This is a genomic window from Eggerthella sp. BIOML-A1 (assembly GCF_009875595.1).
GTDB lineage: Bacteria > Actinomycetota > Coriobacteriia > Coriobacteriales > Eggerthellaceae > Eggerthella > Eggerthella lenta.
The window spans coordinates 1-57671 of sequence record NZ_WWRZ01000005.1 but is presented as its reverse complement, the minus strand read 5'-3'; the positions used below and the strand labels follow the sequence as shown (position 1 = coordinate 57671).

The following is a 57671-nucleotide window of genomic DNA, read 5'->3' as shown; positions in this document are numbered from 1 at the left end:
TGCCGACGGCTGCGTTCAGATTGTGCTCGATCACCTCTCTCAGCTTTCCGACGATCCTTCTGACGTGCTGCCTGTACGCCTGGTCGCGAGGTTCCAGATCCTGAAGATCCGCGACGTCCTCGTATTGGTGCTTCTTCACGATGTTGTAGGCGATGTCGTTTTCCACGGAGAAGCCCGCTTTGTCGACATCTTGCCAGACAAGCGAGAGGATCATGCTGTTCTGCGAGTTCTCGGTCTGCCGATAGAATTTCGTCAGCTCGTCACGACAGGGACCGCTTTTCAGGTAACGCGGGGTTACGGCGGGCATGATGAAGTTGGTCGCTTCGATGTTTTGATCGAGTGCACGCTGCCAATCGGATCCCCATTCGATGGAATCGACATCGGTGAAGAGACTGATGGAGCTTCCGAATTGAAATGTGTATTCGGCTACGATGCTCTGGGCAAGTTGAATGATCGCCCCGTTCAAGTGCTCATTGTCCGCGTGGCAATAGCTCAGGAATATGCTGGCGTCAATTGCAGCCTCCTCGTTACGTGGGAGTGCGATACCTGTAGAGATCTGCTCGTCCGTTTTTTCTTCCGTCATAAATGCTCCTTCCTGCCACAGCGCGGTGATGGGGATGGCCCATAAATTGTCCGCTTCTCTGATGAATCGGTCGCCCGTGTAAACGACGAAACCGCGGACAAACCTATCGTCTTCCGACAGCTTTCTTAACCCGTTGAAGTCTTCCGATCTGATAGCGGCTGCGGATTTGACTTCAATCCCTATGAGTTCGCGGTCGCGAAGAAGGACTAGATCGACTTCTTTCGGATTCTTTCCCGGTTCGCGCCAATAGAAGCAGTCAGGTTGCTTGTCCGACCACTGCGTCTCTGGAATTATCTGATTGATCACGAACGATTCGAGAGCGCCACCAAGCAAAGAGGGATTTTCCGCAAGATCTTTGCCAGCTCGACGAAGCGCGTTCGTGGTGAACGAGCTGTCGCAAGGATGGATTTTCGAGCGTGCGATAGTCTGCCGGTGCGCTGCCGATCGGAGGTTTGGAAGCGCAGTGATGAGAAAGCGTCTCGTAAATATGCTGACGTATCGCTCTATCGTCCGGTTGTCGTAATGCAGCTCGGCTGCAAGTCGGCTGACGTTCAAGATGCCGCCTGGCAATGCGAGCAGTTCCTGTAAAACGGCATGCGCTATCGTCTTGTCAAGGTATTCGTCTGGCAGGATCGTCTCCCCAAGAACGTTGTCGATGTCGGAGGCGATTTGCAAGCTTCTCTCGTTCTCGCTCATCCGAAGTATGGTGGCAGCATAGCTGGGAAACCCTCCGATAGAGATCCTCCGTCGAAGTTCATCTTTGGAGATGGCTCCTCGATACAGTTCGTTCGGCTTGCCCTTCCAGAGATCGTCGACGATGCTTCGGCTGATGCCGGCAAGCTCTCTTTGGGTGAAGGGGTGCAAAGTGAGTTGCCTGGATCGCCGCGTAAGGGGATTCTGGCCGTCGAGGCCGTATTTGTTGATCGAGGCCGAACCGGTTAAGATGAAAAGAGGAGAATCGCTGGCGATACCGTCCACGCGCTCCTTTACCGCAAGCGGCAGTCCGGGAATCCTTTGCGCCTCATCGACGATGGCGGGTATGGGCAGATCGGAAATCCACGACTCAAGATCTTTGGAAGCGAGGCGAAATGTGTTCCCGTCTGCAAGCGTGAAATACTGATATCCGAGACTCGTGAATTCGCGGCGCATCATCATCGTTTTGCCTACGGCACGCGCTCCCTCGAGGATAATTACCTTGCTTTTCGCGGATCTTATCGTTTTGGCTAGCGGTCTGGCGATGTACTTTCCATCCATAAAGCCTCGTTTCGATTGAGTAAATTTTATATCATTCAATGAGAAAATTTTTATACATCATATCATAGTAAATTGCGCAGAGTACAGATTGTTTTCAAGAAAAAGGCCGGAGCTCCGAGGGGCTTCGGCCTTCGCGAACCGGTTGCGCTGCCGCGTCGTGTGCTCGTTACGCAGCGGCCTGTTCAACCTCGTCCGTCTCGACGGCATCTTTGCCGGCCGAGCGGGCGAGAATGTTCGCGTACACTGCGCCGGAGATGTTGTGCCACACGCTGAACACGGCACCGGGCACCGCGGCCAGCGGCATGGCTGCGAAGTGCACCGTGGCGAGCGAGGTGGCCAGGCCGGAGTTCTGCATGCCCACCTCGATGGACAGCGTGCGCATCTGGGCCTTCGACAGGCGCAGCGCCCGCCCGGTCAGGTACCCCAGCGCGTAGCCCAACAGGTTGTGCAGCACGACCACCGCAATGATGAGCGGTCCCACCGTCAGCAGCTTCGCCTGGTTGGCGGCCACGACCGCCATAATGATGAGCGAGATGCCGATAACCGACACGAGCGGCAGGACGGCCGACGCGGCCTGAGCCGCCTTCTCGAAGAAGTAGTTGATGAGGAAGCCCAGCGCGATGGGCACGAGCACCACCTGCACGATGGACAGGAACATGTCCACAACGTTCACGTCCACGGTCTGCCCCGCGAACAGAAGCACCAAAAGCGGCGTGACGATGGGCGCCATGACGGTGGTGCACGCGGTCATGCCCACCGACAGCGCCACGTCGCCCTTCGCCAGGTACGTCATGACGTTGGAGCTGGTGCCGCCGGGGCACGAGCCCACGAGGATCACGCCTACGGCCAGCTCGGGCGGCAGCTGGAACACCATCGTCAGCAGAAACGCCAGCACCGGCATGATGACGAACTGAGCCAGGATGCCCACGACGACGGCCTTCGGCTTCGTGAACACCACCTTGAAGTCGGCCAGCTTGAGGGTCATGCCCATGCCGAACATCACGATGCCCAAAAGGATGTTCACGTAGCTGGTCTTCACGACTGCGGACACGGGAGCGGGAAAGACCAAGGCGATAATCGCGACGGCAAGCGCGATGATCGCCATGTACTTTCCCGCGAAGTCGCTGATCTTGGCAAGCGTCTTCACGGGGAATTCCTTTCTCGAAGGTGATAGGGTTGGGAAAGTATACCGCTTCGCTGGGCAAAGCACGAGGGGCATCCGAACGAATGCGTCCGGATTTTTCAGCCGAACCCGCACCAAACGATCGTAGGATTCGTTATAGAAGATAGAGGAGGTGAAGCGGGGCTTGAAGAACGGGCTGCGAGACGGCGAGGCGTTCGATCGCTTGGTCGAAGAGCATTACGACGACGTGCTGGCGTACTGCCGACGGCATGCGCCGTCCTACGACGACGCGCCGGACGTGGCGCAGGAGGCGTTCCTGCGCTTCGTGCGCAGCGGGCGTTCGCCGCGCGAGGGCAAGCCGCTCGCGTACCTGTTCACCATCGCGCGCAACCTTTGCATCGACGCCGCGCGGGTGCGGCGGCTTCCCGTCGGGCCGCTCGACGTGGACGTGCCCGACGGCTCGCCCGACGCCGACCCGGCGATGGCGATCGGGGGCGGCGAGGTGGGCGCGCTGGTGGACGCGCTCTCCCCTGAGCTGCGCGACGTGGTGGAGCTGCGCTTCGACCAGGGGTTCAAGGTGGGCGAGATCGCGGACGTGCTGGGGGTGTCGCGGTTCGCGGTGAACCGGCGGCTCAACCGGGCGCTCGCGGAGCTGCGGCGAGGGCTGGAAGGAAAGGACGAAGCATGAGCGACGTGGGAAAGCGGGACATGGAGCGGCTGCTGCGAGCGCACTACCGCGCCGAGCGCGGCGCGCCGGACGAGGCGTCGAAGGCGGCGGCCCTCGCCGCCGTGCGCGCGGCGGTGGCGTCGGAGCAGCGGTCGAGCGCGAGCGCGGAGGCCGCAGCGGGCGCAACCGTGGGCGAGCGGAGCCGTGAGGCGGCGTTCGCCGGGTTCGTCGCCGCTCAGGCGCGCTTCATTCACCCGCGCGTATGGGTGGCCCAGCTCGCGCTCATGGCCGTCATGGCGGTCCTCTGCCTCCCGTCGAGCGGCATGGCGCACGGCATCCCGGTCGTCTCGGGCATGCTGGCGGCGGCGACGGTGCTCGTGGGCCTGCCCGAGCTGCTGGCCAGCGCTGCGCACCGCGTGGCCGAACTCGAGTACGCCTGCCGCTTCGACTGCTGCGCGGTCGCGCTGGCGCGGCTCATCGTGCTGGGGTGTTCGGACGTGGTGACGGTCACCGCCATCGCGCTCGCGGCGCCTGTCATGCTCGGCGCCGATCCCTTCGCGTCGCTCGTGCACGCGTGCGTTCCCTACTTCCTCTCGTGCGCGGGCGCGCTGCTCGTGGCGCGCCGGTGCCCTTCGTCGCAGGCGCTGGCGCTGTCGTGCGCGTGGGCGCTGCTGGTGATCGTGGGCACGTATGCGGCGTTCTCCCTCGTCCCCGATGCGTACGCCCAGGCGTCGACATGGGCATGGGCGCTTGTGGCGGCGGGCTCGCTCGGCTGGGCCGCGCACGAGGTGCGCACGTGGATTCGCGGCATCGAGGGCGGCCTTGACGTGTTCGCCCCCGCGTCGGCTGCCCGATGAGCCCGGCGATGCCGGCGAATCCCGGAATTCGACGACTCTATGATGACAAGGAGCATGGCATGGACCTGACGATAGACCGCCTGACCAAGCAGTTCGGATCGAAGATCGCGGTCGACCGCGTGTCGACCCGGTTGACGCCCGGCGTGTACGGCCTTCTGGGAGCGAACGGCGCAGGCAAGACCACCCTCATGCGCATGGTGTGCGACGTGCTGCGCCCCACGTCCGGCGAGATACGCTTCGACGGCCGCGACGTGCGCCTGCTCGGCGACGAGTACCGCGCCCGGCTGGGCTACCTTCCGCAGGACTTTGGCTACTACCCCGACTTCTCGGCGCTCGACTTCATGTGCTACCTGGCGGCGCTCAAGGGGCTCGATCGCCGCGCGGCGCGCCGCCGCTCGCTCGAGCTGCTGGAAACGGTGGGCCTCGCCGACGTGGCGCGGCAGAAGGTGCGCACGTTCTCAGGCGGCATGAAGCAGCGGCTGGGCATAGCGCAGGCCGTGCTGAACGACCCGGCGGTGCTGGTGCTCGACGAGCCCACGGCCGGGCTCGACCCGAAAGAGCGCGTGCGGTTCCGCAACCTCATCGCCAGCTTCGCGCAAGACAAGATCGTCATCCTGTCCACGCACATCGTGTCGGACGTCGAGTACGTCGCCGACGAAATCCTCGTCATGCGCGCGGGCGCGTTCATCATGCAGGGCGCACCGACGGACATCGTCGCGACGGTGACGGGCAAGGTGTGGGAGTGCCATGTGGACGCGCGCCGCGCCGACGAGCTGGCGGCTGCGAGCTGCGTGAGCAACGTCCACTACGCTGCCGACGGGCACGCGGTGGTGCGCGTCGTGGCCGACGAGGCTCCGGTGGCCGGCGCGCGGGCGCTCGATCCCACGCTGGAAGATGTGTACCTGTACGTGTTCCGCGACGAGGTGGTTCCGCTGTCCTGACGGACAGCGGAACGTGCCGACGCTGCGAAGCGTCGATGCACTTGATCTCGCCTCTTTTTCGCTTGCCCTCACGTGCGAAGCACGCTCGGCCGCGAAACGGGGCGATCTCGAGCACCTCGACGCTTCTCGCTGACTTTTATTCAACTGGTGAGAGAAGGAATATACCATGCTTGATCTGGTGAGATTCGAACTCAAGAAGCTGCTCGTGCGCCGCACGTCGCTCATTGCCTGCGCAGGCATCCTCGTGATGCTGTGCGGCATCATGGCGCTCAACGTCGCGCAGACGAGGACGACATCGAACGCCGACGAGGTGCTGACCGGCACCGCCGCCATCGCGCATCAGAAGGAGAAGGCCGTCGCGCACGAGGGCGTGCTGGACGCCGATCGCGTGCGGGAAGAGGTGGCCGCCTACCGGGCGCTCGCGTTCTCGAAGGTGGATCCCGCCGACGTGGCCGGCCTGAGCGACGACGCGGCGTACGCGCTCATGAAGCAGGCGTACGGCGAAGACGAGTTCCGCATGCTGTACGACCCGTATTACGTCTACCTGTTCTCGCCGTGGAAGGCAGGCGCCCTCGAGCCGTACCAGGTGGCGGCGCAGCTCGACGACGGCGCCGCCGACGGGTTCTACGAAGCCATCGCGGGCAAGCTACAGCGCACGCTCGACAACGGCATGGGCGGTACGTGGACGTATTCCGATGCCGAGCGCGCGTACTGGACGGAGAAGCAGGGCGGGGTGGGCGAGCCTTTGGCCTACGGGTACGCGGGCGGATGGAGCGACGTGCTGGCATGCCTCGGGTTCTTCGCCTTCGCGATGGTGGCCGTCTGCATCGCGCTCACGCCCGTGTTCTCGGGGGAGTACCAAGACCGCACCGACGCCGTGCTGCTCTCGTCGCGTTACGGCCGTTCGAAGCTGGTGGCGGCGAAGATCGTCGCCGCGCTCGCCTTCGCCACGGCCTACTTCGCGCTGGCGACGCTCATCATCATGGGCATCGCGCTCGCGTTCTTCGGCGCCGAGGGCGGGGACTTGCCGGTGCAGGTGCTGTCGCTGTCCATCCCGTACGACCTCACGATGGCCGAGGCGACCTGGACGGCGGTGGGGATAGCCTACCTCATGACGCTGGGGTTGGCGGGTCTCACGCTGCTGTTGTCGTCGAAGCTGCGCTCCCAGCTGGCCATCTTCGCCGCCTGTGCGGCGCTCATCTTCCTTACGGGCATGATCCCCTCCGGCGGCAACGCCGTGCTGCTGCACGCGCTGTACCTGTTCCCGATCAACGGCTTGAACGATCAGGTGCTGTTCAACTCGCTCGTATCGTATCCGGTCGGGTCGTTCGTAATCGACCTCATAGGTCTGCTCGCGTGCGTCTACGCCCTCGTGCTGGCGGCGTGCGTGCCCCTGGCCGCCTGCGCGTTCAGGCGGCACAAGGTGGTGTGAGAGATACGCGTCTGGTGATGCCTGTATAATGAAAGCGGCGGCAGAGATGGAGGCGGCGTGGGGCGGAGGCGGATATGATGTTCGATCGAGGGTTCATGGCGTTGCCGACGTGCGTGGCGCTTGTAGCGGTGCTCGTCGTATGCTTGGCGCAGCGAGTCGGAATGCGGCGCACGTGCCTCTACCTGGTGCTTACGGTCTACGTCGGCGCCGTGGCGGCGGTCACCCTCTTTCCGCTTCCGGTGGGTCTCCAGCTGGGCTCGCCTCAGGATCAGGTTGTCGTATGGGGCGCGACGATCAATCTCGTGCCTTTCGCCGGTATCGCTCGAACGGTGGCCGATGCAGCGCAGACCGGCTGGTGGTGGACGATCGCAGTAACCATCGTGGGCGGTAACGTGCTTATGTTCGTTCCGCTGGGGTTCATGCTGCCGTTGCTGTCCGAGCGCTTTCATCGATTTCGCACAACGTTGTTTGTCCTGGTTGCGTGTTCGGCAGCCATCGAGCTAGCCCAGTTGACGGTTGGGCTAGCCGTGGTTGGCGGTCTGTATCGCGTCGTGGATGTGGATGATGTCATCTTGAACGTGGTCGGCGGTTCGATCGGCTTCGGCTTGTGGAAGGCGTACGAGCGTTTGCGCGTCGCTCGTTGCGGACGACGCGCAGACTGAGTCCTATGCCTTTTCCAGTTGCTGGTCCAGCAGCTTCTCCAGCGTTCTCCAGGCCAGCTCGGCGCATTTGACGCGGGCGGGCATGCGGGCGATGGATTCGAGCTCGGCGGCTTCGTCGAGGTCGGCGCGCTCCTCGTCGGTGAGCGGGCGTCCCTTGATCATGTCGAGGTAGAGGCCGCTTAAGCGGCGCGCTTCGCCCACGGTCTCGCCGGTGACGAGGTCGGCCATCATGTCGGCCGCCGCCTGGCTCACGGCGCAGCCGTGGCCGGTGAAGGCGGCCTCCTCTATACGATCGCCTCTCAGGCGCAGCGACAGCGTCAGCTCGTCGCCGCAGCTGGGGTTCACGCCGTCGTGCGTGCAGGTGGGCTCGTCCATCTGGTACTTGTAGTCGGGATGCGCGTTGTGCTCCATGAGCGCCGCGGTGTAGATGCTAGCCATTGAAGGTCCTCCAAACGCCGTCCAGGCCGTCGACGAGCGCGTCGATGTCGCCCTCGTCGTTGTAGAACGCCAGCGACGCGCGGCAGCACGACTCCACGCCCAGCCACGCCAGCAGCGGCTGGGCGCAATGGTGCCCGGCGCGGATGGCCACGTCGTGCTCGTCGAGGATGCTGGCCACGTCGTGCGGGTGGATGCCGTCCACCTCGAAGCTGATGGCGCCGTGGTGCTGCGCCGGGTCGGGGTGGCCGATGATGCGGATGTAGGGCAGCGCCGCCAGACGTTCCATGGCGGCGCGCACGAGCGCTTGCTCGCGCGCCTGCAACGCGTCCCAGCCGATGCCCTCGAGGTAGCCCAGCGCGGCGGCCGTCGCCACGATGCCGGCGGCGTCCTGCGTGCCGGCCTCGAACTTCTCGGGCACGGGCGCCCACACGGCCCCTTCCTGCGTGACCGACGAGATCATCTCGCCGCCCGTGAGGAACGGCGGCATGGCCTCCAGCAGGTCGAGCTTGCCCCACAGCACGCCCACGCCGAAGGGCCCCAGCGCCTTGTGCGCTGAGAACGCGAAGAAGTCGGCGCCGAGTTTCCGCACGTCGACGGGCAGGTGCGGCACCGATTGCGCGCCGTCCACCACCATGAAGCCGCCGTGGGCATGCACGCGCTCGGCCATGGACTCGATGGGGTTCTCGATGCCGAGGACGTTCGACACGTGAGCGGCCGCGACGATCTTGGTGCGCGGGCCGATCTTCGCGCCCAACTCCTCCTCGCCGATCACGCCGTCCTCGTCGGGGAACAGATACACGAGGCGCGCGCCCGCCGCGCGGCACGCCTGCTGCCAGGGGATGAGGTTCGAGTGGTGCTCCATGATGGTGATGCACACTTCGTCGCCGGGCTCCAGCACGGTGGGGGCGAACGCCTTCGCCACGAGGTTCAGGGCCTCGCTGGCGTTGCGGCAGAACACGACCTCGCGCGCATCGGCGGCGCCGATGAAGCGCGCGACGTGGGCGCGGGCCTCGTCGATGGCCTCGGTGGCGTCCACCGACAGGCGATAAAGGCCGCGCAGGGCGTTCGCGTTCATCTTCTCGTAGAAGCGGCGCTGCGCGTCGAGGGCGACGGCAGGGCGCTGGGCCGTGGCTGCGCTGTCGAGGAAGGCGAGGCCGGGGTTGGCCGCCAGCAGGGGGAAGTCCTGCTTGTAGGGGTTCGCGGCTATGTCGATGCTCATGCGACGGCCTCCTCGATCTTGATGCCGCGGGCGGCGGCGAGGCGGGTTACGGATGCGCGGGTGCGCTGGTCGGGCGCGTTGATGGCCGCTTCCTCGAAGGAGGCGGTGATGAACAAGCGCTCGGCGTCGTCCGGCGAGATACCGCGGCTGGCCAGGTAGAACAGCTGCTCGGGACGCACGTGGCCGATGGTGGCGCCGTGGTTGCCGGCCACGTCGTCCTCGTCGCAGAGGATGACGGGCACGGTGCGGTTCGCCACGCGCTCGTCGGCAAGCAGCACCGTCTCCTGCTCGGAGCCGACGGAACCCTTGCAGCCGTGCACGAGCTCGATGGTGCCGCGCAGCGTCTTCTCCGATTCGCCCGCCAGCACGCCGTTCGCGTCGAGGTTGCACACGGTGCGCCGTCCTCGCTGGTGCGCGACGTAGTTGAAGTCGCGCTGCTGGGAGGCATGCCCCAGGTAGCGCGTGTCGATGTCGAGGCGCGCGTCGTCGCCGCGCAGGTCGGCGTCGAGCCCCGTGTACGCGCGGCCCGCGCCCAGCACGGTGTGGCGCACCTGCATGCGGGCGCGCTCGTCGAGCACGATGCCCGCATCGTCGAGCGCGATCCATCCGTCGTCGAGCGTCTGCGTGACGGCGACGTCCACCCGCGCATCGGCGCCGGCGAACACGCGCAGTCGCACGCCCACGACGCCCGCGCCCGGCGCGGGCGAATCGAGCGCGACGGCCAGCGACAGCGACGAGCCCGGAGCGGCCACCACGTCGACGGCAGCCGCGTTGGCAGCGCCGTCCACGCCCTCGACGCGCACCGTTGCGCAGGTGCGCTCGTCAGGGCGCGTGGCCAGCACGACGGGCTCGCCCGCCACGAACTCGAGGTATTCGCGCGCCTCGTCGCCCATGCCGGTGGTGAAGACGTCGGCAGGGGAGAGGTAGCGGTTCTCGAGCGCCTGAAGCTGGTAGGCTGAGAGCGCGGGAGCGTCGAGCCCCTCCATGGCAGCGTCCTCCTCTGATGTGGCTCCGCCCTCCGCGGCCATGGGGGCGGGATCGGCCAAGGAAAGGAGTGCGCGGTCGAACGCATCCGCTTCTCCCTGCAGCCCTTCCTCGCACGACACTTCCACCTGCTGGGCGGCTGCAAGGCCGCTCGGCAGCTCTATGTCCACGTCGTTGACGTGCAGGCGATGCCAGGTAGGGGCGGGCATCGCGTTCGCGTGTTCTATCGTGAGGGTTCCCATTATCCGATGGCCCCTTCCATTTCTAGCTTAATCAGGTTGTTCATCTCCACGGCGTACTCCAGCGGCAGTTCCTTCGACACGGGGTCGGCGAAGCCGTTCACGATCATCGTGCGCGCCTCCTCCTCCGACACGCCGCGGCTCATCAGGTAGAACACCTTGTCGTCGCCGATGCGTCCGATGGTGGCCTCGTGGCCGATGTCCACGTGCTTGCAGCGGATGTCCATGGCAGGGATGGTGTCCGACCGGCTGATGTCGTCCAGCATGAGCGACTGGCACGACACGCTGGCGGCCGCGCCCCGCGCGTTCTCGGTGGCCACGATGGACGAGCGGAACGTGGAGGCGCCGCCGCCCTTCGAGATGGACTTCGTCTCCACGGTGGCCGACGTGTCGGGCGCGGCCAGCACCACCTTGCAGCCGGTGTCGAGGTTCTGGCCCGCGCCGGCGAACGTGATGCCGGTGAAGCTGCTGGTCGACTTGCGCCCGGCCAGGATGGACATAGGGTAGAGGTAGCCCACGTGGCTGCCGAACGACCCGCTGATCCACTCGACGGCGCCGCCCTCCTGCACCACGGCGCGCTTCGTGTTGAGGTTGTACATGTTCTTCGACCAGTTCTCGATCGTGGAATAGCGCAAGGACGCGCGCTTGCCCACGAACAGCTCCACGGCTCCGGCGTGCAGGTTCGCCACGTTGTACTTCGGCGCCGAACAGCCTTCGATGAAGTGCAGGCTGGCGTCGTCCTCGACGATGATCAGCGTGTGCTCGAACTGTCCTGCGCCCTTCGCGTTCAGGCGGAAGTAGCTTTGCAGGGGGAAGTCCAGCTTCACGCCCTTCGGCACGTAGACGAACGAGCCGCCGCTCCACACCGCGCCGTGAAGCGCGGCGAACTTGTGGTCGGTGGGCGGGATGAGCGTCATGAACTTCTCCCGGATGAGCGCCTCCCACTTCGGCTCGCGCAGCGCCTCCTCGATGCCGGAATAGACGATCCCCATGTCGGCAGCCGTTTTCTGCATGTTGTGGTACACCAGCTCGGAGTCGTACTGCGCGCCGACGCCGGCCAGGTAGGCGCGCTCGGCCTCAGGGATGCCCAGCCGGTCGAACGTGTTCTTCACATCGTCGGGGAGGCTTTCCCAATCGGCCTGCTGGTCGGTGGCGGGCTTCACGTACGTCACGATGTGATCCATGTCGAGGCCTTCGAGGCCGGGGCCCCAGTCGGGCGCCTCCAAGCGCTGGTAGGTGTCGAGCGCCTTGAGGCGGAAGTCGAGCATCCAGGACGGCTCGTCCTTCTTGGCTGAGATCTCGCGGACGATGTCGGGCGTGAGGCCTGCGTCGAGCCGGAGGGACGGGTCGGTCGCGTCGCTGATATCGTACAGCGTGCGGTCGACGTCCTCCACATAGGTTCGGAACTCTTTAGTCATGCGTGCCTCCTAGAGCGCGGCGACGGGCTCGCGCGCCGCTTCCGCACCGGCTTGCTCGAACCGCTCGAAGCCCTGCTCGTTGATCGATTCGATGAGCGAGGAGTCGCCCTCGGCCACCATGCGGCCGCGCACCATGACGTGCACGCGGTCGACGTCGAGGTGCTCGAGGATGCGCGTGTTGTGGGTGATGACGACCAGCGCGCCGCCCGTGGCGCGACGGTACGCGTCGATGCCGCGCGACACCACGCCCAGCGCGTCCACGTCGAGGCCCGAGTCCGTCTCGTCGAGGATGGCAAGCTTCGGTTCCAGCAACAGCAGCTGCAGCATCTCCAGCTTCTTCTTCTCGCCGCCCGAGAAGCCCACGCCCAGCTCGCGGTCGAGATACGACGGATCCATGTCCAGCTCGTCGGCCAGGGCGCGCACGTGCTTCTTGAACTGCTTGCCCTTGAGCTCTTTGCCGTCGCGGCCGGCGACGGTTGCGCGCAGGAAGCTTGACAGGGGCACACCGGGGATTTCAACGGGCGCCTGGAAGCTCAGGAACAGCCCCGCACGCGAGCGCTTGTCGGGGGAGAGGTCGGTGATGTCGCGGCCGTCGAACTCGACGGAGCCGCCGTCCACGCGGTAGGCGGCATCTCCCATGACCACGTGGCCGAGCGTGGATTTGCCCGCGCCGTTCGGGCCCATGATGACGTGGGTCTCGCCGGGGCCCACGGCGAGATCGATATCGTGCAGGATGGGGGTTTCGTCAACCGAGGCGGAAAGCCCGCGGATGGTGAGGAGCGAATCGCGCGTCGTGATCGTCATATGAGGTGCCTTTCATTAATCATATAGTTTTGCTAGGATTAAGATAGTGGCAAACGGGATATTGTCAAGACTTAATCATACAAGTTTGCTAGAATTTACGGAAAGCGGTCGGCGGCCTTCCGGTGCGAACGACTGCTTCACGCGATACGTTCGCAGGGAGGGACGCGGGACTGCCGCGCGAGATCGCCATCGTGTGCGGCGCGAAACGGAAAGGAAGGGTGATCGAGATGCTCGTATCGACGAAGGGCCGTTATGCGCTGCGGCTCATGGTGTGCGTGGCGCAAGCGGGAGCGGAGGGTAAGGTTGCCCTGCGCGAGGTGTCGGAGCGCGAGGACATCTCGCTCAAGTACCTCGAGCAGCTGGCTCGTCCGCTCGTGCAGGCAGGGTTGCTTCGCAGCGTGCGCGGCAAGGGCGGCGGCTACGCGCTGGCACAGGAGCCGGCCGCTATCAGGGCGGGCGACGTGCTGCGCGCGGTGGAAGGCTCCACGGCCCCGGTGGCGTGCCTTGATTTGCAAGAGGGGATGGCCTGCCCGCGAGCGGGCGAATGCACTACCGTGCGTTTCTGGGCCGGCCTCGACGAGGTCATCGAGCGCTACGTCGACGGCGTCACGCTTGCCGATCTGGCCGGGGAACCCGGCTTGCCGTCCCTTCCTGCAATCTAACGCGGGTATGACGAGGCTCTAACGGGTTAGATCACGATGACTTTTCCGCTTCGGAAGGCCGATACGCGAGCCATACAATGACCGGACAGCGTATCGGGTTCCACCGAAGGAGTTGCATGAAACGGGTTATCGTGATCGGTGCCGGCGTTGCCGGTTTGGCGGCGGCTGCGCGCTTGCAGCATGCCGGATACGAGGTGACGCTCTTCGAGAAGGAGCCGCTTGTGGGCGGCAAGATGAACCAGATCCGCGAGGAAGGGTTCACCTTCGACGTGGGGCCCACCATCGTCATGATGCCCGAGCTGTACCGCGAGGTGTTCGAAACGTGCGGCCGCAATGCCGACGACTACATTCCCATGGAGAAGGTCGAGCCGCTCATGGACATCTCCTTCGGCCCCGACGACCGCCTGCGCCTGTCGAACGACCTCGCCTCCATCACCGCCACCGTGGAGGCCGTGGGCGAGAAGGACGCGCAGGGCTACTTCGAGTACCTGGCCCTTCTGTACAAGCGCTATCTCATCGCGAAGGATAACTTCCTGCAGCGCTCGTTTCGCAAGCCCTCCGACTTCTACAATCCGAAAAGCCTCGTGGCCGGTTTGCGCCTGCATACGCTGGGCGACGCGTACTCGTCGGTGGCGCGCCATGTGAAGGACGACCGGTTGCGCAAGGCGCTCGCGTTTCAGACGCTCTACATCGGCATCTCGCCGTTCGAAGGCCCTTCGCTGTACATGATCATCCCTATGATCGAGCTCGTGTACGGCGTGTGGTTCATGAAGGGCGGCATGTACGCGATGGCGCAGGCCATGGGCCGACTGTTTCTCGAGCAGGGAGGAGAGCTGCGCACGTCCACGCCGGTGGAGCGCATCGTGGTGGAGAACGGCTGCGCCTGCGGCGTCGAGGCGGGAGGGACGGAGCATTACGCCGACTACGTGGTGTGCGACGCCGACTTCCCGTACGCCATCACCCAGCTCGTCGACGAGGCCGACGCGCGCGGCAAGTACACGCCGCAGAAGGTCGAGGACATGGAGTACTCCTGCTCGTGCTTCATCCTGTACCTGGGCTTGGACAAACGCTATCCCTCCGATGCGGTGCATTCCATCCGCTTTGCCTCCGATTTCGAGCGCAACATCGACGACATTTTCGACGACGCGCGCTTTCCCGACGACCCGTCGTTTTACTGCTACGCGCCTTCGTCGCTGGACCGCTCGCTTGCGCCCGAGGGCTGTTCGACGCTGTACGTGCTGGTGCCGGTGCCGCCGCTGTCGCCCGCATCGCCCCGCTGGACGGACGCGGAAGTGGCCGAGTACCGCGACCGGGTGCTCGACCTCATGGAGCGCGAGACGGTGTACGAGGACGTGCGCGACCATATCGTGTTCGAGCGCGCCTACACGCCGCTCGATTTCGCCGAGCGGTTCAACGCCTACGACGGCGCGACGTTCGGCTTGCGGCCGACGCTCGCTCAGAGCAACTACTGGCGCCCTCACAACAAGGCGACCGACTGCAACCGCCTGTACTTCTGCGGCAGCAGCGTCCATCCGGGCGCGGGCGTGCCTATCGTGCTGCTCAGCGCTAAGCTGGCGGCAGAGGAGCTGATGCGCGATGACCGCCTGTAGCTTGCTTGACGAGCGCGCGGACGATTTCGCGTGGTGCGAGGACGTGATCAGGCGAAACTCGCATAGTTTCCACCGAGCGTTCTCGCTGCTGCCCGCTTGCAAGCGCCAGAGCGTGTACGCGCTGTACGCGTTCTGCCGCTTGGCCGACGACTGCGTCGACCGCGACGCCAGCGCGGCGAAGCTCGAGCAGGTGCAGGACGACCTTGCGCGGTTCTTCGCAGGCACCGTGGTCGACGCTCCGTTGTGGCGCGCGCTCGACGCGGTATGCTCTTCGTTCGACCTGGACGCGCAGCCCTTCTTCGACATGCTGGAAGGACAGCGTCGCGACTTGTCGTTCCGTCAGCCGGAAACGATGGGCGACCTGGAGGAATACGGCTACTACGTGGCCGGGTCGGTGGGGCTCATGCTGCTGCCCATCCTGCACGCCGCTTCTCCGGTGGACGACGGTTTGCGCGACAGCGCGGTGGCGCTGGGCGTGGCCATGCAGCTGACCAACATCCTGCGCGACGTGGGCGAGGACTTGGAGAACGGGCGCGTCTACCTGCCCGCGGAGGTGCTGGAGGCGGCGTCGTACGCGCCGGAGCGCCTGCGCGCGCACGCGGTGGACGAGGCGTTCCGCAACGCTTGGGAGACGGTGGCGCACCGCTCGGAGGAGTTGTACCGCCCCATGGAGCGCGACGTGATCGAGCTGGACGACGACAGCCGGCTTCCCACGCTGTCGTCGCTGTACCTGTACCGCGGCATCTTGGACGAGGTGCGCGCCGACGGCTACCGTTGCTTCGAGCATCGCGCCGTCGTGTCAAAGGCAACGGCGCGCGAGTTGGTGGACGAAGCGCTGGCGGCGCTCGAGGAAGGGAAGCGATGATGGGCGACGTGATGGAGAACCTGATCGGCTTGGGCGTCTCGCTCGCGTACGTGCTGGCGGTGCTGGGAGCGTCCAGCCTGGCCGCGCGGCGTGGCGCGTCGTCGGAGGCAACCCGCAAGTTCGTGCATATCGCGTTGGGCGGCTGGTGGCTCATCGCGACCCGGTTCTTCGATTCGCCTCTGTGGGCGGCGGCGCTTCCTGCTGCGTTCATCCTTGTGAACGCGTTTGCGTACCGTCGGCAGAAGCTGTCGTTCATGGGACGCGACGGCGGCGAGGACACGCCGGGCACGGTGTACTACGCGGTGTCGCTGACGGCGCTCGCGCTGTTCTCGTTCGGCATCGGCGCGTCGTACGTGGGCGCGCTCGGCTTCTTCTGCATGGCGTTCGGCGACGGGTTCGCAGCTGTGCTGGGCAAGCGGTTCGGACGGCGCGTGCTGGTGGGATGCTGCGGGAAGACGCTGGTGGGAAGCGCGACCATGCTGGCGGTGAGCTTCGCTTCCTGCGCCGTCGTGCTGATGGCGCCGCCGCCTTTCGGTGCGGGCGGCATCCTGGGCGCGCCGGGCGGCGCGTTCGCCCCGCTGGGCTCGCTCGCGGCGTCGCTTCTGGCCGCGGCCCTGCTGGCCGCGGTCGCCGCTGCCATCGAGGCGTTCTCGGTGGAGGGGCTCGACAACCTGTTCGTGCCGCTGGGCGTGTCGGCGCTGTACGCGGTGCTGTTCCTGCCCGCAGCCGCCTACACGCCCGCGCTCGCGGGATTGCTGCTGTCGGGCGCGGTGGCGCTCGCGTCGTTTCGGCTGCGGCTGCTCACCGTGGCCGGCGGCCTCGGCGCCGTGGCGGTGGGCACGCTCGCGTTCGCTATCGGCGGGTGGCCGCTGTGGCTGCTGCTCATGTGGTTCTTCGGCAACTCGAACGTCGCGTCGAAGCTGATGGCGCGTTCGGCGGTCAAGCGGAACGGCGGGGCGACCGCTTCGCGTAAGCACAGCGGCCCGCGTGCGTTGCGGCAGGTGCTGGCGAACAGCGTGCCGTTCCTCGCGTGCGCGCTGGCGTATACGGCGACGGGGGAGCCGTGGCTGCTGCTTCTGGCGTCCGGCGCTCTGGCGGCCAGCACGGCCGACACGTGGGCGTCGGAGGTGGGCGTGTACAGCCGCCGGCCGCCGGTGAACATCCTCACGCGCGAGCCCATGCAGCGCGGGCTTTCGGGCGGCGTGAGCCCGTTGGGTCTCGCGGCCACCGTGGTGGGAGCCGTAACCTCGGCGTTTCTGGCCATGCTGCTGTTCCATGCGTTCGGCTACGCGATTCCCACCGGGCCCGACGCGTTCTTCTTCATCATCGCGTGCGGCGTCGTGGGCTCGCTCGTGGACAGCGTGCTGGGCGTGGTCATGCAAGCGAAGTACCGCTGTCCGAACGACGCTGAGGGAGGGCTTGTGGAAACGCCGCCGTGCGGGGCCCAGGCCGCGCTCGTGTCCGGCTACGCCTGGGTCACGAACGATGCCGTCAACCTCATGAGCGGCATCGCCGTCGTGCTGCTCGGCCTGCTCGTAGTGGTGTAGGCGGGCGCTGGCGGTCCGAGGGCGGGTGGATTTCGTCGGGTGGCTTCCGACGATCTGGGCGCGAAACGGCACCCATGACGATGTGCGAGCGCATTCGGCGGCGGCATCGCTTCGATGACGCGCAAAGGCCCAGGTGGTGAAAATCTCCCGGATGCTTCGTCGTCCGTTTGCCTCCTCGAGATTGTCATGGGTGCCGTTTCGCGCCCGGGAGTTCGGCGCGGGATGGTTGGACGTTCTGTGGCTTGCCGGTAACGGTTGGATGGAGTGCGCACGAGCTTCATAATCCTCGGGTATGTTCAGGAAGAGAGGGCCGGCGCAGGGCCGGCGTGAGAACGACGCGAGGAGGATAGGCGATGGCGCAGGAGGCGAACAGCAGAAAGGGAAAGTTGGGCGGGCTTTTCGACGACCTTTCGATAGCCCAGGTCGTTGCGGGTGCGCTTGCTGCGGTTACGTCCATGCTGCTAGCCTCGCAAATCGGAATCTACGGTTCGGCGATCGGCGTGGGCGTGGGCTCGGTGGTGTCGGCCGTGGCATCGCAGCTGTACAAGAAGTTCCTGCAGCGCTCAGCCGACAAGCTCAAGGAGATCCATCCGGGCGAGACGCTGGCGATGGGCTCGAAGGGTTCGGCGGGATCGAAGGACGGCGCGAGTGCAGGCGGAGGCGCGGGTGCCGCAGTCGGCGCGGGGTCGGTCGCGGGCTCGCACGCTGCGGCGACCGCGAAGCTCGATGCTGCCGAGACGACGGCGCTCCCGAAAGAAGCCGCGCGCGGCCGGGCGCCGCATGCGGACACCTCGCTCGCCGGCGGCACGGTGGTGCAGCGGGCGCGCGCCGAGCGCCAGCGCAAGAAGAAGTTCAAGCGCGGCGTGGTGATCGTGTCCATCGTGTCGGCGCTGCTGGCGGTGGCGGTATCCGCCTTCGTCATCGACTTCGTGTCGGCCGGCCAGGGCGTGGGCGCGAAAACCGAGCCTATCCTGCCGTCGCGCAGCCAGCCGGTCGACGACGCCCCGGCGGCTTCCAACGGCAAGGACGCTTCGACGGGATCTTCCTCGCCCGAGGAAAGCGACGCGTCCAAGGACGGCGCGAAGGATCAAGGCGAGAGCCAGTCGGACGGCAAGGGATCGTCGGGGTCGGGCTCCGGCTCGGGAACCGATTCCGGGTCGAATTCCGGGTCGTCGTCGGGCGACCGGGGATCGTCGAACTCGGGATCCGGCTCGGGGTCGACGGACTCGAGCGGCTCTTCCGGATCGAACGGCTCGTCGGACGGCGGCAGCGGTTCGGGCGGCGGGAGCGGCAACCTGTCGGATTCGGGCGACGGATCGAGCGGCAGTTCCGGCAGCGGCTCCGGCAGCACGGGCGCGCCGACGGGCTCCAGCGGTGCGGCCGGCTCGACCGCGGGTTCGGGGACGGCCGGCTCTGCCGGAGCGGCGCAGCTGGCGGCGAATCCGCCTGCGGCTTCCGTCGCGTCCTGACGTCGCGACGCGGGGTATACTGAGCGGCATGACTTCAACCGCCTACAGCTTCGATGCCGCGCTCGACGAGGGAGGCTGCTTGCGCGTCCGCTTCGCTAAGGACGCACTGCGCCCGCACGCTCGGTTCTCGCAGGATGCGGGGTAGCGCGTGGAATTCGGCATCACCATACCCATGCAGCGCCATGTGGGCCTGCCGCGCCCGCCGTACGGCGAGGTGGACGACCTGCTGTTCTGCTGGGAGGCGCACCGCATAGCCCTGGGAGGTTGCGATATGCTGCTGCTGGCGAACGCGAGCAACCGCTTCGCCGCGTTCGCGTGCATGCAGCCCGGGGAGTGGCGCGACTGGGAGCGCTCGGCGGTGTCGGCGCTGCGCGCGTCGCTGGCGGCATGCGGCTTCGCCGAGGGTTCGATCGACGCGTACCTGTTCTTCGGCGGGATTCCGGTCGTGACGCGCACGCACGGCCGGCGCCCCGTGGCGTTCATGAACGTGCTGGTGGACAAGCTGCTGCCGCTGGCGCTTCCCCTTCCGTCCGACGAGGGCGAGCCGTTCCCGCACGAGCTGTGCCGCCTCGCCAACGAGCATATGGCGTGCAAGGCGGCCGGCTTCGAGGGTATCGGCCTGCCGGCCGAGCGCTTCGCGGCCGACCTCGCGCGTCTGGGAATCGGGCGGGCGCGGTAGGCGTTCCGTGCTGCCGCGCATCTTCGCCCTAAAAACACGCCACAGCGCGTGAGGCGTGTTTTCGAAGCGATGATGCGTCGACGCGCATCGCAGGCGCCATGCCGCCGCGACCGCCGTCGTTCGAAACGGACGGTTCGGACTCGGAAACCGACCGCTTCGGGCGACAATGCAGCGGGCTTCTCGCGCGGCCGATCCGGCGGCCGTGCTACCATGGTCGCCGACAGAAAGGACGTGCATGACGGCAACCGGCGACACCGCCACCTCGAAACTGGAACTGATCATGGGACGCGACGGCCTGGCGCGCCTTGCAGATTCCACCGTCATGGTGCTGGGCGTGGGCGGCGTGGGCTCGAACTGCGTCGAGGCGCTGGCGCGCGGCGGCGTGGGGCGGCTCATCGTGGTGGACCACGACGTGGTGCAGGCCAGCAACATCAACCGCCAGGCCATCGCGTTTCGCAGCACCATCGGCCGTAAGAAGGTGGACGTGGCGCGCGCGATGATCGCCGACATCAACCCCGAGGCGCAGGTGGAGGCGCTCGACCGGTTCGTGCTGGCCGAGGACGTGCCCGAATTCCTGGACGCCTACGCCGACAGGGTGGACTACGTGGTGGACGCCATCGACACGATCTCGGCGAAGCTGGCCGTCGCGCAGTACGCCGATGCGCACGGTGTGCGCCTCGTCAGCAGCATGGGAGCGGCCAACAAGCTGCGGCCCGAAGCTTTCCGGTTCGCCGACGTGTTCGACACGGTGAACTGCCCGCTGTGCCGCATCATGCGCAAGGAGGCGCGCAAACGCGGCATCCGCCGCCTGCGCGTGCTGTACTCGTGCGAGCAGCCCGTGCCGGTGCCCGTGCGCGAGGGTGCGGAGCGCCGCGAGCGGTCGAACCTGGGCACCGCCTCGTTCGTGCCGCCCATCATGGGCCAGATGATAGCCGGCGAGGTGCTGTGCGCGCTCGCAGGCGTTGGCGCGCATGCGGGGGAGGAGCACGCATGACGTCGGAAGCGCCTCGCCTCGGACGCGCGCATCCTCCGGCAGATCGCCCCGAGCCCGCGGCGTACCCGACCGAACCTTCCGAGCCTGTGCAGCGCCCGTCTTGTCATCCTGGGCGCAGCGCGCAGCGCGGAGTCGAAGGATCTCGAGCGGCGTCAGCCAGTGCGCTGTTCGACCTGCACTGTCACCTGGACTTCGATCCCGACACGCGGGCGGCTGCCCAGGTGCTGGCCGAGCTCTGCATAGGCGCGTTCTCGACGACGGTGACGCCGGAGGGCTACGAGCGGGCGCGCGGGCTGCTGGAGCCGTTCGGCAACGTGCGTGTGGGGCTGGGCCTGCACCCGTGGTGGATCGCCGACGGCCGCTTGGGCCCGCAGGACGTGGCGCTGTTCGAGCGGTTGGCGAAGGACGAGCGCTTCATCGGGGAAGTCGGCCTCGACTTCGGCCGCGATCGCGCCGAGACGCGCGATGCGCAGGTCGCGGCGTTCGAGCGCGTGGCGCGGGCGTGCGCAGGCGGCGGCAAGGTGCTGTCGATCCACGCCGTGAAGGCTGCGGGCGAGGCGCTCGACGTGCTGGAGCGCGCGGGCGCGCTGGTGGGAAACGCCTGCATCTTCCATTGGTTCTCGGGCGCGTCCGATGAGCTGCAGCGCGCCGTCCGCGCCGGCTGCTTCTTCTCGATCAACCCGCGCATGCTGGCGTCGAAGCGCGGCCGTGCCTACGCCCAGGCCGTCCCGGCAGAGCGCCTGCTGCTGGAAACTGACGCCCCGTCCCAGGCGGGCGAGCGCTACGATGCGCCCGCCGAAGCCGCTCGGCTCGCCGCCATGCTCGAAGCCCTCGCCGACCTACGTCGCACGCCCCGCGACGACCTTGCCGCCCGTATCGCGCGGACCAGCCGGCAGCTTTTCGCCTCCGCCTGACGCGCTCTTCGTCAGCCGGCGACTTCTTCAAGCACGCGCATCCGCTCGCCCATGTCTTCGCGCATGTCCCAGGCTGCGTACGGCAAGGCTTCGAATGCAGGAGCGGTTTCACCTGCGATTTCGATGGCGCTGGGTACACTGCTCGCGAGTTCGGCGCAGATGCGCGCGATGTCCTTGCGATCCACGCCGATCGCGGAGCCGAATTCCAAAATGCTGCTAGTCGAGACGTCGTCGATGACCGATGCCGATCCGATCCTCATCCCCATCGATCGCGAGAACCGTTCGAACCGAGTTGTCGAAACGAGGTCGTACGCAGGCGCAAGCCGGAAGCTCTTCCAGGTGCTCGTGTACAGGATCGACAGGTTCTTCAAGTGATTGTCGCAGTTGCCTACGAGGTAGTTGAAGCACGTGATCCGCGCAAACGCTTCCAGATCCTCGATAGGGCGAGAGGATCGCATCCGGATGAACGAGCCGACCGCTGCGGCGGTGGAGGGCTCGAGCTCGCGGTATTTCGCTTCGGGCGGTACTCCGAACGCTTGTGAGAGGTCTTCCTGATGAAGCCTTGAAACGACTGGCTCTCCTCGGTTTCGAAGTTGCCGTCGGTCGTAGCGTTCGACGCATAGTACCGGCCTCCCGAAGTCGAGCAGATGCACTGGCGCGACGGCGATCCCGCATGCGGCCGCCGCTTTCATGCACAGGTACTCGAGCAGCGGGATGTCGGGAAGCGATCCCGTTTTGAGGATATGGGTCGAAGCGGCACCGTCCAAAGGTTGGAGCCAGCCTTCATCCATGGGCGCGCCCGGCATATGCGCGAGCCCCGCTTTCCCTTGCGTGCCGGCAAGGGAAAGCCGCGCTTCGGAATTCGATTCGGCAAGCTCTTCCATGGCCGAGAACAGGGCGCGAAGATCGAAGCCGCTCAAACGGCGGTACGAACCTCGCGGATTCGGTGCCTCCCCGTTCGTGATCGCGACGTCCCCTATGGTTTCCAGCCCGCATCGGAGCAACAGCAGCAGGTAGTCGTCGGGCTCGATGCCGAGCTGCGCCGCGATCGCCCGCCGTGCCGCACCTTCGGGCAAGAGGCCGTCGAAATAGGGCACGAGCGCCGATTCGCTATAGGCCTCGTTTCGCAGAGGGAGCGAGCAGGAGACCGCTCGCGCGTCGGGGTCGGCGAGGTAGCCGGGATCGTAGGAGAACGTGACGGGATCGAGGTTGATGCGTCCGAGCAGACGCGGATCGGAACCGTCCATTCTGAATACCGAGAGCGCATCCATCAGGCATCCCTCGAATCGGCGCTCAGATCCATGCCGAGCGTTTGGAGGACGCGCAGGGTCTTCCCCAGCTCGGAGGTTTCCTTGCCATTTTCCAGGTTCGACACGAAATTGATTCCGACGCCGGAGAAGCGCGCGAGCTTCGATTGGGTGTATCCCTTGCGCTTCCGCTCCTCCCGAACGATGCGCCCCAGCTCTTGCGCTGTTGCGTATGTTGCCATAAAACCTCGATTCATGCGTACGAGGGAATACTTGCCCTGTTGCTAGTTTTTCATTCGTACGCATGAATTCTAGCATATTGCAAGGAATTCATGCGTACGAATGAATTCCTGATCCAAAGCACAGAAAAAGAACGCGCGCGGGCCTCCGAAGAGGCCCGCGCATGCGGAGGGAGGGAAGGAAGGAAGGAAGGAAGGAAGGGAAAGGCGTTCTATTCCTTTGCGATGAGCTCGCGGGCGGCGATGCGGCCGAACACCATGCATTCGGTGATGTTACCGCTGCCCTGGTACTTCGCGGCCCAGATGGATCCGAACTCGCCCGACGAGTACAGGTTGGGGATGGGCTCGCCGTCCACGTCGAGGATCTGCGCCTTCTCGTTGCGGCGCGGACCGCCGTCGGTGTTGAGGATCTCGGGGATGCAGGGGATGGCGTAGAACGGCGGGGTGCTGACGGGGGCCAGCTGGTCGGAGGGGCGGTGGAACTGCTCGTCCACGCCGTTCTCGCACGAGGCGTTCCACACGTTCACGGTGTTCACCAGCTCGTCGACGGGCACCTCCATGAGCGCGGCCAGCTCCTCGATGGTGTCGGCCGTGAGCGCGTAGCCGTCGGCCACCGCGTCGATGGCGGGGTCGATCTCGGTTTTCTCGGTTTGGTTCTGCAACGTGTTGTTGGCCACGTCCTTGCCCATGTAGGCGCCGAAGCGCTTGCCTTCGGAATCGTACACGAACCACTGCTTGTCGGGCAGGGGGAGCATCTTCCACTCGCCGCCGAAGTTCTGGTGGCCGTGGCGGCAGCCGTAGTGCAGCGACAGCGGGCCTTCCTCGCCCTTCGTGAACATGGTGGTGCCTTCCCATTCCTGGTAGAAGCGGCGACCGTTGACGCCCACCACGATGCCGAGCGCCTTCTTGAGGCTGCGGTACGGCATGGTCTTCTCGCCGTCCAGGCTGATGCCGTTCGACCAGGCGCCCGCGAAGCTGTTCATGTGCCACATCCCGGCGCCCAGCTTCGCGCAGATGCGATGGCCGTCGCCGGTGTTGGTAGAGGCGCCCGCCGCGTGCATGCGCTCGAACGACAGGTAGTCCTGCAGCATCTCGGGGTCGTTCTCGAAGCCGCCGCAGGTCATGACAACGCCCTTGCGCGCCTTCGCGTAGACGCTCTTGTTCTTGTCCTCGTACACCGCGCCGATCACGGCCTTCGTCTCGGGATCCTGCACGAGCGCGGTCAGCGGCGCGCTGGTCTTGCGCGTCACCTGATCGGGGTACTGCTCCAGAACCGAGCTCAGGAACTTGCTGATGTGCGTGCGGTCCTCGTCGGCGTTGTCTTTCTTGAACTGGCATTTGGAGAACGATCCGGAATTCTCCAGCTCGAACCATTCGGCCTTGCCGTCGCCCTGCGGCGTGACTTTGACGTCGTCTTCCTTCATGCCCAGGCCGCTCAGCCATTTCCAGTTCTCGGCGGCGCCCTGCGCGTACGTCTCGTAGACGGACGCCGGCGTGGCGCTCATGCCGCCCAGCATAGCCTTCATGTACACGGCGAACGCGTCGGGCTCGTCGGTGATGTGGAACGAGCCGCTGCATACCGGCGAGTTGCCGCTGCCGATGAGGGTGGAGCCTTTCTCCAGCAGCAGCGTGGAAAGGTCGCCGCCCTCGGTGGCCATCGCGACGGCCGTGGCCAGGCCGGCTGCGCCTGCGCCCACGACGATGACGTCGTACTCCTCGTCCCACGCGATGTCGGCCACGGACGTGGCGGCGTCGTTCGCGGAGTTCTGCGCCGGTTTCGGACCGCATCCCGCCAGTCCGAGCGCCGCCGCGCCCAACGCGGCCATGCTGCTCGCCTTGATGAAGTTGCGTCGCGAGAGCGCGTCTTTCTTCTCCATGTCTCCTCCTTGGTTTCGGTGCTTCTCGGCGAGAGCCCCGTGCTTCCCGCCGTGTTGAATCTGCCTGCTCACCATACGACGATCCACGTGCGGGCGATGAGACCCGGATCGGAGCAAAGGCCTGGTGAGCGTGTCGCCCGAATCGGGCGAACTTGCACGTGCGCTCGGTTAGGGAGGGACGCGAGCGCCGTTCCGTGCGATAATGCGGCACGGGAGGGAGGACTATGGAAAAGAAGGCGGACAGGCGGGAACGCAAGGAGGCATCCGGAGGATTGCGGGCGGGCACCGTGTCCATGGCGGTGGGGTTCTTCGTGTGGTACACGTGCTCCAACTGGGTGAGCGCGCTGACGTACGACGCCTCGTTCTCGTACTGGTGGCTGAACAAATCGGGCGCCGTGGTGCTGGTCACGCTCGTCGCATGCGCGATCCTGTGGCGCGTCCCCGTGCCGGCGCGCGTTGCGAGGAGTCTCGATTGGATGTTCGCGGGCGTGTACGCATGCTCGTTCGTCGTGCTGCTCGGAGGGGCGGGCATGGCGGAGCCGATTGGAGGCCTGCTCGGCCTGCTGCTGTTTGCGGCAGCGCAAACCTGGATGGTCGTTCGCTGGGGGTCGTGCTACGCTCGCTCGTCCACCGACGACGTGGCACGCGCGTTGCTGCTGGCCATCATGCTGGTGGCCGCCGTGAAGTGTGTGACGACGTTTCTTCCAGAAGCAGCGACGATGGCGCTCATGCTTGCGCTTCCGTTCCTGTCGATGGGGATGCTCGCGGTTCGTTTGCGCGACGAGGCCGACGAGCGTCCCGCCGAGCAGTGGTTCACGCGCGCGTCGATTCCCTCGTTCGGCCGTATCGTGGCGGCGATGGCGGTGTTCTTCTTCATCTGGTCCATCCTCAACATGACGTTGAAGCACGGCACCGGCCACTACAGCTTCGGCATGGCCGCCACGCCGCTGTACACGCTGCTGTCGCAGGCCATCCTCTTCGTGTTCTGCGCGTTCGTGTACTGGTGGGTGTTCAGGCTCCGGCGGCATCTCGACATCACCGTGGTGTGGCGCTTCACGTACGTGCTGATGGCGGTGGCGCTGTTCATGCTGGTGACGTTCGGCATGGCGCAGTTCATCCAGGCGTTCACGGGAGCGGCGGTGGTGGTGGCGAAGATGTTTCTGTGGCTGGGATTGGCCAACGTCGCGCACCACGGGCCGTTCAAGCCGTTCATGGTGTTCTGCCCGGGCATGCTGCTGTACTCCTTCCCCGATTGGCTGGGACGCAGCGCCGCATCGTTTCTGGGGCTTGAGACGTTCGATCCCGTCATCGCCTCGTTCATGCTGGTGGTGACCGTGGTGATGGTGGCGTTCTTCCTGCCGTCGCGCTCGCCCGACGTGCAGCTGCTGCTGTCCGACCTGAACGGCGACGAGCGCCGCGCCATCGGGGAAGGCGACGGCATCGACGAGCGGTGCCGTACGGTGGGGGAGCGCTGCGGGCTCTCGCCGCGCGAGATCGAGATCATGCAGTACCTGTGCAAGGGCCGTTCGCGCCCCTACATCGCCGAGACGCTGTACCTGTCGGAGAACACGGTGCGCACCCATTCGCGCCGTATCTACGGCAAGCTCGACGTGCACAACAAGCAAGAGCTGCTCGACTTGGTGCGCGGGGAATAGCCGCGCGGACCCTGGAGGGTCGGCCGTGCTCGTCGACAAGCCGGCAGCGAACACCTTGCGCTGCATTCGTCCAGCTATCTACTCCTCTTCGACTATCGATGAGCCTTCCGAACGATCGCCATTGAACCAGCGCCATGTCTCGTTCATTCTCAGCTTTCCGTCGGCGCGTCTCGTCGGACGGCTCCAACATTCTCCTGCGCGTACTTGACCTGCGACATTGAGGTGGTGATAACAGAAGTGCAGATTGCCTTGCTCGTCGGCCATTCCTAAAAGGCTGCCGCGCACGATATCCCCGCCTTCATAGTGCGCCCAGACGGTGCTTCCGCTTTGGCGGTAGTGAAACCTTGTGCGCCCGTCCACCTCTCCGTTCGACGAGTTTTCCTTCGATATGAATGTTCGACCATCGTAAGACATACACCCTCCTGTTGATGAAAATGCCTACAGCTTAAGCAGCGCCGATTGATTCTGCACGTTGGCGAGACTCGTTCATGGTTTCTCCACGCAAGATTGACGGATCTCCGAGTGTCCGATGACGGTTGCGCTCGTTCGCGTCGTCCGTTCGCTTCTCCGCGTATCGTGAGCGAATATGCAGGTTCGCATCGGCATCGAAGGAGGTTGCGCATGTTGGAAAGCACGGTGCACGACGTGGCGCTTGTGTTCGAGGGCGGCGGGATGCGCAACTCGTATTCGGCTGGCGCGGTCAGCGTCATGCTGGAGCAGGGGCTGTTCTTCGACGACGTGTACGGATTGTCGGCGGGGGCGACGAATGCGATCGACTACGTTTCGCGTGACGCGCGTCGCAACGAGTCCTCGTTCACCGTCTGCCTCGACGATCTCTCGTTTCGCTGGTGGGTGACGCCGTTCGTGGATACCGACGGCGTCAGCGCAGCGCTGCACGGGGACGCGCGGGTTCGCTCGGGCTGCGCGCTGCCTTTCGATTTCGCCGCCTTCCAGGCGAACCCGGCGCACGTCACCTTGCAGGCCATCGACCGCGACACGGGCGAGACGGTCTATTTCACGCGCGACGATGTTCCTACCGAGCAGGCGCTCATGGAACGCGTCCGCGCCTCGACGAGCTATCCCATCGTGCTGCCGCCGACGGTCGTGGACGGACGCGCGCTGTACGACGGCGGCATCGGACGGGGCGGCGGCATCATGGTGCCGCGCGCGATGGACGATGGGCTGAGCAGGTTCTTCGTCGTCTGCACGCGCCCGCGCGGCTTCCGCCGGCCGCTCAAGCCCAACCGCTTCTACGACGCGTTCTTCTGGCGGCATCCGCGCATGCGGGAGGCGCTTGATACCTGGAACCGGCGCTACGACGCCGAGCTCGACCGGCTCGACCGGCTCGAGGCCGAGGGCCGCGCCTACGTGTTCTACGCGAACGATCAGGGCGTGAAGAACACCGAGCGCGACGCGGAGAAGCTCGCGCGCAACTACGAACGCGGCCGTATGCAGGCTTTATCCGAATTCGACAGGTGGGAGCGGTTTCTCTCAGGGCAGGGGGCTTGAGCTTCCAGACGCCGCCTCGCGCACGAATTCGGTAGCCTATGTGCGGCAAAATCGGAGTTTCGAATCCCCCTTTGACGCACAATGCCCGCCCGAGCGCTTTTTCCGGGCGGGCCCAGGTTCCCGCCTCGCCCTATCCGGCATGCGCCCGCCGCCTCGCCATCGGCGCGAGGAACCCGGCTTCGTGGCGGTCTTCGACGGGGAAACGCCCTCGGATGTTTCCCCGTCGAAGCCCGCCACGGGCCGCGTCCCCATCCCTCTCCTTCCGGGAGCCGGTGCCGCATTTCCGTTCATGCACGCTTTTGTCAACCAAATCGGACCGGTGCGCGCTGAAATGATTGACAAAGGCGTGCATGGGCGGAAGGCCGCACCGTTCCGGCACGGCGCGCGGGCGCCGCAACGGGAGCCGCTCCACCGTGCCCGGGCCCATGCGGAAAGCGCCTGTTCGACGCATTCGTCCTGACCGCGCGCAAAGCATGATCGCATAACGCCCGTCGGCGGGCGTTATGCGTTAAAGGGGGAGTCAGAATCGGGGTTTTGGCACGCCGAATCGGCGAGAGCTCGATGATTCGGAACCCCACTTGGGGCGATGAGGGCACGCGCAAGCGCGATGCCCTTCCGAAGGCTCGAACCGAACGCGCGGTGTGCCAAAACCTGGATTTTGCCGCACATAGCACTTTAAAGACGTGCACGCCCGCGGTGCGTCGACCCTTAGCGGAAATCCTCTTCGTCGGCGTGCTCCCAGCCGAACAGCGCGTCGCCCACGAGGTGGAACGTGAAGGGCAGCGGCGGCTGCACGTCGCCGTTGTCGATGCGCTCCGCGACGCCTTCGAGCTCCTCCAGGAGGTCGAAGAACGACAGCTCGTCGAGCGAAGGCATGCCCTGCGCCACCTCTTCCGGCGAGATCAGCAGGATCTGCAGCACGATGTCGAGATAGCCGTCGAGGCGAGCGTTGTCATCCAGCAGCGCCTCCACGTTGTCGCGCCCGAAGAACGACTTCTCGATGCAGTACCAGCCCACGGCCTCGGGCGCATCCTCGTCGTCCAGGTAGTTGCTGAGGATGATGCCGTTGTCCTCGAGGTCGTTCACGGTGAAGCACGACACGAGCGTCTCGGGAGTCACGAGCGGTTCGTCGTTCTCGTCAAGATCGCTCATCACGTATACGAGCTCGGCTGCCAGCCCGTCTGCGCCCACGTCGAGCGCCAGCCCGTAGCAGTAGCCGGGATTGGCCTTGCGCGTGCCCCAGTAGAGCTCGCCGTGGTGTTCGAGAAGCGTTTTGACGGTAGCGGCCATGAGGATCCCCTTCGCGCGACGTGCCTGATCGGATCAGTCGAGTATAGAGCATCGTGGCGAGCGGTGGTACGATGGTCGGCGACTGAAAGGAAAACGACATGCCGATCATCCACCTCGAAGACCTCGACGACCCGCGGCTTGCCGCGTACTCGGGCATGACCGACGCGCAGTTGCGCGATTGCCCCGACAGCACGCACGGCCTGTTCATCGGCGAGTCGCGCAAGGTGATCGAGCGCGCGCTGGCCGCCGGGGTGCGGATGCGCTCGCTGTTCATGGAGGAGAAGTGGCTCGATCAGACGATGCCGCTCGTCGATTCGCTGCTGGCCGACGATCCCGACTTCCCCGTGCTCGTGGCCACGCGCGAGCAGTTCCGCGCCCTGACCGGCTATGAGGTGACGCGCGGCGCGCTGGCCGCGTTCGAGCGCCCGCCCTTGCCCCGCGTGGAGGATCTGCTGGCGAGCGCGCGCCGAGTGGCTGTGTTGGAGGACGTGACGAACTACACGAACATCGGCGCCGTGTTCCGCTCGGCGGCGGCGCTGGGCATCGACGCGGTGCTGGTCACGCCGTCGTGCCACGACCCGCTGTACCGTCGCGCCGCGCGCGTGTCGATGGGGACGGTGTTCCAGGTGCCGTGGACGCGCATCGGAAGCGAGCGCGCCTGGGCGGCCGAGGGCGTGCCGCTTCTGCGCTCGCTGGGCTTCTCGACGGCCGCGCTCGCGCTGTCGGACGAGGCGATCTTCCTGCACGACGAGCGCCTGCGCGGCTGCGACAAGCTGGCGCTGGTATTGGGCACCGAGGGCGACGGCCTCGCGCCTTCGACGATCGCGAGCTGCGACTACACGGTGAAGATCCCCATGGATCACGAGGTGGACTCCTTGAACGTGGCCGCCGCTAGCGCCGTGGCTTTCTGGGAGCTCCGCACGAAGTGGCGCGATTGAGCGTCGTCTACTCCAAATCCAACCCGTCGATCACTTCCCGGAGCGCTTTCGCCGACTCGTGGAGCCTTGCCAGCTCGTCGGTCGACAGCGGGGCGGGCACCTGGTACTCGATGCCGTTCTTGCCGACCACGGCGGGCATGCTCAGCACCACGTCGTGCAGGCCGTGCACGCCGTGCTGGAAGTTCGACACGGGCAGGATGGGCTTCTCGTCGCGCACGATGGCCTCGCAGATGCGCTTCACCGACATGGCGATGCCGTAGTAGGTGGCTTTCTTCTTCGCGATGATCTCGTAGGCGCTGTTCTTCACGTCCTCGGCGATGCGCTGCATCGACTCGTCGTGCTCGAAATGGCCGCGCAGCTCGCAGAAGTCGTTCACGGGGATGCCCGATATGTTCGCCGTGCTCCATGCTGCGATCTCGCTGTCGCCGTGCTCGCCGATGATGCGCGCGTGCACGTTGCGCGGGTCCACGCCGAGGTGCTCGCCCAGGATGTACTTGAAGCGCGCGGTGTCCAGCACCGTGCCCGATCCGATGACGCGGTTCTCGGGCATGCCCGACAGCTTCAGCGCCACGTGCGTGAGGATGTCCACCGGGTTCGACACCACCAGCAAGATGCCCTGGTAGTCGCGATGGGCGATTTCGGGGATGATGGACTTGAAGATGCTCACGTTCTTATGCACGAGGTCCAGGCGCGTTTCGCCGGGTTGCTGGTTCGCGCCGGCCGTGACGATGATGATGGCCGCATCGGCCGCGTCGTCGTAGTCGCCCGCGTAGATGTTCATGGGGCCGGCGAAGGGCATGCCGTGCGCGATGTCGAGCGCTTCGCCCTCGGCGCGGTCGCGGTCGACGTCGATGAGCACCATCTCGGTGAACAGCTCGCTCTGCATCAACGCGAACGCGGTTGCCGAACCCACGAACCCGCACCCTACGATGGCCACTTTCCGATCGTTGATAACGCGCTGCATACGCTTCCTTCCGTCGACATGTTCGAGTGAGAACCTACTGCATCCCGGCGAACCCGTCAAGGTCGTTCATCGATTGTCTGTACCGAAAAAAGGATAGGGCGGCTATACTGAGAGCGTGGCAGGCAAGCTGCACCGTCGTCGCCAAGGAGGGGCCATGGCCATCAATCGTCAGAAGCTCAAGCTGCTGTACCTCATGCGGATGCTCGAGGAGGAGACCGATGCCGAACGCGGCCTCACGATGGCGCAGATCATCGGGAAGCTGGAAGCGCTGGGCATCTCGGCCGAGCGCAAGTCCATCTACCGCGACATCGAGGCGCTGCGCGAGTTCGGCGTGGACGTGCGCACCTACCAGCGCGCGCCGGTGGAGTACGCCGTGGAGCACCGCGCGTTCGCGTTCGCCGAACTGCAGCTGCTGGTGGACGCGGTGCAGAGCTCCCGCTTCCTCACGCAGCGTAAAAGCGACGCGCTGGTGGAGGGCGTGAAGCAGCTGGCCTCGCGGCGGCAGCGCGCGCTGCTGGACAAGCGCGTGCACGTGGAAGGCCGCATCAAGATGCAGAACGAGTCGGTGTTCGGCAGCGTCGACCGCATCCAGGAGGCCATCGCGCTCAAGCGCCGGATCTCGTTCGTCTACTTCAAGTACGATGCGGCGAAGCGCAAGGCGCTGCAGCATAACGGCGAGCGCTACATCGAGACGCCCGTGCAGCTCGTGTACGCGGAAGGCTACTACTACCTGGTCGTGTTCAACGAGAAGCACGACGATTTCGCGAACTACCGCGTGGACCGCATGGACCGCATCGAGGTGCTGGACGAGCCCGCGCTCAAAAACGAGCGCATCGCCACGTTCGACGCGCGCGAGCTGGAAAGCCGCGCGTTCGGCATGTACAGCGGCGAGCCGGTGGCGGCCACGCTGCTGGTGGACGAGGAGGTCATGGGCGCGGTCATCGACCGGTTCGGCAAGGACGTGGAGTCGGTGCCGACGGGGGAGAAGCAGGCGCGTGTGTACGCCACGGTGATGAAGAGCCCCGTGCTGTTCGGGTGGCTGGCTCAGTTCGGCGGCCGCGTCCGCATCGAGAAGCCGACCGCGCTGGCGCAGGAGTACCGCGCCTACCTTGAGGACATCGTCGCCGCGTACGAGTAGGACGCCGCCGTTCCAGCGCCTCGGCTGTCCGCGCGCCTCACATCGCCTGCGGCATCGCCTCTTCGTCGTGCTCGCAGGCGGGTCGGCCGCCGCCGACGACCAGTCGGCCTCCGTCGTCGAGGACGATCTCCAGTTCCACGAGCAACCCGTTCTCGTCGGTGCAGAACACAAGATCGCTCACCTGCCGTCCGATGGCGTACGAGCAGGGGCGCAGGCTCTTCCAGCGCAGTCCCGCTACGGGCGCGTCGGTTTCCAAGCTGCCGACGTGCAGCGCGATGTGCGGTGCCCGCATCACGAATGCGGCGAGGTCGCAACCCTCGAGCCGCAGGACGGTGGGCGCACCGGGCAGGTAGGCGCGGGCGCGTTCGTCGAACAGGGTGAGCACGTCGGCCACGTACGATCCGACGGCGCACCGCGCCTGCCTTCGGTTGGCACGCGCGAGGCCGCGCGGGTCGTCGAACCATCGCTGGTACAGATTCGCGAACGCCGTTGCCGCGTCGACGGGGGCGAAAAGGGACGTTTGGTCGGCTTGTCTTGCATGCATGGGACTCTCCTTTGCTCTCTTGTTGCGTATGGTACACGTTCGGCGGTTCAAGCCTGTCCTTTCTGTGGGACAGCTGCCGATCGTTCGGTCCGCATGACCCGTCTGCGCCGCTCGCTGCCCGTGTGCCTTCTCCGCGCCTTGCGCGCGCGGCCGCCGCAAGGCGCGTCGTTTGCGTTAGAATGACGCACGGGAAACACGTTGGAGACGCTCGTCGGTTTCGAGCCGATAATGGATGGAGAGCCAGTGGCCAAGCTATCGATTGCGCCGCGGTCGCGCGACGATGCGCGGATTGCCGCGCACCTGGACACCTTCGCGCGCCGTGTCGAGGCGACGCCGCCGGGCATGTGCCCGCTGGCCGTGCAGCTGACCATGCTGCAGGCAAGCGGCGCACAGACCTGCGGAAAGTGCGTTCCGTGTCGCGACGGCATCCCGCAGCTGGCGGCGATGCTCAAACGCGTGGTGGACTGCGACGCCGACGAGGGCGTACTGGAGGGCCTGCGCGCGCTGGCCGAGATGATCCGCGACACGTCGGATTGCGCCATCGGCTACGAGGCCGCCCGCAGCGTGCTGGAGGGTCTCGATACGTTCGCCGACGAGTATGCCAGCCACGTGCACGTCCGCGTTTGCCAGGCCGGCGTCGGCCAGACGGTTCCCTGCGAGACGCTGTGTCCCGCGCACGTGGACGTGCCCGCCTACATCGCGCTCACGGCGGCGGGCGACTACGCCGGTGCCGTCAACATGGTGCGCAAGGATAACCCGTTTCCCACGGCTTGCGCGTTCGTGTGCGAGCATCCTTGCGAGACGCGGTGCCGCCGCACGCTCATCGATGCGCCCATCAACATCCGCGGGATCAAGAAGTTCGCGGTCGACCAGATGCCAGCCGACCAGGTGGCGCCCCCGCCGCGCAGCGTGGACACCGCGCGCACCGTCGCCGTCATCGGCGGCGGGCCCAGCGGGCTCACCTGCGCGTACTTCCTCGCCCTTATGGGGCATCGCGTGACGGTGTTCGAGGAACGCGCCCAGCTGGGCGGCATGCTGCGCTACGGCATCCCCGCGTATCGCTTTCCGCGCGAGCGCTTGGACGAGGACATCCGCGGCATTCTGAACGCCGGCACCATCACGGCCCGCTGCGGCGAAGCGGTGGGCGCGCATGAAATGGCCGAGATCGCCGACACGTACCATGCGGTGTACGTTTCCATCGGCGCGCAGACGGGCAAGTCGCTGCGCATCGACGGCGTGGATGCCGAAGGCGTCGTCTCGGCAGTGGATTTGCTGGGGGCCATCGGCGACGGCGACTATCCCGACTTCACGGGCAAGCGCGTGGTGGTGGTGGGCGGCGGCAACGTGGCCATGGACTGCGCGCGCACGTCGGTGCGCGCCGGGGCGGACGAGGTCTCGGTGGTGTACCGGCGCCGCAAGGACGACATGACGGCGCTGCCGGCTGAGGTGGAGAGCGCCATCGCCGAGGGCGTGGAGATGATCGTGCTGGAGGCGCCCGTCAGCATCGAGGCGGACGAGCGCGGGCATTGCACGGCGCTCATCACGCAGCCGCAGATGATCGGTCCCGTGCGCGGCGGCCGTCCGGCGCCGGTCGCCGCCGACAAGCCGACGCGGCGCATCGAGGCCGACGTCATCCTCATTGCCGTGGGCCAGAACGTGGTGTCCGGCCCGTTCGAGGAGTTCGGCTTGCAGACCACCTGGGGCTGTTTCAACGCCGACGAGCATCTTGCGGCCGAAGGGCACGACCACGTGTTCGTGGGCGGCGACTGCCAGACCGGCCCCTCTACGGTGATCCGCGCCATCGGGGCGGGAAAGGTGGCTGCGCGCAACATCGACGAGTTCCTGGGTTACCATCACAAGCTGCCGTGTGACATCGAGGTGCCCGAACCGCTGCCGAACGACCGCACGTCCAAGGGGCGCGTGGAGATAACCGAGCGTCCCGCGCGCGAGCGGCGGCTCGATTTCGATGGCGTCGAGAACGGAATGAGCCGCGAAGAGGTCGTGCAGGAGTGCGGGCGCTGCCTGCGCTGCGATCGTTTCGGCTGCGGCGTTATGGAAGGAGGCAGGCACCAGTATGCCTAGCATCACGATAGACGGGATCGCCCTCGACGTTGCCGAAGGCTCCACCATCCTCGATGCCGCGCGCGCTGCCGGCATCCGCATCCCCACGCTGTGCTTCCTGAAAGAGCGCAGCGCCATCGCCTCGTGCCGCGTGTGCGTCGTGGACGTGGAAGGGCTCGACCAGCCGGTGCCCTCGTGCGCCACGCCTGTGCAAGACGGTATGAAGGTGACCACCTCCTCGCCGCGCATCGAGGCGTACCGCCGCATCGCGCTCGAGCTCATCATCGCCGATCACGGCCTCGATTCCACGAACTACTGCTTCTCGTGCGACAAGAACGGCGCCTGCGAGCTGCAGGCCGTCTGCCGCGAATACGGTGTGCTGGAGTCTCCTTTCGAGGCAGCGCAGAAGCGCGAGCCCGTGCGCGACGAGAACCCGTTCCTCGCTTACGACCCGAACCTGTGCATTCGCTGCCAGCGTTGCGTGGGCGCCTGCAACGACGCCGCGCGCAACCACACGCTGGGAACCGCGAAGCGCGGCGTTCGCACGCTGATCGAGGCGCCGTTCGGCGCGGACTGGCGCGCCACCGACTGCGAGTCGTGCGGCAACTGCGCGCAGGCGTGCCCCACCGGAGCGCTCACCGAGAAGCGCCGCGCGACGTACCGCTCGTGGGAGACCGAGCGCGTGCGCACCACGTGCCCGCACTGCGGCGTGGGCTGTCAACTGGACCTCGTGGTGAAGGACGGCGCCATCGTGGATGCCGAAGCGGCGCCCGGTCCGTCGAACCAAGGGCTTCTGTGCGTGAAGGGACGCTCGGCAAGCTTCGATTTCGTCGACGCGCCCGACCGCATCCGCACGCCGCTCGTAAAGAATCGCGAGACGGGCGAGTTCGAGCCTGCTACCTGGGACGAAGCGCTCGACCTCGTGGCGAGGCGCTTCACCGAGCTGCGCGATGCCCACGGCGGCGAGTCGCTGGCGGCGTTTGCGTGCTCGCGTTCCACGAATGAGGACATCTACCTGTTCCAGAAGATGGCGCGCATCGTGCTCCAAACGAACAACGTGGACTGTTGCGCGCGTGTTTGACACGCCCCCACGGTCGCCGGTCTGGCGACCATGCTTGGTTCCGGCGCGATGACGAACTCCATCGAAGACGTCACGCGCAAGGCGGAGGTCATCATGCTCGTGGGGTCGAACCCCGAGGAGGCGCACCCCGTCATCGGCATGCAGATACGTGCGGCAGTCGAGCGCGGCTGCCGGCTCATCGTGGTCGACCCGCGCGACATCGGGCTGGCTGCGCATGCCGACATTCATTTGAAGCTGAGGCCGGGAACGAACGTCGCGTTCGCAAACGGCATCGTGAACTACCTGATCCAGCACGAGCTGTACGACGAGGACTTCGTGCGCGAGCGCACCGAGGGCTTCGAGATCTTGGCCGCGACGGTGCGCGACTATACGCCCGAGCTGGTGGAGGATATCTGCGGCATCGATCGGCGCGACCTCGTGGCCGCGGCGAAGATGTACGCGGCGGCCGATGCGGCTGCCATCATGTACTGCCTCGGCGTGACGGAGCATTCCACGGGAACCGACGGCGTCATGGCGCTGTCGAACATCGCGATGATCTCCGGCAACCTGGGCAAGCCGGGCGGCGGCGTGAACCCGCTGCGCGGCCAGAACAACGTGCAGGGCGCTTGCGACATGGGCGCCGGTCCCGACGATCTGCCCGGCTACCAGAAGGTGGCCGACCCCGAGGTGGTGCGCCGCTTCGAAAAGGCGTGGGGGGTTGCGCTCCCGCGTGCGCGCGGCATTAAGGCGACTGAATGCTTCCCGGCCATGATCGAGGGCGGCATCAAGGGCCTGTTCCTGTTCGGCGAGGATCCCGTGCGCACCGACCCCGACACCCACCACGTGATCCGCTCGCTCGAGGCGCTCGAGTTCTTCGTGGTGGACGACCTGTTCATGACCGAGACGGCCAAGTACGCCGACGTCATCCTGCCCGGGCGCAGCTACGCCGAGAAGGAGGGCACGTTCACGAACACCGAGCGGCGCGTCCAGCGCGTGCGCAAAGCCGTGGGCGGGCCTGAGGGCGCGTGGCTCGACACCGACATCTTCACCGAGGTCATGAACCGCATGGGCTATGCGCAGCCGCGTCTGAGCGCGGCCGAGGTCATGGATGAGATCGCCTCGGTCACGCCCACGTACGGCGGCATGAGCCATGCGCGCCTCGACGGCGACGAGACGGCCGGCCGCGGCTTGCAGTGGCCGTGCCCAAGCGCCGAGCATCCCGGCACGCCCATCCTGCACATGGGCGAGTTCGCCCAGGGGCTGGGCGCGTTCTCCACACCCGACTACCAGCCGTCCGCCGAGCTGCCCGATGCGGAGTATCCGCTGGTCATGATGACGGGCCGCATCCTGTACCAGTACAACGCCTGCGCCATGACCGCTCGCACCGACGGCGTGAACGAGATAGCGAACCGCTCGTTCATCGAGCTGAACACGTGCGATGCCGAGGCTCTCGGCATCGCCGACGGGGACATCGTGCGCGTCTCGTCGCGCCGCGGCTCCATCGAGTCCGTCGCGCATGTGTCCGAGAAGACGTCGCCGGGACATACGTGGATGCCGTTCCATTTCCAAGACGGCAACAGTAACTGGCTCACCATAGCCGCTCTCGACCGCGTGTCGAAGGCCCCCGAATACAAGGTGTGCGCCGTGAAGGTGGAGAAGGCGTAGGCTGTTGGGGGAGGGGCGCCCGTCGCATCCCTCCCGTTTCATTTCCAATTCGTTTCAACGACGTGGGGCTTTGTTGTAGTTGACTTGCGTGCGTTGACGATTCGGGTTGCGCCTGTGCATCATTAACGAGTACTTTTCGAGACATCACGGTGAGGAGCACGCATGACGAAAACGCGCGTCGGCATATTCGGATACGGCAACCTCGGGCGCGGCGTGGAGCTGGCCTGCAGGCAGAACGACGACATGGAGCTGGTGGCGCTGTTCACGCGCCGCGACCCGGCGACGGTGAAACCACTGACGGAAGGCGTGCCGGTGTTCGCTGCTGACGAAATGGCATCGCATCGGGACAATATCGACGTGCTCGTCCTATGCGGCGGCAGCGCGAACGACCTGCCGGAGCAGACGCCCGCATGCGCGAACCTGTTCAACGTAGTCGACTCGTTCGATACCCATGCGAACATCCCCGCCCATTTCGCCAAGGTGGATGCCGCTGCGCAGGAGAGCGGCAATGTGGCCGTCATCTCGGCGGGCTGGGATCCAGGCATGTTCTCCATCGCTCGTCTGTACGCTTCCAGCGTGCTGCCCGAGGGCGAGGACTACACGTTCTGGGGCCGCGGCGTCTCGCAGGGTCACAGCGACGCCATTCGTCGCATCGAGGGCGTGGCCGATGCGCGCCAGTACACCGTGCCCGTCGCCTCGGCGCTCGAAGCCGTGCGCAACGGCGAGAAGCCGCAGCTGACCACGCGTCAGAAGCACACGCGCGAGTGCTTCGTCGTGGCCGAGGAAGGTGCCGACCTGGCGGCTATCGAGAAGGCCATCGTCGAGATGCCGAACTACTTCGCCGACTATGACACCACGGTGACGTTCATCTCGCAGGAGGAGCTCGACCGCGACCATGCCGGCATCCCGCATGGCGGCTCCGTGTTCCGCTCGGGCGTGACCGGCGAAAACGGCGAGCACACCCACGTGGTGGAGTACTCGCTCAAGCTGGACTCCAACCCCGAGTTCACCGGCAGCGTGCTTGTCGCCTGTGCCCGCGCCGCGCACCGTCTGAGTCGTGAGGGTGTCGTCGGCTGCAAGACGATGTTCGACATCGCTCCGGCCTATCTCTCCGCCAAGAGCGGAGAGGACTTGCGCGCCGAGATGTTGTAGGGCGTTCTCGACCCGATGCGTCGAAGGCCTCGCTGCGCCCGCGGCGAGGCCTTCTTCATGCTAGATCAAAACGCCGTTGCAGTGGTCGATTTCGTGCTGGATGATCTGGGCGGTGAAGCCGGTGAATGTTTTGACGCGCGGCTTCATGGCGAGATCCTGGTAGCTCACCTTGATGGTGCGGTAGCGCGTCGTGGGTCGCGTGCCCGCAAGCGACAGGCAGCCTTCTTCCGTTTCGTAGGCGCCTGCGCGCGAGACGATCTCGGGGTTCAGCATGGCCAGGTATGCACCTTCGTTGTCGAAGGCGATGATGCGTTTGACTTCGCCGATCATGTTCGCCGCCATGCCGACGCACGAATGGCGGTGCGCCGCAAGCGTGTCCAGAAGATCCTGCGCGATGGGCAGATCGGCTTCGGTAGCCGCCGTTGAAGGCTGTTGCAGAACCAGCTCGTTTCTCATGATGGGACGAATCATCGCGAAGGCCTTTCCACGTGACGAGCCTTTGCCGTTTGGCATGACGAGGCTCGCGCTCCTGCACTCTCTTGGTATAGTGTACGTGAACTCGACGGAGAGGAGGCGCATATCGTGGACGCAGTCGCATTCATGCGCGGCAACAGGGCGTACTTCGAGGATTTCATAACGAGAAGCACCTACCATTCGAACGCCATCGAAGGCAGCACGCTTTCGTACGCCGAAACGTACGCAATCCTCTGGAACGATAATTCTTTGCAGGTAACGGCTACTGCGAGAGAACTGTACGAGGCAATCAACCACAAATACGCGCTGAGCCTGGCGCTTGAGGAAATGCAAGTGCCCTTGAGCGAGCGGCTCGTCAAGAGGATTGCGCAGGCTATCAACAAGAACATCAACGAAATCGGCGGCTATCGAACGATCTCGGTGCTCATTCGCGGCGCAGAGCACCTGCCGCCGAAGCCGAACCAGGTGAACCAGCTCATGATGCAATTGGTTCACGAGTACAACCATGCCGACGACGTAGACCCGTATCTGCGCGAGGCGCGTTTCCATATCCGGTTCGAGCGCATCCATCCCTTCGAGGACGGCAATGGACGCACGGGCAGGATACTCGTCAACCGCGGTCTTTTGCAGGCGGGGTTGGCTCCCGTCGTCGTTCCGTTCGAGCGCCGCGCCGAATATCTTGCGATGCTCGCCGACGGCGATTCGGATGGGCTCGCCGAGATGTTCCGATCGTTTTCCCATAGCGAGGAAGAGCGGATCGCAGCGTTTGCCGAGGCCGCTCAGGAGTAGATCGTCGCAGCCAGCGCGGCGAGGGCGAACAGGATCCCGAACGTTGCCGCGACGGCGCGTTCCTTTCCGATGAGATCGAAGCCGATGCCGTGCATGCCGTCGAGCAGGCTGGCCTTCGCGTGGGCCGGGTGCGGCTCCTCGCGCAGTAGGCCGCCGGGGATGACCCGGATCTCGACGGCGCGATTCGGGCGCGCGTGGGCTCCGCGCGTCTGCCGGGGTTGGGGCTGGGATGCGAGGGCTGCATTGCTCATGGGACTCTCCTTCGTCGGCGCTTCGTTCGTATGCTGCGAAGGATACCGGAAACGCGCGGGGAGTGAGTACCACTATCGGGACAAGCGACCCTCCGACGGAAATCAGTCGCGTACTGTGAAACGGTGCAGGTCGAAACAGTCGCGCAGCCCGGTCCTATCGCATGGATGGTACAATGCGATTGTTCCGATAGATTGATCAGGACGATCCGCGACCGAGGAGTTCTTCCATGATTCTCACGTACGAGCAGGCCGACCGGTTCTATACGCTCATCAACGCGCTGCTTGGGTACGCCAACGAGCGCTTCGAGGTGGTCCGCGAGCTTCCCCTCCCCATCGTCGATCTCGAATCCCAATCCAAGGCTGCCCTCGTGGCCGAGACGCTGTGGGATAGCGTCGGGATCATTGACGACTTCGTCCGCGAGAACCCTTTCGACCTGCCGAAGCGCTTCCTCGACACCGCTCTTGCGTGGAAGGATGCGTTGACGGGCTCGTTCGTGTTCATGGGGCACGAGGGTGGGCGCGCCTTGCTCATGGGCGACGAGGACGTGTTCGCGGTTGCCGGGATACAGTTGGAACCGAGCGAGTTGCTGGACGAGTGGCCCGACGTGGTGCGCGCCACGTTGCTGCCGTTCGACGATCTGATCGTCTACGACGGCATGTTGAACGTGCTCGGCATCGAGTTCAACTCCGAGGCCGCTGCTTCCGCCCAGGCGGATTTCAAGGAACGCCGCGCCAAGGGTCTCGTGCGCACCGCTGCGGACTTCGTCGCGCGCTCGCGCGCCCTCAACGAGGCCGGTCGCAACCGCGCCGTCGAGCGTCTCTTGGCCGATGCCGAGCGCGACGCCCGTATCGCCGCCTTCGGGGAGCAGCTTCCCCCGGGCTTCCATCGCGGCACGCTCGCTGGGCTTTCGGAGGCCGAACGCGCTGCGGCTCTCGACGAACGCTTCGACACGTGGGACGAGGGGCGCTTCGAGCAGAAGGAGGCCATCCTGCGGGAACGTGCCCTGGACCGCGAGCCGGCCGGCACGCTCGGGGCGTGCCTGGAGCTGCACACGAAGGCGGAACTCGAAGGCATCGGCCGGGCGCTCGGCCTTAAGGGGCTCTCCAAGCTGCGCAAGGCCGAGCTGGCCCACGCTGTCGCGGAGAGCGTCCCCTCGTCGTCCGACCTGCTGCGCGATATGCTGGCCGCGTGCTCCCCGGGCGCTTTCAGGACGGCCAAGGAGCTGGCGTGCGAGGGAGCCGTGTCGTTCGGCGCCGAAGATGTGAGCAGACGCCTGTACCTGACGCCCCTCATGCCATACACGTTCCTGTTTTGGCAGGGAGGGCGCTTCACGGCCTTCGCCCCGGAGCAGACCAAGTGCATGCTCGCAGACGTCGACTTCGAGGAGATCGAACGGGTGCGGGTCCGGAACGAAGAGGTGGTGACGTGCGCTGAGGCGTGCACCACCTTCTACGGTGTCGTCTCGCTCGACGATGCCTACCTTCGCTACCGGGAGGCCTGTTCCGATCCTGTGACGCGCCGGCGGTTCGTCGAGCTGATCGAAGTTGAGGCTTCCTTCTTCGAGTGCGGGTTCGAGCTGTGGGAGTGCGACGGGGTGGATCACCTGGTTCACTATGCCATCGGCAACGATTACGCGGCTTCCGAGTACGCCCGTCTGCACGCCCCCGACTTCCTGGACGATCTGACGAGTCTCGCGGACGAGGTCGTAGACGAGGGCTTGATCGAGAAAGCCCTCCACCGGATGGGGGAGGGCCTCGGCTCCGAATGGGAGGAACTTGACGGCTACCGGCGTTTCCTGTTGGAGGAGCACGCGAAAAACCCGCCGCGCCCGTTCGAGCCCTCCATGCTGCAGCGCGACGCGCTCGGCGCGCTGTTCGAGCTGTCCACCGTGGTGCAGCTGCGGAACTTCCTGGATGCCCGCGTCCCCGACGGTGAGGACGACTTCTTCTTCGCGGACCGCGTAGTCGAGGCTCTGGTCATGGGTGCGATGGAGGGCGCAGGAATCCAAGATTTGTTTGCCTACGTGCGCGAGCTGGGCCTTGACGCGTGCTGCGAGGACGAGGAACGGCTGCCCAAGCTGATCACGAACGTGTACAACTCGCTGCCCTCGTGGGAGAACAACGGCTGGTCGCCGCAGGAGCTGCTGGAGCGTATGGCCGGCAAGAAGGTGTTCTACAACGAGAGGGGCGACGTCATGAAGGTCGGCCGCAACGACCCTTGCCCTTGCGGCAGCGGCAAGAAGTACAAGAAGTGCTGCGGAAGGTAGACGCCCCTCGGGGTTATTCCTTGCCGGTCCAGCAGTACGTGCACACCTTCTCGGGATCGATGCCGATGGCTTCCAGCATGCCGTCGAGCGACTGGTAGCCTAGCGAATCGAAGCCCATCTGCTCGCAGATGGATTTCAACATGCACTTGCCGCGCTCGGTGGAGCCGTCGGCGTACTCGTCGAGGTGCTGCACGCCCTCCTCGCCTTCCAGCTGGTCCACCATGCGGCGTGCGAGCAGCTCCATGTCGGAACGGCTGCTGGAGAAGCTCAGGTACTTGCAGCTGAACATGATGGGCGGGCAGGCCGAGCGCATATGCACTTCTTCTGCGCCGCACTTGTACAGGAAGTCCACCGTCTCGTTCAGCTGCGTGCCGCGCACGATGGAATCGTCCACGAACAGCAGCTTCTTCTCGTTGATGAGCTCGGGGATGTGTATTTGCTTCATCTTCGCCACGCGGTTGCGCACTTCCTGGTTGCTCGGCATGAACGAGCGCGCCCACGTGGGCGTGTACTTGATGAACGGGCGGGCGAAGGGGGTTTTGCATTCGGTGGCGTAACCGATTGCGTGCGGCACGCCCGAGTCGGGCACGCCGGCCACGTAGTCGAGCTCGGGCGCGCCGCCCGCCGCGGCCTCGTCGCGCGCCATGATGGCGCCGTTGCGATAGCGCATGACCTCGACGTTCACGCCTTCGTAATTCGAGTTCGGATAGCCGTAGTACACCCACAAAAACGCGCAGATCTTCATCTTGTCGCCGGCGGGGGAGATGGTGCGGTACTCGTCGGGGTTCACCAGCACGATCTCGCCGGGGCCCAGCTCGTACTCGTCGCGGTAGCCCAGCTTGTGGTAGGCGAACGATTCGAACGAGATGCAGAAGCCGTCGTCGCTCTTGCCGATGAGCACGGGCAGGCGGCCAACCTTGTCGCGCGCGGCGATGATCTGGCCGTCCTGGGTGATGATGAGCAGCGTGAGCGACCCGTCGATGGATTCCTGTGCGTGCTTGATGCCCGAAACGAAGTCGTCTTTCTGGTTGATGAGCGCGGCGACGAGCTCCGTGGTGTTCACCTTGCCCGAGCTCATGGCCATGAACTGCCGGCCGCCGCTGGCGAAGTTCTTCTCCACCAGCTCCTCGGCGTTGTTGATGGCGCCCACCGCGGTGATGCCGAACGTGCCCAGGTGCGAGCGCACCAGCAGCGGCTGCGGGTCGGTGTCGCTGATGCAGCCGATGCCGCTGCAACCGTGGAAGCCCTGCAGGTCGTCTTCGAAGCGCGTGCGGAACGGCGTGTTCTCGATCGAGTGGATCTCGCGTTGGAAGCATCCTTCCTCCGCATCGTGGAAGATCATGCCTGCGCATTTCGTTCCCAGGTGGGAGTGGTAGTCCACGCCGAAGAACACGTCCAGCACCACGTCGTGATGCGCCGCCGCCCCAAAGAATCCGCCCATTGCTTGCCTTTCGTTGTGCCTGCCGCTAATCCGTGCCAACAAAAATATCAGTATACGGCTACCGCCGGTCCGAAGGAACGCTGAGCGGCCACGATCCGCGTTTTCTGCACGAGTTCGCGCCTCGTGGCGAAGCGTTTTCCCTCTTCGGCTAGCTCTTCTTGTCCGGAACGATGAAGATGAACACGAGCGAGCTGATCAGCAGCAGGAACGGGTAGAACAGAAACGGGATGATCTGGAACGCCGACACCGCGAAGCCAAGCTCCGTGGCGGCCGAGATGGCCACGAGCATCTGGGCGCCGTAGGGCAGGATGCCTTGGAAAACGCACGAGAACGTGTCCAAAAGCGATGCCGTCTTGCGCTTCGAGATGCCGTACGTCTTCGCCATATCGGCGGCGATGGGGTTCGAGATGACGATGGCCACGGTGTTGTTCGCGGTGGCGATGTCCATGGCACCCACCAGCAAGCCCATGCCCAGCTGACCGCCTTTCTTGCTTTTGAACAGGCTTTTGATGCCGTTCAACAGCGCCACGAACCCGCCGTACTCGCGGATGAGCGCGCAGATGGCCGACACCAGCAGCGCCACCATCGTGGTCTCGAACATGCCTGCGGCACCCGAGCCCATGTTGGCCAGCAGGTCGGTGGCGGCAGTGGCACCCGTGGCCACCATGATGATAGAGCCCGACAGAATGCCCAGCAACAGCACAACGAACACGTTCACGCCGATGATGCCGCCAACGAGCACGATGAGGTAGGGGATGAGCTGGATCAGGTCGTATTCGTGAACGACGCTGCCGCCGAGGTCGGCGCCGAACGACAGAGCGAGGATGATGACGAGCGATACGATGGCCGCGGGTAGGGCGATCTTGAAGTTCTCGCGGAACTTGTCCTTCATCTGGCAGCCTTGGCCTTGGCAGGCTGCGATGGTGGTGTCGGAGATGAACGAGAGGTTGTCGCCGAACATGGCGCCGCCCATGACGCTGGCCACGCACAGCGGCAGGCTGAAGCCGGACGCGGACGACACCGCCACGGCGATGGGCGTGATCAGCGTGATGGTACCCACCGACGTGCCCATCGACAGCGACACGAAGCAGCTCACCACGAACAGCACCGCTACGGCGAACTGCACGGGAACGACGGAAAGCAGCAGGTAGGCCACGCTTTCGGCGCTGTCGCGGCCTACGGTGCCCACGAAGATGCCGGCCACCATGAAGATGAGCACCATGGTGACGATGGTCTTGTCTCCCATGCCGCGGCCCATGATGGTAAGCTTGTCATCGAAGGGCAGCTTTCGGTTTTGGAAGCACGCCACCAGAAGCGCGACGAGGAAAATCACCACGACGGGGATGTTGTAGAAGCCCATGGGAATGCCCATGCCGTACTCGAACAAGATGCCCAGTCCCAGATACAGCACCAAAAACACCCCGATCGGAAGCAGCGCCTTGACGTTGCCCTTCTTGACGGTCTCGGTGGTTTTCTCCTCCATATTCGTCCCTTCTTGCCTTCGTCTTCGTTGCGGTGTTCCATCATACCGTAAGGTGCGGGCAATAGAGGGCAAGGCGCGCGTTTCGAGTGCTACACTGTGGCGAGAGCGGTCGAATGGAGGAAAGCGACGGTATGAAGAAGATACTGCTGGTGGCGACGGGCGGCACCATCGCATCGGTCGAGGATGGGCGCGGCTTGGCGCCGGCGCTGGGCGGCGAAGAGCTGGCGCGCTACGTGCCCGAGATCGCGGATGTGTGCGATTTCGACGTGGTGCAGCCGATGAACATCGACAGTACGAACATGCGCCCGGCCGACTGGATGCGCATCCGCGACGAGATCGTGGACGCTTACGACGCCTACGACGGGTTCGTGGTGCTGCACGGCACCGACACGATGGCCTACACGGCCGCCGCGCTGTCCTACCTGGTGCAGGGCAGCCCGAAGCCCATCGTGCTGACCGGTTCGCAGCAGCCCATGGCCAGCCCCTTCACCGACGCGAAGCTCAACCTGTACCAGAGCCTGCTGTTCGCGGCCGACGATCGCTCGTGCGACGTGTCGGTGGTGTTCGGCGGCGCGGTGATAGCCGGCACGCGGGCGCGCAAGCAGCGTACGATGAGCTTTGACGCGTTCACCAGCGTGAACTTTCCTGAGATCGCGCTGGTGCGCGGCGAGCGCATCGTGAGGGCGGGGTCGCCTGCGACGTGCGCGGGCGTCGGGGGAGCGCCGCGCGTGTACGATAGCCTCAACGAGCGCGTGTTCGTGCTCAAGCTGACGCCCGAGATGAATCCGAGCATCTTCGACCTGCTCAAGCGCGATTACGACGCTGTCATCCTGGAGACGTTCGGCATCGGGGGCATCCCCGACTACGGCGACTATCGCCGCGCCATCTTCGGATGGGTGGATTCGGGGCGCACGCTGGTCGTGACCACGCAGGTGCCCGAAGAGGGCTGCGACCTGGGCGTGTACGAGGTCGGGCGCGCCTATGCGGGACATCGCGGCATCCTCAAGGGTGGCGACATGACCACCGAGGCGCTTGTGGCGAAGACCATGTGGGCGCTCGGCCAGACGAGCGACCCCGACGAGATCCGCGACCTGTTCTACCGCACGGTGAACCACGACCGGCTGGCGGAAGAGGGCTAGGAACGCTCGGCTGCGATGGTTCCGAGGCGCACTGTGTGCAGCGACTTGTAGACGGCGCCCGCGCGGTCGAGCGTGCTCTTGTAGAGGGTGACGTCGTACGCCTCGTCGTCTTGGGGAAAAGCCAGGTGCGGCAGGCCGACGTGCGGGATGCGGGCGCGGCGCGCGAGGGTGAGGTGCGCTTTGAAGGGCTTGGCGTCGAAGGGCACGTCGCGGGCGCGCAGCTCGTCGCGCAGACGCGCCGCCAGTTGCTCGAGCTCGGGTGCGGCGGCGATGCCCAGCCACAGCGTCGCGTCGGTTGCGCGGCCGAACTTTCCCAGGCCGTCGCTGCGCAGCGGGACGGGGGACGCGCCGGCGCAAGCGGCTTCCAGCGCGTCGGCCGCGGCAGCGAGCTGCGCTTCGTCGACGTCGCCGAGGAAGGCGAGCGTGAGGTGGTAGGTGTCGCGCGGCAGGAAGCGCCCTTCCATCGACGCGCTCAGCCGGCGGGCGAGCGCGGCCGCGTCGTCGGCGAAGCCGGGCGGGAGGTCGAGCGCGATGAACGTCCTCATGGGGAGCTCCTTATTCCATGTCGAGCGGCATCTTGCGCGCGGGCGCGGGAAAGCGGCGATCGAGCAGCGCGAGATCGTCGCTTCTATACTGCGTGCATAACGCGGACCGTTATCCCCGCTTCGAGCCCTGTCGGCTGATACCGCCTTTGTGGCCCGATGCCTTGTTCGGACCCAAGCCGCCGCGCAGGGCGCGGTTGAGCTTGGGCGCGGGCGGCAAGGGGCGCTCGGCAGCGTGCGGCTTCTTGCCCATGAGGCTAGACCAGCTTGCCCTTGCAGTGGTCGATGCCGTGCTGGATGATCTGCGCCGTCCAGCCGTTGAAATCCTTCTTGCGCGGCTTGAGCTCGCCGTCGACCAGTTCGCTGTAGCCCACCTTGATGCGGTCGAAGCGCGTGACTTTGGAGTCGGCTTCAAGCGAGAGGCAGCCTTCGACGGCCTTGAACGCGCCGAGCGCCTGCAGCAGGCGCGGGTTGTACATGACGTGCGGTTGATCGTCGTCGTCTAGGTATGCGATGATGCAGGTCGTTGCGCCGATCTGGTTCGCCGCCAAGCAAGCGGCGCCGTCCATCGACGTCAGCGTTTCCACAAGGTCGTCCGCCACCTGCGCGTCGTCGGTCGTGGCAGGGGTGCATACCTGCGAGAGGATGGCCTCGTCCTTTACCAGTTCTTTGATCATGATGCTCCGTCCAAGGATGTCTCGTCGTTCGATGCTTGTTCGAGGATTTTATCATGAAGGAGGACGAGGTTCTCAGCTTTCGCCGTTTTTGCGCTTGAGCTTGTTGGTACGGGATGTTGTTGACGATGCATTCAAGCGCTCGTCAATCGAGGGCGGTTCTAATTCAGGTAGTTCTCGGGAATTGCACGTGCGGCGGTTTTCTGCTCGAAGCTGTAGGCGATGTTGAGCAGCTTCTCGTCCTCGTTTCGCCCTGCGACGAAGGTGGCCCCTCTTGGGGCGCCTTCGTCCGAGACGCCGGCGGGCACCGTCAGCTCGGGGTATCCCGCCGTGGCTGGCACGAGTACGCCTTCGTTGTCGTAGAACACGAGGGCGTCGAGCTTCTCGTCGCGAAGCAGGTCATCGATCCTGCTTTGCGCGGTTTTGACCATCGCCTCGACCTTCGCTTTGTCGAATTCGGTCACTTCGTTCGCGTCTTCAAGGAGATCCTGGCCATATTTCGCCCGCCTGCTCGGGTCTTTCTGGTTGAAGGCGACCAGATCGGAAAGGCTTTTCACCGGCGCTTGGTAGGTTTGCAGATAGCGGTCGAGATCGTTTTTGAAGTCCTGGTTGATGATGTACTCGTTGTCTATTCCGTCTTCCGAAAGCTCGACTGGCACCGCTTGCGCGCCGCAGGCCTCGATTTTGCGGGCGAGGGCTTGCTGCGGATCGTCGCCGACAATGCCGATGCGCTTCCCCTTGAGAAAGCCAGCATCGAGCTGTTCGCTCGCGGCCTTCGATGCGTCCGATGCGGATGCGTTGTAGAGAACGGCTGCGTCCTTGACGCTTTTCGCCATGGTTCCCACGGTGTCCATGGTGGAGGACAGGGGGATCACGCCTGCGGTGGAAATGGCATCTTTCGTGGGCTTGAAGCCGACTATCGAATGGATCGCCGCCGGCGCGATGATGGAGCCTGTGGTTTCCGTCCCGATTGCTGCTGCGGAGAAGTTGGCGGCAACGGCCGCGCCGCTTCCGGAGCTGGATCCTTCCGGCGAAAGGTTGAGGGGATCGAAGGGATTGTGGGTTTGGCCGGCCTTGGAGCTGTAGCCGCTCGGCATCTTCGTGTCCATGAAGTTTGCGAGCTCCGACAGGTTCGACTTGCCCAAAATGATGGCGCCGCTGTTCGTCAGGGCCGTTACTACGTCAGCGTCGTCTTTTGGCGTGAAGTCCTTGAGCGCGTAGGTGCCGCCGCTGGTGGGCATGGTGTTCGTGTTGACGTTGTCTTTGACGAGGACGGGGATTCCCCTCATGCCCGCCGGAGTTGCGGAGCTCGCGTCGAGGGTGCGGGCTTCCTCTATCGCCTTCGGATTGATCGCCGCTACTGCGTTGATGCCCTTTTCACCGGCATCGTATGTTTTGATGCGATCCAGGTAGAACGCCGTCAGTTCTTCGTAGGTCAAGTCGCCTTTTGAGATCGCCGCATGCAGGTCTTCGATGGGCTTCTCCATGATCAGGTCTTTTTTCGCGCGGACCTTCTCGAGGTCAATCCCGGCAAGCTGCGAATCGATGAGCGCAACCTGCTGGTCCTTGTCGTAGGAGATGCGCTCTTCCTGTTCGGGCGCGAGCGATCTTGGAAGCGCGAACGCCGCTATGGCAACGCCGACCAGGGCGATCGATATGATCGATGCGGGTAGTATGATTTTCAGGCGGGTTTTCATCGCGGTCTCCTCGCTTCGGTTGGGGATGCGGTGTCTGTCTCTGCGTTTCCGGTTGCGCCGTGGGGTTGTGGGGTTTCGTCCGGGAGGTGGGTTCGTCCAATGGCATTATGTTGCTGCGGCCTTTTATACCATGTCAAACGAGATTTCAGGTGTTTTTAAGGTTGGGAGGGAGTCGGCGAGCGCAGGAGTGCTTGCTGGCCGATGCTCGGTGCGTGGCGTGCGCATCGATTGTGCTATCTTGAGTTTTGGAGGAGACGATTGGCTGGAAGGGAGGGATGGAAAAGCAGGGACTCCTCGGGGTTTTTCTTGCACTGCTTTTTGCCTCTATCGTCATTGCGGCGAAGGTTCTGACGTGTCTAATCAAGACGCCTGGGTCTTGAGCCTGCTTTCGAGGGCGTGTTTGCGCATATGTTGCGCTACCAATACCGGTTGTTCCTCTCTTCAAGCTCAAGGAGCGCGTTGTAGAGCTGCTTTTGCAGCTCGTCTTTTTTCAGGCTTTTGACGTAGCGTTCGAGCTCTTTGTAATGCTCTTGCTGCCGGCGCTCTTCTTCCTTTTTCGGTTCCTTGACTTCGCGCAGGAAGGCGTCGGCTTCGCTGGGAAACGCGGTGAAGCACAATGCGACCATGTGCTTGCAGACAACTCGCCTGTCTTTTGCGAAAGGGCAATCGCAATGAGAGCGCTTGGGATGCTCGATGTCGATGACGGTATGGTAGGGGTCTTCCGCCGATCCTTGTATGCGGCTCTCGAAGATGTTTTCGGCCAGCTGCTCATACGCCTCGACTTTTCCTTCCTTGAAGTAGTCGTAGCCTCGCCATATGGAAGCTCCGCTTGCTGAAGACCAGAAGCTCATGAAAGGCCTCGTTTCTGTCGTTGTCGCAGGTTAATTGAGATTGAGTGTACGTTCGAATGGGGGAAGATGCAACCGGCTGGCAGCGAGGCGAACGGGAGTCGTGCAGCCGCCCTGCTAAGCGAGGTACTGCAAACGCGACGTCAATGAGAACGTAATCAACCAAGGGTTATTCTACCTCGTTGGCTTATCGATCACCGCGCGGACTTCAAGCTGCTTGTAATTGAAAAACTTGGCAGGCGGGCCGCCGACGCTATAGATTGGAGTTCGCCCGTCGTATATTGCATCGCAAACGCATTCGGCAGGTACGATTTGCACGCGATAAAGCAGATGAATCGCAATATTCGTTTGATTCGTTACGCAAATGGCGGCGACGTAGTGTGTTCGAGTATCTGAATTCGCCGTCTACTGTTGCGCCGGTTTCTTTTGCGACCTGTGGAGGCTTCGCGAAGTCGAGATCGGGCGACAAGACCTTTGCTCAGCAGTATGCCGGAACGACAGACGAATTGCGCGAGATCGTCGATGAGGTGCGTCGTTACATGGTGGAGCAAGGCGACAACGTATCCGAAAACGAGCTCAAGCTGTACTTGGCTATCAAGAAGGTCTGCAACATCGTTTGCGTCGAGGTGAACAGGACGCGCGTGATTCTGCATATACATTTGGATCCAGATACTGTTAAGCTGGGCGACATCGTTATTGACGCTCGCGAAAAGGGCCACTGGGGTACGGGCGATCTGGAGTGCAGCATTCGTATCATGGACGAGTTGGATAGCGTCAAGCCGCTGCTCGATAGGGCGTACTTGGAGAATTAGGGGGGATTGGCGGGGGGCTTGGGCGGTTGAAGAGCCGTTGGGAGCTGGTCGAGGATCGTTCGACTCGGCGTGGCAAGGGAGCCATTCGCGAGCGACGGCGTATTAACCGCTGATCAGCCTGCTTCGCGCAGCGCGTTGCGGACCACATTGGATCGAATGGCATCATGGAGCTTGGCGAGCTTGACGAGGTATCGTTCGGCAGGCGGTTCTCGTTTGTCGTGTTGTTTGGTGAAGCAGCAGATGCAGCTGGTGATGGCTATCAAGCGAGTCAAAGAAGACACAATTATCTCGGTATCATAGGAGGTGTTGATGGCAGGAGAGAGGGATGTTGTCGATATTGACGATGCGGCCGATAAGTCCGAGGCCGAAAGCGGTATAAAATGGACGTATCACTGCGATTCGGAAAACTCTACGAACTTGGGCGAGTCATATAAGAGCTTTGCGCCCGCCATGTCTAGCCTTGCTCAGGTAGCGGACAAGCTCCAAGGAATCTTTCAGTCTTCTTTTCCTGCGCTGGAGTCTTTGAAGGCTATTAGTCAGCGTATGCAGAATTTGATTCCTGGCTGGCAAGAGATGCAGGAAAGGCTTGCAAATTCAGTTTATCCAATTGTTGTTTTTGAGAAGGCTTGTAAGTGCTACAAGGTAACGGATTGGCCCTTGGCTCTCGTTCTTTCCGGCGCAGAAGAGGAAGAAGTGGCAAACTTATATGATATGGGTATGTCTGACGATGAGTTGCGGGTTGCATTGACTGAGTGGTCCTTATCTGTGTTCGATAGGGAAAGAGTTGAGTCTATTGGGGGCAAATGGGAAGAATATAGTTTCATCAGTTTGGAAGCGCGCAAACTGTTGGATCTGGCTTTGAGTCGTCATCTTGACGGGGACTATATAGCCTCAACGCTGATCAGCATCACTCAGCTCGAAGGATTGCTGTCTTCGAGTGTCGATAGCTTTAACGCCTTTGCGTATTTGGATAATGAGGTGTATTTCTGCGTCGTCAAGCGTGCAGGTCTCAATCGGGAAAAAGTGTTGCGCAACGTTAAAGATCATGCTATTGCTATGGCTTCTATTACAGATAAAGGCTTCATGCGAATCGATTCAGCTATAGACTATTTGGTGAACATTGCTTTGGCGAACACCGGGTCTTTTGACGAACTTGCCGTAGATAATCCGCTGAGAAATAAGATCTGTCATGGTTGCCAGATGAATTACGGCACAAAAGTCCATTCTTTGAAGTCGATTCTTGCTGTGGATACCGCCCTTAAGCTTGGGGCGATGGCAAGAGCGTCGGTCTCAGAAAAGAACGAAACGGAGGCGTTTGGCGAATGATGTCCCCTTACGATGAAGTCTGATATGGAAGCTGATGCCATGAGGCAGTGCATGGGAATTCGCGATGTTTTGCTATCTGGTGGGTGTGTTGCGGCTTGCTCGATGACGCTTTAGTTTAGGGCGGTATGATGAGCTGAACGTACTGGTGGGGGGGTACGCCGTATCGTTTACTCGCACGCAATGGCGAAGCTCATATAGATGGAGTGTTGCGAGACGGCTTCCACGTACGGTAGTGATTTGTGTTTCTGTCAGATGCGCTGCCGGAGGCTTGCCGATGAGGCAAGGGCAATGGACGGCATCATGGTACGCGTTGAACATCCGATTCTGTGCAAAGTAGCGACGTTGTTGGTAGTAAAACGTCCCTAGCGCAAATCTTCCTTTTATCCGCAGAGTCCCCGTTGTGGGACATGCAAAGGGGACTGCAAGGGCTATCATTCGTGTATCGTCCGAAGATTGATTGGAGGCATCGACGCGGGATGAATAGGCATGCTCGGATTGCAGCATGGACGACCGCAGGAGCAATAATGGATTCCGGCCGGATTCGCGCCAGGAATCCGAGAAAGCGCCGCCGCCTTCTCGAGCTCTTCTACGCCCAAGGATTCTCCTTGGGAATCCCTTTTCGACTTCCGGGCCAGCCGGACTTGCCGCGGGTTTCGGCCCTCTTCGAGTGCTGATGCAGGATAAGGGTTCCGCCTACGGCGGCGGCGCTGACAGGCAAGCCTGCCACGGGTTTCGGCAGATGGGAGCCCTGATGGTTGGCGAATCGAACCGTTTACTCCGTCTTTGCGAAGGCGCAAAACCAACTACGGTTCGCCATAACGTCAGGTAGACGGCAGCATATGGTAAACTTATATAACAATGATGCCAGACCATGCGGCACCTCAGGCTGGACGTTCAAAGGAATGACGATGGACGAGACCGAGCTCAAGCAGACGCTCCTCAACGGCAAGAAGACCGAGCGGATCATCTTCGCCGTCACCCCCGACCTCAAGCAGGCGGTAATGGCCATGGCCAAGCAGGATTGCGTGTCGGCAAGCGCCTTCATCGCATCGATCCTTGCGGAAGAGGCGGTCAGGAGGGAAATGCGGTGAACGAGTCGGACGTGCGTTTGAAGCTCATCGATCCCGTGCTGAAAAAGAGTTGGGACGCCGATAATCAGATTTTCACCGAATACTATTTCACCGACGGCGAAATCATCGTTCGAAAGAACCTCCATATCAGGAAGAAACCGAAGAAGGCCGACTATCTGCTTATGTACAGGCGCGAGATGCCCATCGCCATAGTCGAGGCGAAGGATTCGAACCACACGGTGGAGGCCGGCCTGCAGCAGGCGATGGACTACGCCATCGCGCTCGACGTCCCCTTTGCCTACAGCTCCAACGGCAAGGGATTCGCAGAGCACGACTTCACCACAGGTAAGGTTCGTCGCCTTGGGATGGACCAGTTCCCGACCCCGGACGAGCTCTGGAAGCGCTATCGTGAATCGAAGGGGCTTTCGACGGAGAAGGCCGAGGGCATCGTTTCGTCGCCCTTTTATTACGAGCGCGGCGGCAACTCGCCCCGCTACTATCAGCGCAACGCGGTCAACCGAACGGTCGAAGCGATCGCCAAGGGCCAGAACAGGCTCCTTCTCGTCATGGCCACCGGCACGGGTAAGACGTACACCGCCTTTCAGATAGTCCATCGCCTGCGCGAGGCGGGCTTGGCTCGAAAGGTGCTCTACCTTGCCGACAGGAACATCCTCGTCGACCAAACCATCGACGGCGACTTCAAGCCGCTGCGCAAGGTGATCACGAAGGTTGAGCATCGCAAGCTCGACCCGGCCTACGAGATCTACTTCGCCCTCTATCAGCAACTCGTCGGCACCGACGGCGAAGAGATCTTCAGGGAGTTCAGCCCCGAGTTCTTCGACCTCATCATCGTCGACGAGTGCCATCGCGGCAGTGCTGCCGACGATTCGGCATGGCGCAAGATTCTCGAATACTTCAGCTCCGCCGTCCAAATCGGCATGACAGCCACGCCGAAGGAAACGAAAGACGTATCGAACATCGACTACTTCGGAGAGCCGGTGTACACCTATTCGCTGAAACAGGGAATCGAGGATGGATTTCTCGCCCCATACCAGGTCGTGCGCGTGAAGCCGAGCGTCGACGTCTACGGCTGGCGTCCGGAAGCCGGAACCGTCGACGACAACGGCGAGCTCATCGACGATCGCGTGTACGAGAAGCAGGACTTCGACCGCGACCTGGTGATAAAGGAGCGAACCGACGTTGTCGCCAAGAAGATAACCCAGTTCCTCAAGGAGACCGATAGGTATTCCAAGACCATAGTCTTCTGCGTTGATATCGACCACGCCGAGCGCATGAGGCAGGCGCTGGTCAACGAGAACAGCGACATTGTAAAAGAGCACCCGACCTACATCATGCGCATCACCGGCGATTCGAAGGAGGGCAAGTCGAAGCTCGACGAGTTCATCGACCCCGACGAGAAGTACCCTACTATCGTCACGACGTCGAAGCTCCTCACCACGGGTGTGAACTGCAAGACCTGCAAGCTCGTCGTGCTCGACAACGTGTACGGCGAGCAGGGCATGACCGAGTTCAAACAGATCGTCGGCCGAGGCACGCGCATATGCGAACCGTATGGAAAGCTGTACTTCACCATCCTGGACTTCCGCGACGCCTCCCGAATGTTTGCCGACCCCGCGTTCGACGGCGAACCGGTTCAGATCTTCGAGCCGGCCCCTGATGGCCCCATGGTTCCCGACGAGGATGAGCCCGACAGCCCGCCCGACATCACCCCCACGCCTGATACGCACGATTGGCCGGATGGCGCCGATGACCAGAGCGGCCATATCAAGTACTACGTTCACGGCGTTCCCGTCGAGGTTGTTTCCGAGCGGGTCGAGTACTATTCTGTCTCCGGCGATCTGGTGACCGAAAGCCTGAAGGACTACACCCGCAAGAACATCCGGGGCGAATACGACACTCTCGACCATTTCCTCGTTGTGTGGAACGCAGAGGACCGCAAGCAGGTCATCATCGACGAGCTCAAAGAGCGCGGTGTGTTCCTCGACGAGATCAGGAAGGAATCGGGGCAAGACCAGATGAGCGATTTCGACCTCATCTGCCACATCGCCTACGACCGGAAGCCCCTCACGCGAAGCGAGCGCGCAAACAATGTGAAGAAGAAGGGCTACCTGTACGAGTACACCGGCGTGGCGCGCGATGTGCTCGAAACCCTGCTGGACAAGTACGCTACATCGAACCTCGTCGACCTGGACGACACGAGAGTCCTCGACCTCGAAGAGTTCCGCCAGTTCGGAAGCCCCATGAAGATATGCAAGGCATTCGGCGGCAAGAAGCAATTCATCTACGCGGTGCAAACTCTTGAGAATGCGCTCTATTCGGCATAGAAAGGCTTGAAGCATGGCACTGGGATCCTTGGTGAAAACCCTTCAGAACATCATGCGCAACGACGCGGGCATCAACGGCGATGCTCAGCGTATCGAGCAGATGACATGGCTGTTCTTCTTGAAGATCTACGATGCGAAGGAAGAGGAGTGGGAGTTCCACGACGATTCGTACGAATCCATAATCCCCGACCGGCTTCGCTGGCACAGCTGGGCGCCGGACGCCAAAGACGGAAGCGCTCTCACTGGAGACGAGCTGCTCGACTTCGTCAACAACGACCTGTTCAAAACCCTCGCCGGCCTTGAGCTCGACCAGAACGCCCCTTTGCGCCAAGTTGTCGTGCAGGCGGCCTTCACCGACGCCAACAACTACATGAAGGACGGCATCCTGCTCCGCCAAGTGGTCAACGCCATCGACGAGTCGGTTGATTTCACTGAGTACAAGGAGCGCCACGCCTTCGGCGAGATCTACGAGATCATCCTCAAGGACCTGCAGTCAGCCGGCAACGCGGGCGAGTTCTACACGCCGCGCGCCGTAACCGACTTCATGGCAGAGATGCTCGCACCGAAGCTGGGAGAATCCGTCGCCGATTTCGCATGTGGCACGGGCGGGTTCCTCACGAGCGCCCTGAAGCTGCTGGCGAAGCAGGTGAACACACCTTCCGACCAGGAGCTCTATTCGAAGTCGATCTACGGCATCGAGAAGAAGCAGCTGCCGTACCTGCTCTGCATCACCAACATGCTGCTTCACGATATTGATAACCCGCAGGTATTCCACGACAACTCGCTTGAACACGACGTGCGCGACTACCGCCACAAAGAGGGCGGCCAGTTCGACGTGGTGCTCATGAACCCGCCCTACGGCGGCTCCGAGAAGGCCTCGATACAGAACAACTTCCCGACCGCGCTGCGCAGCTCTGAGACGGCCGACCTTTTCCTAGCGTTGATTCTCTACCGCCTCAAGAAAAACGGCCGTGTTGCGGTCATCATCCCCGACGGATTCCTTTTCGGCCAGGATGCCGCGAAGGTCGAGATCAAACGCCGACTGCTGAAAGACATGAACCTTCATACAGTCGTCCGTATGCCGCAGAGCGTCTTCGCCCCCTATACACCCATCACCACCAACATCCTGTTCTTTGACAACACGGGCAAATCGGAAGGCGTTTGGTTCTACCGCATGGGCATGCCTGAGGGGTACAAGCACTTCTCGAAGACCAAGCCCATCAAATCCGAACACTTCAATGAGGTTCGCGAATGGTGGAATGATCGCAAGGAGATCGAGGAGGACGGCAGCCCCAAGGCTAAGTTCTATTCCGTGGAGGAACTGAACTCCGACCATAACTTCGACCTTTGCGGTTATCCGCATGAGGAAGAGGAGATTTTGCCTCCTGACGAGTTGATTCGCGACTACCGCCAGCGCCGCGCTGCACTTGATGCGGAGATTGACCGCAAGTTGGCACAGATCTGCGATATTCTGGGAATTGAGGACGTCGATGAAGGCTAAAGACCTTAAGAACTCGATCCTGCAGATGGCGGTGCAGGGCAAGCTCGTGCCGCAGGATCCTTCAGATGAGCCTGCTTCCGTGCTTCTGGAGCGAATCCGCACAGAGCGGGCGCAACTCATCAAGGAGAAGAAGATCAAGGCTCCCAAGGGCGGCGAGTCAATGATCTACCTCGGTTCCGATGGGTCCCGCTATGAGAAGCGCGTGGATGCGAAGGGCCGCGAGAGCGAGCCGATTTGCATCGACGACGAGATCCCGTTCGAGATCCCCGAGGGCTGGGAGTGGGCAAGGCTGGAGGGCATTACCACCTACAT

51 protein-coding genes (1 of these 51 running past the window's edge) are annotated in these 57671 nt (G+C 63.9%); 29 read left to right on the top strand and 22 right to left on the bottom strand.

Annotation, left to right across the window (positions count from 1 at the left end; translation table 11 throughout):
- On the bottom strand, positions 1-1837 hold the 5' portion of the coding sequence (locus tag GT590_RS07330; protein ID WP_114551854.1) for an AAA family ATPase. It extends 569 nt beyond the left edge of the window; the window shows 1837 of its 2406 coding nt (coding positions 1-1837); the start codon lies at positions 1835-1837; its stop codon lies off the left edge, out of view.
- A gap of 166 nt (positions 1838-2003) precedes the next feature.
- Positions 2004-2984, bottom strand: coding sequence for a bile acid:sodium symporter family protein (locus GT590_RS07325; protein ID WP_114551853.1), 981 nt, complete (start codon positions 2982-2984; stop codon positions 2004-2006).
- 160 nt (positions 2985-3144) lie between these two features.
- On the opposite strand from GT590_RS07325, the gene GT590_RS07320 reads away from it, so the two are divergent.
- The 5 genes from GT590_RS07320 (at position 3145) to GT590_RS07300 (ending at position 7519) form a co-directional block, all read left to right on the top strand.
- Positions 3145-3648 carry an RNA polymerase sigma factor gene (locus tag GT590_RS07320; RefSeq protein ID WP_086414803.1) on the top strand — a complete coding sequence of 168 codons (504 nt, stop codon included), beginning with the start codon at positions 3145-3147 and terminating at the stop codon, positions 3646-3648.
- Positions 3645-4484 (top strand): hypothetical protein, encoded by an 840-nt coding sequence (locus GT590_RS07315; RefSeq protein WP_114558130.1) that lies wholly within the window; start codon positions 3645-3647, stop codon positions 4482-4484. Before GT590_RS07320 ends, GT590_RS07315 begins: the two co-directional genes overlap by 4 nt.
- Before the next feature lie 59 nt (positions 4485-4543).
- Complete coding sequence (locus tag GT590_RS07310) at positions 4544-5425, top strand: ABC transporter ATP-binding protein (RefSeq protein WP_114558131.1); 882 nt, start codon at positions 4544-4546, stop codon at positions 5423-5425.
- A gap of 166 nt (positions 5426-5591) precedes the next feature.
- Positions 5592-6857 carry an ABC transporter permease subunit gene (locus GT590_RS07305; RefSeq protein ID WP_161170975.1) on the top strand — a complete coding sequence of 422 codons (1266 nt, stop codon included), beginning with the start codon at positions 5592-5594 and terminating at the stop codon, positions 6855-6857.
- A 74-nt stretch (positions 6858-6931) separates the two neighbouring features.
- Positions 6932-7519, top strand: a complete 588-nt coding sequence (locus tag GT590_RS07300; RefSeq protein ID WP_086414799.1) for a VanZ family protein — start codon at positions 6932-6934, stop codon at positions 7517-7519.
- Positions 7520-7522: 3 nt separating this feature from the next.
- Here GT590_RS07300 and sufU read toward each other — a convergent pair whose 3' ends face one another.
- From sufU to sufC, 5 genes are read right to left on the bottom strand one after another with little or no spacing between them, the layout of a single operon-like run.
- Positions 7523-7957 (bottom strand): Fe-S cluster assembly sulfur transfer protein SufU, encoded by a 435-nt coding sequence (gene sufU / locus GT590_RS07295; RefSeq protein WP_015761050.1) that lies wholly within the window; start codon positions 7955-7957, stop codon positions 7523-7525.
- Entirely contained in the window at positions 7950-9176 is a 1227-nt protein-coding gene (locus tag GT590_RS07290; RefSeq protein WP_086414798.1) for an aminotransferase class V-fold PLP-dependent enzyme, read from the bottom strand. The genes sufU and GT590_RS07290 overlap by 8 nt, the downstream gene beginning before the upstream one ends.
- Positions 9173-10402, bottom strand: a complete 1230-nt coding sequence (locus GT590_RS07285; protein ID WP_161170974.1) for a SufD family Fe-S cluster assembly protein — start codon at positions 10400-10402, stop codon at positions 9173-9175. The genes GT590_RS07290 and GT590_RS07285 overlap by 4 nt, the downstream gene beginning before the upstream one ends.
- The gene (gene sufB, locus GT590_RS07280) at positions 10402-11817 is read right to left on the bottom strand and encodes a Fe-S cluster assembly protein SufB (protein ID WP_114538236.1); all 1416 of its coding nucleotides are present in this window, start codon (positions 11815-11817) and stop codon (positions 10402-10404) included. The genes GT590_RS07285 and sufB overlap by 1 nt, the downstream gene beginning before the upstream one ends.
- Before the next feature lie 9 nt (positions 11818-11826).
- Positions 11827-12621 (bottom strand): Fe-S cluster assembly ATPase SufC, encoded by a 795-nt coding sequence (gene sufC / locus GT590_RS07275; RefSeq protein ID WP_114538237.1) that lies wholly within the window; start codon positions 12619-12621, stop codon positions 11827-11829.
- A 227-nt stretch (positions 12622-12848) separates the two neighbouring features.
- On the opposite strand from sufC, the gene GT590_RS07270 reads away from it, so the two are divergent.
- The 8 genes from GT590_RS07270 (at position 12849) to GT590_RS07235 (ending at position 21361) form a co-directional block, all read left to right on the top strand.
- Complete coding sequence (locus GT590_RS07270) at positions 12849-13283, top strand: Rrf2 family transcriptional regulator (RefSeq protein ID WP_015761046.1); 435 nt, start codon at positions 12849-12851, stop codon at positions 13281-13283.
- A gap of 116 nt (positions 13284-13399) precedes the next feature.
- Complete coding sequence (locus tag GT590_RS07265; RefSeq protein ID WP_114538238.1) at positions 13400-14893, top strand: NAD(P)/FAD-dependent oxidoreductase; 1494 nt, start codon at positions 13400-13402, stop codon at positions 14891-14893.
- Positions 14880-15758 (top strand): phytoene/squalene synthase family protein, encoded by an 879-nt coding sequence (locus GT590_RS07260; RefSeq protein ID WP_114538239.1) that lies wholly within the window; start codon positions 14880-14882, stop codon positions 15756-15758. The genes GT590_RS07265 and GT590_RS07260 overlap by 14 nt, the downstream gene beginning before the upstream one ends.
- The gene (locus GT590_RS07255; protein WP_035586217.1) at positions 15755-17305 is read left to right on the top strand and encodes a DUF92 domain-containing protein; all 1551 of its coding nucleotides are present in this window, start codon (positions 15755-15757) and stop codon (positions 17303-17305) included. Before GT590_RS07260 ends, GT590_RS07255 begins: the two co-directional genes overlap by 4 nt.
- Before the next feature lie 353 nt (positions 17306-17658).
- The gene (locus GT590_RS07250; RefSeq protein WP_114538240.1) at positions 17659-18774 is read left to right on the top strand and encodes a hypothetical protein; all 1116 of its coding nucleotides are present in this window, start codon (positions 17659-17661) and stop codon (positions 18772-18774) included.
- A 148-nt stretch (positions 18775-18922) separates the two neighbouring features.
- The gene (locus GT590_RS07245) at positions 18923-19453 is read left to right on the top strand and encodes a hypothetical protein (protein WP_114538241.1); all 531 of its coding nucleotides are present in this window, start codon (positions 18923-18925) and stop codon (positions 19451-19453) included.
- 235 nt (positions 19454-19688) lie between these two features.
- Positions 19689-20447 (top strand): ThiF family adenylyltransferase, encoded by a 759-nt coding sequence (locus GT590_RS07240; protein ID WP_015761040.1) that lies wholly within the window; start codon positions 19689-19691, stop codon positions 20445-20447.
- Positions 20444-21361 carry a TatD family hydrolase gene (locus tag GT590_RS07235; RefSeq protein ID WP_227791388.1) on the top strand — a complete coding sequence of 306 codons (918 nt, stop codon included), beginning with the start codon at positions 20444-20446 and terminating at the stop codon, positions 21359-21361. Before GT590_RS07240 ends, GT590_RS07235 begins: the two co-directional genes overlap by 4 nt.
- A gap of 11 nt (positions 21362-21372) precedes the next feature.
- Here GT590_RS07235 and GT590_RS07230 read toward each other — a convergent pair whose 3' ends face one another.
- From GT590_RS07230 to GT590_RS07220, 3 genes are all read right to left on the bottom strand, one after another.
- Positions 21373-22608, bottom strand: coding sequence for a HipA domain-containing protein (locus GT590_RS07230; protein WP_229068557.1), 1236 nt, complete (start codon positions 22606-22608; stop codon positions 21373-21375).
- 23 nt (positions 22609-22631) lie between these two features.
- Positions 22632-22850, bottom strand: coding sequence for a type II toxin-antitoxin system Y4mF family antitoxin (locus GT590_RS07225; protein ID WP_114551973.1), 219 nt, complete (start codon positions 22848-22850; stop codon positions 22632-22634).
- Between the two features lie 209 nt (positions 22851-23059).
- Positions 23060-24724, bottom strand: a complete 1665-nt coding sequence (locus tag GT590_RS07220; protein ID WP_158295164.1) for an FAD-dependent oxidoreductase — start codon at positions 24722-24724, stop codon at positions 23060-23062.
- Between the two features lie 224 nt (positions 24725-24948).
- Between GT590_RS07220 and GT590_RS07215 the strand changes: the two genes are divergently transcribed.
- Entirely contained in the window at positions 24949-26379 is a 1431-nt protein-coding gene (locus GT590_RS07215; protein ID WP_114555409.1) for a response regulator transcription factor, read from the top strand.
- A 78-nt stretch (positions 26380-26457) separates the two neighbouring features.
- On the opposite strand, the gene GT590_RS07210 is transcribed toward GT590_RS07215, so the two are convergent.
- Complete coding sequence (locus tag GT590_RS07210) at positions 26458-26793, bottom strand: n-acetylglutamate synthase (RefSeq protein ID WP_086414793.1); 336 nt, start codon at positions 26791-26793, stop codon at positions 26458-26460.
- A 207-nt stretch (positions 26794-27000) separates the two neighbouring features.
- On the opposite strand from GT590_RS07210, the gene GT590_RS07205 reads away from it, so the two are divergent.
- Positions 27001-27888, top strand: coding sequence for a patatin family protein (locus tag GT590_RS07205; RefSeq protein WP_139912424.1), 888 nt, complete (start codon positions 27001-27003; stop codon positions 27886-27888).
- Positions 27889-28596: 708 nt separating this feature from the next.
- Here the strand turns inward: GT590_RS07205 and GT590_RS07200 are convergent.
- Complete coding sequence (locus GT590_RS07200; protein ID WP_114551975.1) at positions 28597-29178, bottom strand: hypothetical protein; 582 nt, start codon at positions 29176-29178, stop codon at positions 28597-28599.
- A gap of 98 nt (positions 29179-29276) precedes the next feature.
- On the opposite strand from GT590_RS07200, the gene GT590_RS07195 reads away from it, so the two are divergent.
- Positions 29277-30116, top strand: coding sequence for an RNA methyltransferase (locus GT590_RS07195; RefSeq protein WP_139912425.1), 840 nt, complete (start codon positions 29277-29279; stop codon positions 30114-30116).
- Between the two features lie 7 nt (positions 30117-30123).
- Here GT590_RS07195 and GT590_RS07190 read toward each other — a convergent pair whose 3' ends face one another.
- A complete protein-coding gene (locus tag GT590_RS07190; protein WP_139912426.1) occupies positions 30124-31080 on the bottom strand; it encodes an L-lactate dehydrogenase in 957 nt (318 codons plus the stop codon).
- Positions 31081-31234: 154 nt separating this feature from the next.
- Between GT590_RS07190 and GT590_RS07185 the strand changes: the two genes are divergently transcribed.
- Positions 31235-32218, top strand: coding sequence for a YafY family protein (locus GT590_RS07185; protein WP_114533001.1), 984 nt, complete (start codon positions 31235-31237; stop codon positions 32216-32218).
- A gap of 37 nt (positions 32219-32255) precedes the next feature.
- On the opposite strand, the gene GT590_RS07180 is transcribed toward GT590_RS07185, so the two are convergent.
- Positions 32256-32762 (bottom strand): hypothetical protein, encoded by a 507-nt coding sequence (locus tag GT590_RS07180; RefSeq protein WP_161170973.1) that lies wholly within the window; start codon positions 32760-32762, stop codon positions 32256-32258.
- 228 nt (positions 32763-32990) lie between these two features.
- On the opposite strand from GT590_RS07180, the gene GT590_RS07175 reads away from it, so the two are divergent.
- The 3 genes from GT590_RS07175 (at position 32991) to GT590_RS07165 (ending at position 38700) form a co-directional block, all read left to right on the top strand.
- A complete protein-coding gene (locus GT590_RS07175) occupies positions 32991-34844 on the top strand; it encodes an NAD(P)-binding protein (protein WP_139912437.1) in 1854 nt (617 codons plus the stop codon).
- Complete coding sequence (gene fdhF / locus GT590_RS07170; protein ID WP_161170972.1) at positions 34837-37548, top strand: formate dehydrogenase subunit alpha; 2712 nt, start codon at positions 34837-34839, stop codon at positions 37546-37548. The genes GT590_RS07175 and fdhF overlap by 8 nt, the downstream gene beginning before the upstream one ends.
- A 162-nt stretch (positions 37549-37710) precedes the next feature.
- A complete protein-coding gene (locus tag GT590_RS07165) occupies positions 37711-38700 on the top strand; it encodes a diaminopimelate dehydrogenase (protein WP_009304973.1) in 990 nt (329 codons plus the stop codon).
- Between the two features lie 60 nt (positions 38701-38760).
- On the opposite strand, the gene GT590_RS07160 is transcribed toward GT590_RS07165, so the two are convergent.
- Entirely contained in the window at positions 38761-39171 is a 411-nt protein-coding gene (locus tag GT590_RS07160) for a peptide deformylase (protein ID WP_086414784.1), read from the bottom strand.
- Positions 39172-39282: 111 nt separating this feature from the next.
- Between GT590_RS07160 and GT590_RS07155 the strand changes: the two genes are divergently transcribed.
- Positions 39283-39963, top strand: a complete 681-nt coding sequence (locus tag GT590_RS07155; RefSeq protein WP_086414783.1) for a Fic family protein — start codon at positions 39283-39285, stop codon at positions 39961-39963.
- Here the strand turns inward: GT590_RS07155 and GT590_RS07150 are convergent.
- Positions 39954-40214 carry a translation initiation factor 2 gene (locus GT590_RS07150; RefSeq protein WP_086414782.1) on the bottom strand — a complete coding sequence of 87 codons (261 nt, stop codon included), beginning with the start codon at positions 40212-40214 and terminating at the stop codon, positions 39954-39956. The genes GT590_RS07155 and GT590_RS07150 overlap by 10 nt on opposite strands.
- 227 nt (positions 40215-40441) lie before the next feature.
- Between GT590_RS07150 and GT590_RS07145 the strand changes: the two genes are divergently transcribed.
- Complete coding sequence (locus GT590_RS07145) at positions 40442-42481, top strand: SEC-C metal-binding domain-containing protein (protein ID WP_086414781.1); 2040 nt, start codon at positions 40442-40444, stop codon at positions 42479-42481.
- Between the two features lie 13 nt (positions 42482-42494).
- On the opposite strand, the gene GT590_RS07140 is transcribed toward GT590_RS07145, so the two are convergent.
- Together GT590_RS07140 and GT590_RS07135 are read right to left on the bottom strand one after the other, a co-directional pair.
- Positions 42495-43922 (bottom strand): amidophosphoribosyltransferase, encoded by a 1428-nt coding sequence (locus tag GT590_RS07140; RefSeq protein ID WP_161170971.1) that lies wholly within the window; start codon positions 43920-43922, stop codon positions 42495-42497.
- Positions 43923-44070: 148 nt separating this feature from the next.
- Positions 44071-45405: a Na+/H+ antiporter NhaC family protein gene (locus GT590_RS07135; RefSeq protein ID WP_009304963.1), complete on the bottom strand. Its 1335-nt coding sequence runs from the start codon at positions 45403-45405 to the stop codon at positions 44071-44073.
- A gap of 131 nt (positions 45406-45536) precedes the next feature.
- Between GT590_RS07135 and GT590_RS07130 the strand changes: the two genes are divergently transcribed.
- Positions 45537-46544: an asparaginase gene (locus tag GT590_RS07130; RefSeq protein ID WP_009304960.1), complete on the top strand. Its 1008-nt coding sequence runs from the start codon at positions 45537-45539 to the stop codon at positions 46542-46544.
- On the opposite strand, the gene thpR is transcribed toward GT590_RS07130, so the two are convergent.
- The 4 genes from thpR to GT590_RS07110 all read right to left on the bottom strand — a co-directional run bounded on the left by thpR (position 46541) and on the right by GT590_RS07110 (position 50308).
- Complete coding sequence (thpR, locus tag GT590_RS07125; RefSeq protein ID WP_114533027.1) at positions 46541-47089, bottom strand: RNA 2',3'-cyclic phosphodiesterase; 549 nt, start codon at positions 47087-47089, stop codon at positions 46541-46543. The two genes, GT590_RS07130 and thpR, sit on opposite strands and share 4 nt — an antisense overlap.
- Before the next feature lie 254 nt (positions 47090-47343).
- Complete coding sequence (locus GT590_RS07120) at positions 47344-47763, bottom strand: peptide deformylase (RefSeq protein WP_009304956.1); 420 nt, start codon at positions 47761-47763, stop codon at positions 47344-47346.
- 158 nt (positions 47764-47921) lie between these two features.
- Positions 47922-49457: an amidase family protein gene (locus GT590_RS07115; RefSeq protein ID WP_086414778.1), complete on the bottom strand. Its 1536-nt coding sequence runs from the start codon at positions 49455-49457 to the stop codon at positions 47922-47924.
- 416 nt (positions 49458-49873) lie between these two features.
- Positions 49874-50308, bottom strand: coding sequence for an SWIM zinc finger domain-containing protein (locus GT590_RS07110; protein WP_086414777.1), 435 nt, complete (start codon positions 50306-50308; stop codon positions 49874-49876).
- Positions 50309-50685: 377 nt separating this feature from the next.
- Between GT590_RS07110 and GT590_RS14815 the strand changes: the two genes are divergently transcribed.
- The 6 genes from GT590_RS14815 to GT590_RS07080 all read left to right on the top strand — a co-directional run.
- A complete protein-coding gene (locus GT590_RS14815; protein WP_227791385.1) occupies positions 50686-51117 on the top strand; it encodes a DUF5655 domain-containing protein in 432 nt (143 codons plus the stop codon).
- Positions 51118-51426: 309 nt separating this feature from the next.
- Positions 51427-52443 (top strand): hypothetical protein, encoded by a 1017-nt coding sequence (locus GT590_RS07100; RefSeq protein ID WP_227791384.1) that lies wholly within the window; start codon positions 51427-51429, stop codon positions 52441-52443.
- A gap of 908 nt (positions 52444-53351) precedes the next feature.
- Positions 53352-53534, top strand: a complete 183-nt coding sequence (locus GT590_RS07095) for a hypothetical protein (RefSeq protein WP_009304935.1) — start codon at positions 53352-53354, stop codon at positions 53532-53534.
- Complete coding sequence (gene hsdR / locus GT590_RS07090; protein ID WP_114558124.1) at positions 53531-55858, top strand: EcoAI/FtnUII family type I restriction enzme subunit R; 2328 nt, start codon at positions 53531-53533, stop codon at positions 55856-55858. The genes GT590_RS07095 and hsdR overlap by 4 nt, the downstream gene beginning before the upstream one ends.
- A 13-nt stretch (positions 55859-55871) precedes the next feature.
- Positions 55872-57359 carry a class I SAM-dependent DNA methyltransferase gene (locus GT590_RS07085; protein WP_009304932.1) on the top strand — a complete coding sequence of 496 codons (1488 nt, stop codon included), beginning with the start codon at positions 55872-55874 and terminating at the stop codon, positions 57357-57359.
- The coding region (locus GT590_RS07080; protein WP_205217243.1) for a hypothetical protein at positions 57349-57671 on the top strand (323 nt) is incomplete at its 3' end. The genes GT590_RS07085 and GT590_RS07080, both read left to right, overlap by 11 nt.

Coding starts and splice junctions, on each gene's coding strand:
- GT590_RS07305 (WP_161170975.1), top strand. CDS start 5,592: ATGCTTGATCTGGTGAGATTCGAACTCAAGAAGCTGCTCGTGCGCCGC.
- GT590_RS07160 (WP_086414784.1), bottom strand. CDS start 39,171: ATGATTCGTCCCATCATGAGAAACGAGCTGGTTCTGCAACAGCCTTCA.
- GT590_RS07180 (WP_161170973.1), bottom strand. CDS start 32,762: ATGCATGCAAGACAAGCCGACCAAACGTCCCTTTTCGCCCCCGTCGAC.
- GT590_RS07100 (WP_227791384.1), top strand. CDS start 51,427: ATGGCAGGAGAGAGGGATGTTGTCGATATTGACGATGCGGCCGATAAG.
- GT590_RS07230 (WP_229068557.1), bottom strand. CDS start 22,608: ATGGACGGTTCCGATCCGCGTCTGCTCGGACGCATCAACCTCGATCCC.
- GT590_RS07200 (WP_114551975.1), bottom strand. CDS start 29,178: ATGGCCGCTACCGTCAAAACGCTTCTCGAACACCACGGCGAGCTCTAC.
- GT590_RS07315 (WP_114558130.1), top strand. CDS start 3,645: ATGAGCGACGTGGGAAAGCGGGACATGGAGCGGCTGCTGCGAGCGCAC.
- GT590_RS07300 (WP_086414799.1), top strand. CDS start 6,932: ATGATGTTCGATCGAGGGTTCATGGCGTTGCCGACGTGCGTGGCGCTT.
- GT590_RS07135 (WP_009304963.1), bottom strand. CDS start 45,405: ATGGAGGAGAAAACCACCGAGACCGTCAAGAAGGGCAACGTCAAGGCG.
- GT590_RS07130 (WP_009304960.1), top strand. CDS start 45,537: ATGAAGAAGATACTGCTGGTGGCGACGGGCGGCACCATCGCATCGGTC.
- GT590_RS07150 (WP_086414782.1), bottom strand. CDS start 40,214: ATGAGCAATGCAGCCCTCGCATCCCAGCCCCAACCCCGGCAGACGCGC.
- GT590_RS07310 (WP_114558131.1), top strand. CDS start 4,544: ATGGACCTGACGATAGACCGCCTGACCAAGCAGTTCGGATCGAAGATC.
- GT590_RS07210 (WP_086414793.1), bottom strand. CDS start 26,793: ATGTCTTACGATGGTCGAACATTCATATCGAAGGAAAACTCGTCGAAC.
- GT590_RS07110 (WP_086414777.1), bottom strand. CDS start 50,308: ATGAGCTTCTGGTCTTCAGCAAGCGGAGCTTCCATATGGCGAGGCTAC.
- GT590_RS07140 (WP_161170971.1), bottom strand. CDS start 43,922: ATGGGCGGATTCTTTGGGGCGGCGGCGCATCACGACGTGGTGCTGGAC.
- GT590_RS07120 (WP_009304956.1), bottom strand. CDS start 47,763: ATGATCAAAGAACTGGTAAAGGACGAGGCCATCCTCTCGCAGGTATGC.
- GT590_RS07145 (WP_086414781.1), top strand. CDS start 40,442: ATGATTCTCACGTACGAGCAGGCCGACCGGTTCTATACGCTCATCAAC.
- sufU (WP_015761050.1), bottom strand. CDS start 7,957: ATGGCTAGCATCTACACCGCGGCGCTCATGGAGCACAACGCGCATCCC.
- GT590_RS07085 (WP_009304932.1), top strand. CDS start 55,872: ATGGCACTGGGATCCTTGGTGAAAACCCTTCAGAACATCATGCGCAAC.
- thpR (WP_114533027.1), bottom strand. CDS start 47,089: ATGAGGACGTTCATCGCGCTCGACCTCCCGCCCGGCTTCGCCGACGAC.
- GT590_RS07270 (WP_015761046.1), top strand. CDS start 12,849: ATGCTCGTATCGACGAAGGGCCGTTATGCGCTGCGGCTCATGGTGTGC.
- GT590_RS07290 (WP_086414798.1), bottom strand. CDS start 9,176: ATGAGCATCGACATAGCCGCGAACCCCTACAAGCAGGACTTCCCCCTG.
- GT590_RS07205 (WP_139912424.1), top strand. CDS start 27,001: ATGTTGGAAAGCACGGTGCACGACGTGGCGCTTGTGTTCGAGGGCGGC.
- GT590_RS07240 (WP_015761040.1), top strand. CDS start 19,689: ATGACGGCAACCGGCGACACCGCCACCTCGAAACTGGAACTGATCATG.
- GT590_RS07185 (WP_114533001.1), top strand. CDS start 31,235: ATGGCCATCAATCGTCAGAAGCTCAAGCTGCTGTACCTCATGCGGATG.
- GT590_RS07225 (WP_114551973.1), bottom strand. CDS start 22,850: ATGGCAACATACGCAACAGCGCAAGAGCTGGGGCGCATCGTTCGGGAG.
- GT590_RS07175 (WP_139912437.1), top strand. CDS start 32,991: ATGGATGGAGAGCCAGTGGCCAAGCTATCGATTGCGCCGCGGTCGCGC.
- GT590_RS07115 (WP_086414778.1), bottom strand. CDS start 49,457: ATGAAAACCCGCCTGAAAATCATACTACCCGCATCGATCATATCGATC.
- GT590_RS07265 (WP_114538238.1), top strand. CDS start 13,400: ATGAAACGGGTTATCGTGATCGGTGCCGGCGTTGCCGGTTTGGCGGCG.
- GT590_RS07250 (WP_114538240.1), top strand. CDS start 17,659: ATGGCGCAGGAGGCGAACAGCAGAAAGGGAAAGTTGGGCGGGCTTTTC.
- GT590_RS07235 (WP_227791388.1), top strand. CDS start 20,444: ATGACGTCGGAAGCGCCTCGCCTCGGACGCGCGCATCCTCCGGCAGAT.
- GT590_RS07165 (WP_009304973.1), top strand. CDS start 37,711: ATGACGAAAACGCGCGTCGGCATATTCGGATACGGCAACCTCGGGCGC.
- GT590_RS07195 (WP_139912425.1), top strand. CDS start 29,277: ATGCCGATCATCCACCTCGAAGACCTCGACGACCCGCGGCTTGCCGCG.
- GT590_RS07095 (WP_009304935.1), top strand. CDS start 53,352: ATGGACGAGACCGAGCTCAAGCAGACGCTCCTCAACGGCAAGAAGACC.
- GT590_RS07260 (WP_114538239.1), top strand. CDS start 14,880: ATGACCGCCTGTAGCTTGCTTGACGAGCGCGCGGACGATTTCGCGTGG.
- GT590_RS07215 (WP_114555409.1), top strand. CDS start 24,949: ATGGAAAAGAAGGCGGACAGGCGGGAACGCAAGGAGGCATCCGGAGGA.
- sufC (WP_114538237.1), bottom strand. CDS start 12,621: ATGACGATCACGACGCGCGATTCGCTCCTCACCATCCGCGGGCTTTCC.
- GT590_RS07220 (WP_158295164.1), bottom strand. CDS start 24,724: ATGGAGAAGAAAGACGCGCTCTCGCGACGCAACTTCATCAAGGCGAGC.
- GT590_RS07255 (WP_035586217.1), top strand. CDS start 15,755: ATGATGGGCGACGTGATGGAGAACCTGATCGGCTTGGGCGTCTCGCTC.
- GT590_RS07190 (WP_139912426.1), bottom strand. CDS start 31,080: ATGCAGCGCGTTATCAACGATCGGAAAGTGGCCATCGTAGGGTGCGGG.
- sufB (WP_114538236.1), bottom strand. CDS start 11,817: ATGACTAAAGAGTTCCGAACCTATGTGGAGGACGTCGACCGCACGCTG.
- GT590_RS07285 (WP_161170974.1), bottom strand. CDS start 10,402: ATGGGAACCCTCACGATAGAACACGCGAACGCGATGCCCGCCCCTACC.